Below are 42,308 nucleotides of genomic sequence, written 5' to 3'. Positions count from 1 at the left end.
AGAGGAATTGCCACAAGATACGATAAGCTAAAACGTAACTATCAAAGCGCTGTTGCTTTAGCTTGTATATTTATATGGTTGCCTCTTTAGCTCAATTTATCGGCTGTAAATGTCAACACACCCTAGTTTAAAACGACCATATTTAAAGCAGTTTTTTGTGCTGTTGTCCTCTATAGATATAAAAATTCAAAGCTAATTATGGAGTCTTTATATGTCAATCGAGGCTAATCACTCAAAGCCTTTTACACCAAAACCATTTTTTTTGTACAATAGCGCCAGATTCAATTGAGTTATTCGTATGAGTACGCAAAACCCTCCCAAGAAAAAGGCTTTAGTCAATTTGCCTTTTCCGATTAAAAAAGCTGAAGATAATGCTTCGGATGAAATCTTTGAAGATATGCGTCCAAAACCGCAGCGTTATGCTGACCGTACTTGGATGCCACCACGCGGTACACGTCGTTCGATGGGTAAGCGTTAAAAGATTTAAATAAAAAAGCCATGGTAAAAACCATGGCTTTTTTATTGCAAATTATTGATGTTAAGTGCGTATTTCAGACTGAATTCTACGGTCTTTATTGAGATAATACTTTTTCTTCTGACGATACATGTCAAGATCAGCACGTTTAAGCATATCTTCCATTCGCTCATTCAAAGTATTGGTGGCAGAACCAATTGATATACTCATCGGTTGATTAGAATAAAATTGGTTATCGACCAATAACAACTCATTCAAACTTTGTAAGCAGTTTTGCAGCGCTGCATCATCTGCACCGGGTAATAGAATGACAAATTCATCACCGCCAATGCGTGAAGCAGAATAGGGCGTATGCTGAATAAGTTGGTTTAAAATGTTGCCCAGACGTCTGAGGATACTGTCACCAGCATCGTGTCCAATACTGTCATTGAGTTCTTTTAGTCCATTTAAATCAATAAAAATACAAGAAACAGGACGTAATTGATTGCGTTCGAGACGATTGAGTTCTGCGATATAAAATGAACGGTTATAGAGCTTGGTCAGAACGTCATGCTTACCTAAATATTCAAGATAATTTTCAGCCTTTTTACGTGCGGTAATATCAGTCAGCGCAACCTGGACAGTGCTCCAGTCATCGAGATAATCGGGAAATACGGTAAATTGCAATAAGACATGGCGAATACTGCCATCAAGTGCATAATTTACGGCTTCACGTTGATGATGTAGATTGCCATTCCAAAGTTCAATCAACTGTTCTTTAAAGGTTTGCAGCATTTCTTTGGTAAAAACTTTATGTACATTTTTGAGCAATATTTCTTTGTTCGGAGCGCCAAATAAATCAAGCGTGGCTTGATTGACGTCAACGATCAGTATTTCTTTAATGCACTCTTGTACAAAATCGGGATGAACATCCAAAAAAGTGACAAAGTCTTCAATTTCTAAAGCGCGTAGCTGATCTAATTTTATTTTAATCCGGCTGAAATCTTCTACCCAAAGTGAGGTTGGCGAATAATGGAAACGCGCTTCTGCCAAATGACGACTTTGTTCATGTAAACGACAAGCTTCGGTATAAGATGTGATATCTTCAGTTGTAATTAAGACTGCTGATAAATCCTGCTCATGATTTGGTAGGACGATGCCTTTGAGTTGAATGTCTAAACGTTGCCCACTGAGTGTATAGTTTACGGCAGAATGGGAAAAATGTGTTTCCCCATTCCATAATGCAACCAATTCTCTAATATGTGTTTGACACATCTCCGCCTGAAAAACGAGATCAAGGTTTTGACATAAATGTTCAATATTACGCGCTTGATACAGTTCTAACGTTTTTGTGTTGACCTGTAAGATTTTTATTTTTCTTGCACATTGCAGAATACGTGATTCATCTTGTTGAAGAAAAGTGGCGAGATCCTGCACACCTTGCTGACGCCAGAGATCAAATTGTTTTTTGACTTCACTGTAATCTTCAAGCCACATTGCAATGGGGGATAGCTCAAAAAAGGAGAATCTAGCATGTCTATTTTATGTGCTCGTCATTCTTTATGATAATGTCAGCAAGTAGTATAAGACGAAAAAAATGATATTAAAATAATGTGATATGTAAAATAAGTTTTATTTTTAATGTGACTTAAGTCGCTAAAAACCATTAATCAACTGTAGAAAAAAAGCCAATATAGACATTGGCTTTTTGGGTGTTTCAAATGTGGTGAAAAGAGCCTTTAGCGGCTGGCTTTACGGGCTTTATTTTCAGGCTTTGGTGCAGCGATTTCACGTTCAGCTTTCCAAACATCAATGAAATCTTTTTCATTAATATTGTACAGTTCAAGTAGGGCTAAAATGACGCCGCCAAACATCATTGGGCCTTCTGAGTTGCTTTGAAACTCAAATATTTTCCCATTCAGGGCATGCAAAATATCTTCAATTTCAAAAATACGGTCACGACCATTGCTATCTGTCGGGTACATTTGGGTATTCAGCACAATTTTCGCAAGACTTTTTTCATTATCTGTTAAGGCCAGAACATCAACCAATTCATCTGCCGAAGGTGCAAAAATTACCGAGTCTTGAAAAATTGTATGTAGAAGTTTCGAAGTAAGTTTAGGTAAAGCTTTTTCAACGAAAGGACGGAATGAAATTGGAAAAATAACATTTCTGGAAATCCCCTTAAACATGGGAGCAATTTCTTCAACTTTATAGCCAGCGACACCACAGCCAATCGAAGTAATGAAATATTTGGTCTTCGGATGATTCTTGGTATAGATTTTAAAATCATCAACATAATGTTGAATCTGAGACAATGGCATTTGTTGTAAATGCTCATTCATTGTTGGAATAGCAAAACTTTGACCAGCCCATCCACGACCAATACCATTCATTGCACCAAAATGCTCTAGGGCAGTACGCGCTGCACCGCCAGTATGTTGACCTGCCATATTGCTGCCAAAAACAAAAATGGTATCTTCAGCTAAGTTTTTAACAATACTTTCGTCATGATATTGATAAGTCATAAAGTTTGATCTGTGGCGTCCTTTTGTTCATGTTGCAGGTGAAATTTAGCTAGGTCAAGTATCAATCTGGGTTAAATGAACGCTTTACCTATGAGTTTTTTAGCCTAAAGAGTTTCTTTGAAAAAAAATGGCTCAATCAGGTGATTTATAATTTTGAAGTTGACGAAAAAATCTAGAAACTCATACTAAATAAAGATTACTTCTGTCTGTAAGAGACTTTGGCTTTTTACATAAATTTAGCGTTGTTTTGTGCAACTTTGCCCTCATAATAAAGCCCTATAAAAACTGTTGAAGAAGAAGAGTGTGATGCAGGAACAGCCTTTTGAACTGGTAACACAATATCAGCCCGCAGGTGATCAACCTCAAGCGATTGAGAAATTGGTTAAGGGGATTGAGAAAGGAATGCATGACCAGTTGCTCTTAGGGGTAACAGGTTCGGGTAAAACCTATACCATGGCAAATGTGATCGCTCGCACGCAACGTCCAACAATTATTATGGCGCATAACAAAACTTTGGCTGCGCAGCTTTATGGCGAGTTTAAAGCCTTCTTTCCGCATAATGCCGTGGAATACTTCGTCAGTTATTATGACTATTATCAACCCGAAGCCTATGTTCCATCTTCAGATACTTTTATTGAAAAAGATTCATCGATTAATGATCATATCGACCAAATGCGTCTTTCAGCAACACGGGCATTATTAGAGCGACGTGATGCAATTATCGTAGCGTCAGTTTCAGCTATTTATGGTCTGGGTGATCCCAATGCTTATATGAGTATGCTTCTGCATATCGTGGAAGGAGACCGTATTAGCCGTGATGATATCATCCGTCGTTTGGTGGAAATGCAATACACCCGAAATGAACTCGAATTTTTACGGGGCACATACCGTATTCGTGGTGAAATTATTGATATTTTTCCTGCTGAATCTGATCAAAATGCCATTCGAATAGAGTTATTTGATGATGAAGTTGATTCAGTTCGATGGTTTGATCCATTGACAGGCAGAATGGTGCGTAAAGTGCCACGGATTACGATTTACCCAAAAAGCCATTATGTAACACCTAAAGATAATTTACAGCGTGCAATTGGAACGATTCGTGAAGAACTCGCAGAACGACTAGGATTCTTTCGTGCAAATGATAAATTACTCGAAGCACAGCGTATCGAACAACGTACACGTTATGATTTAGAGATGATGCAGCAGCTTGGCTATACCAATGGTATTGAAAACTATTCACGCCACTTGTCTGGCCGTCCTTCTGGTGAAGCACCTCCGACTTTGTTTGATTATGTACCTGATGATGCTTTATTAATCATTGATGAATCGCACGTTACCGTTCCGCAAATTGGGGCTATGTATAAAGGTGACCGTTCACGTAAAGAAAATTTGGTCAATTACGGTTTTCGTTTACCAAGTGCGCTTGATAACCGCCCAATGAAATTTGAAGAATGGGAGCAGATTATTCCTTCGACGATTTATGTCAGTGCAACGCCTGCACATTACGAAATGGAAAAGTCTGAACAAGTCGTTGAGCAAGTGGTTCGACCCACAGGTTTGGTTGATCCTGAAATTGAAATTCGTCCAGTGTTAACGCAAGTTGATGATGTATTGTCAGAAATTAATAATCGTAAAAACTTAAATGAGCGTGTATTGGTTACGACATTAACCAAACGTATGGCAGAAGATTTAACTTCATATTTGAAAGAATATGGCATTAAAGTCGCTTATTTACATTCAGATATTGACACTGTTGAGCGCACTAAAATTATCCATGAATTGCGTTCGGGTGTATACGATGCAATTGTTGGGATTAACTTACTGCGCGAAGGCTTAGATATGCCAGAAGTGTCTCTAGTCGCCATTTTAGATGCAGACAAAGAAGGCTTCTTGCGTTCTGAGCGTTCTTTGATTCAAACCATTGGTCGTGCAGCGCGTAACTTAAACGGTAAAGCGATTTTATATGCAGATCGTATGACCGACTCCATGCAAAAAGCCATTGATGAAACGGATCGTCGTCGTAATTTACAAATTGCATTTAACCTTGAACATGGCATTACGCCACGCAGTGCAGTGCGTCAAAACGTCAATGATATTGATACAGGTGAAGTGCTGACAGATGATGAAATCGATGCAAAAATTTCAGATCAGGCCAAGGCATTAACTGCAGATGAACGTCATTTGATGTCTGATCCAAAACTTTTAGCAAAACATATGAACAAGCTGGAAAAAGAAATGCTGAAAGCATCGAAAGATTTGCAGTTTGAACAAGCTGCTCGATTACGTGATGAAATCTTGCGTTTAAAAGCACAGATGATTTCATAATTTTGTTAGACAAGATGCGGCATATTGTTTGAATTACATACATAATTCAGACAAGAAAATGATTTTTAGAGCAATTTTTTCCGCTAGAGTAAAAACACGAGAGAGAGAATTACTTAATTTTCATCGAATGTTTTGCATCGAAATGAGGCATAAAATGACAACAACGAATCTTCCGAAAGCTGGTTTTAAGCTCGCAAAAATTGCACTTGGTGCAGCAGTGTTAATTGGTTTGGGTGCAGCCACAATGGCCTATGCACAGACGAAACCTTTACAGACTGTGGAAAAAGTCGAGCTCGATCGTTATTTAGGTATGTGGTATGAAGTTGCTCGTAAGCCTTTAGTCTTTCAAAAAAGCTGTGCTCGTGATGTTACCGCGGTCTATACCTTAAATGAAAACGGCAATATTAATGTCAATAATCGCTGTGTATCGAAAGATGGCACCAAGAAACAATCAATAGGCGAGGCATTTGTACAAAATGCACCGTTTAACTCAAAATTAAAAGTCAGTTTCTTACCTGAAGCGATTCGTTGGTTGCCTGTGGGGCGTGGTGATTATTGGGTGCTCAAAGCCGATGAAGACTATCAAACAGTCTTGGTGGGTGAACCCCGTCGTAAATATATGTGGGTGCTATCTCGTTCGGCTCATCCAGATCAGGAAGTGATTCAGGAATATCTAAATTATGCTCAATCTGTCGGTTATGACTTATCAGATATTATTCATACCAAGCAAACAGTAAAACCATAAAACCTAAATATTTGAACAAATGCTAAAAAACCATGCCTGTGCATGGTTTTTTATTTGCTAGAATGTCTCTGCGAAAAGCTTGATTGATCAAGCAAAATATCAAATTTATGGTGTATTTTGGACTGGAGTGGAAGATGTATAAAGGCGTTGCATTGTCTGTATTGGCATCGGTCACTTTTGGTATTTTGTATTTCTTTACCATCTTTTTAAAACCTCTAGATAGCGAGCAAACATTTGCATGGCGCATGTTAGCGACCTTGCCATTTTTAACCTTATTTATGTGGTGGATGAAAGACTTAAACAAAGTCAGTGAAATATTTTGGCGAGTGGTTAAGCAGCCGATCTTTCTGATTTGGTTAATTGTCAGTTCATTTTTATGTACTACACAGCTTTGGTTGTTTTTGTGGGGGCCGATTAATGGCCGTGGACTAGAAGTTTCTTTGGGATATTTTTTACTTCCTTTAGTCATGGTTCTGGTCGGATGTGTGCTGTATAAAGAAAAACTTTCTAAATGGCAGATGGCTGCCGTGGCACTGGCAATTTTAGGTGTAGGTCATGAAATTTGGCGTATTGGCAGTATCGCGTGGGAAACTGTTTATGTCGCTGTGGCTTATCCGATTTATTTCTTTTTACGTCGTACCTTTAAAACTGATCATTTGGGTGGTTTTTGGTGGGATCTTTGCTTAATTCTGCCTGTAGCCTTTTATTTAGGATTTATTCATAGCGATAGTTTAGTGCTGATGTCGTTATTTCCTCATCTGATTTTGGCGGTTTTGGGACTTGGTTTTCTGAGTGCGCTTGGCTTAGGTAGCTATATGGTGGCGAGTCGTTATCTGCCATTTGTGATATTTGGTTTGTTGAGTTATTTAGAACCTGTGTTGTTAGCCTTTGCATCGATCGCATTGGGAGAGCGAGTAGAAGCCGAAGAATGGCTGACCTATATTCCAATTTGGGGTGCAGTGTTGTTATTGGTGATAGAAGGCATCTTGCATCTGTTTAAACAAAAGCAAAATGAACGTGCGCTAGCTAAAAATGTAAAAGCGTTAAATGATCGAATCGATTCTTAGACTGAAAATATTGGTACGATAAATTGATCAGTTCACAATTAACACTTGCTGTTTTTTAAGAAAATCTTAAACTTAGAAAATTAAAACACACCATGATTCAATTCATTGTTTAGGAAGAACAGTATTGAATGATGGTGTACAAAAATATTTATTTTAGATAAAAATAAACTGAAATCGATAAAAGATTGATTAAAGAATCAAGATACAGGATGCAGTCAGTGGTTGTCCCATTTCATCAAAGCGCTAAACTTTTACAGCTAGAGCCTGTGTTGGATCAGCATTGGCGGAGTATTGTATCTGAAGTATGCACTGATCTTGATCAATCCAATTTAGCACAGATACAGCAGGTGTTTTCGCAAAAAGGTATTCGTTGGGAGTCTTCATCACAGTCGTATCAAAGAGATGTACCGATGAATTTGGGCATGCTGATGAAAGTACTAAAATATGATGTCATGCGTGAGCATGCACAGTATTTGGCAACACAGCTCGAAGAACTTCGAATATTGACAATGAGTATTCAAGTTGCGCAAAAATTAGAAGAAAACCTAGCCTATATCAATAAAATAGATGCCGAAGAAGATTTTGAATTACAGTATGAAAAAAATGTATTACATCAGCATTTCATTTTAAATGCCGCACAAATCATTCGTGAAATGGATTTGATTGCGCCGAGTGATGCACGTCAACTCACTGCTCTGCAAGTTAAAATTTTCTTGATCGAAATTTTCTTAAAGTCACATATGTTAGGGCAAGTTTTTGATGCTTCTGTACCAAAATCATCTGAGGTTTGGCAACATCCGATTTTTAAATATTATTTAAAGCGTGAACAAAAAACGCGTTATTTACAAATTGTACAAACATCTGAGTTTATTTATATTTTGTCGCCTGATTTAGATTGGACGACGCAGTATTCAGCAACTCGGTTTTTATCGACAAAACATAATGACGCCCTAGCAGACGACGTTTTTGATGGGTTGGCTTTAGATTTAAATACTGCTTTAGAGAATCAGCAAATAGACGAATTAAAAATTCAAGTCTCTAAGCTGGCATCTATTGCAGGTTTTATACATTTAGATCTGCAAAATTTAATGCAGCAACTACATATACGGGTAGATAAGCATCTACTTTTAATGCTGCATGTAGAGGATGCCACTCAATTAGTGACGGTTTTACCTACTTTTGAGCAGCAGTTCAATACATTGATCTTGAAGCCATTGCATCAGACTGTTCAATATCAACTGAATGAGCAGATACAGCATGATTTTTTATTTTTCCATAGCATGCAAATATCTCAGAAGCTCATCACGAGTCTAAACGTCTTAAGTAGCTGCCCGAAGTTTGAGGCGAGTTTGGAGTTAAAACGACTGCGACTTCAACTACAGGCTTGGCAGGTGCTTTTGTTGAAACGGCGTGCTCAAATTTTTCATGTTCAAAACGAAGATGAGTGGGAATTACATCATCAGCAGTCACAGCAAATTCATACGGCGCTGAAGGCGATCTTGCAGCCGGTCGATGATCAACAGAAGATCTTTGCTACAGACGCAACTGTAGAAAATACGGCTAACCATGGCTCACATGTTGGATTTTCCAAACGCATGACGAAAACAGGGGAGTATGAAAGCCTTGAAGCCGATGCTTTAAAAGCGCAGCAGCAAAAAAAGCGCCAGACTTATATGCAGGTTTTAATGTTGCTGAAGGAACATGCTTCACAGCTCGTCAATCTTGATTTTGAGCCATGTGAAAATGCCTTAAACGTGCGATCTTTTAGTGATCAGAGATATTTTGCGATTAGTGCTGGTGAGAATAGTTTAAATGCACTACCGAAAATATTAGAGCTGAGTGTAAATTTCTTTGATTTTAATCTGGAAAAGTTTGCTGATAATCTGAAAAATTAACTGAATTTTAAATATAGATCTGACTTTAAATAATTTTAGGCAGTAACATTAGAGGCGTAATTTAATTCAAATAAAAGAACGATACGCTGTAATGTCATCCGCAATTGTCTGAGACAGGGTTACTTCTAATAAAAAATGTTTTTGCGATACTTTGAATAAATTGACGGTAGTGAACGAGTTTTGCGGTGAGGAGCATTGCTCCGCAAGATGGTTTCCTTATGAAGCACGCTTCTCATTTTGCCAAATGAGAAACAACGTTTCGTAAGAGTACCTCCGACTGAAGGCTAAACCCTTTATTCAAACTTTAGATGTAAGATTCCGTCGAATAGTCTTAAAAATCATCTAAAAATGTGAAATTATTATTACGAGCTTAACATCAGTAAAAATACTATAAATTGAGCAAAATAAAAAACACCACAATTTGAACAATATAAATATTCGTTTATCTTTGAGCTAAATATGCAGAGATCTGGTTGATAAAACTACATTTGAAATTTTGTGACAAAAATCTGCGAAAAAGCCGGTTTTTCAACTTTCGGCTATAAAATCATAATACTAATCATGATTATTTTGAAAATTGATAGTGAATATATAACAAAATAACCTTGTCGAAATCTGCTTTTAGATTCATTAATTTTCAGTTTTCCATTACAATTGTGGGGTTTTGAAATTTATGCTTAGATTTACAATTAATTAGAGGACGTATCTGTGAGCAAAGACACTATCGTTGCCCTACATGCAGAGCACCAAGGTCGCTGGAAAAACCGTGAAGAAATCGCGGAACGTATGATTGCCCTAGTGGGTCAGTTATATCGTGAAAAAAACATCGTAGCTACAGTATACGGTCGTTCTTTAATTAACCGTTCGGTTATCCAAATTCTTAAAGCGCATCGTCGTACTCGCGTACTTGACGTTGAACTTTCAGTTGTGAACACTTTCCCAATTCTTGAAGCTTTAGCGAAAATCGAAAACATCGGTACTGCTGAAATTGATCTTGGCAAACTTGCTGTTGAGTTCAAAGAAAAAGGCGGTGATGTTGAAGCATTCGTTGCTGACGCTGTTAAATCACTTGAAGGCAATGCAACTAACGTTGAAAACCGTGATGTTGTACTTTACGGTTTCGGTCGTATTGGTCGTATCCTTGCACGTTTGATGATCAGCCAATCTGGTTTAGGCCGTGGTCTTAACCTTAAAGCAATCGTTGTTCGTAAATCATCTGACGGTGACTTAGAAAAACGTGCGTCTTTGTTACGTCGTGACTCTATTCATGGTCCATTCGCAGGTACGATTTCTGTTGATGAAGAAAACGAAGCAATCATTGCTAACGGTAACTTCATCAAAGTGATCTATGCGTCTAACCCATCTGAAGTTGATTACACTGCTTACGGTATTAACAATGCACTTGTAATCGATAACACAGGTAAATGGCGTGATTCTGAAGGTCTTGCACAGCACCTTAAATGCGCTGGCGCTGCACGTGTAATTCTAACTGCACCTGGTAAAGGTGACATGAAGAACGTTGTATACGGTGTGAACCAAGCTGACATCCTTGATGAAGATACAATCATCTCTGCTGCAAGCTGTACAACAAACGCGATCACACCAACACTTAAAGTGTTAAACGACAAGTACACAGTGATCAATGGTCACGTTGAAACAGTTCACTCGTTCACAAACGACCAAAACTTAATCGACAACTACCATAAAGCTGACCGTCGTGGTCGTGCTGCTACTTTAAACATGGTAATCACTGAAACAGGTGCTGCTAAAGCTGTTGCTAAAGCACTTCCTACTCTTCAAGGTAAATTGACTGGTAACTCAGTACGTGTACCTACTCCAAACGTATCTCTTGCAATTTTGAACCTTACTTTAGGTCAAGATGTTGACCGTGAAGAAGTGAATGAATATATTCGCCAAATTTCAATCAACTCTAACCTTCAAGGTCAAATCGGTTATACAAACTCAACTGAAGTTGTATCGTCTGACTTTATCGGTTCACGTACCGCAGGTGTATTTGATGCTCAAGCGACAATCACTTCTGGTAACCGTTTAACTGCTTATGTTTGGTACGATAACGAAGTAGGTTATAGCTGCCAAGTATTGCGTATTGCGGAACAAATGGGTGGCGTAAGCTATCCAAAAATTCCTGCTGAAACGAATGCATAATTTGTGAAAGCTAAAAAAGAGCCTCATTTGAGGCTCTTTTTTTATCTAAAGAGTATGGGTTAAAAACTTAAGGCATAGATGACGAATGGATTGATCATAAGCATCAAAAGTTCTTGTTTTTTCTGCCACTGTTAGATGAGTGTGAGTCGTTTATAATGAAAAGCTGACTAAAATGTTCAAGTTTTAAGTTAATGAAATTATTAAAGAATTAAATACAAAAAAATTGCAAACTGGTTTGTATAATGTGTTCAAAATGAGACTGTAAAAAATAAAAAGCAAAAGGAATTTAGTTTGCAAGCAAAGCACATGCTCAGTGGATTGGCATTTATTGTGTTTGCTGCGCTTTGTGGTGTACTTATCGCCATTTGGGTGTTTAAGCACTTTAATATTTATATCCCGCTAGAAAATCAGAACGTCAATATTGACCTGCAAGAGCCGTTACAAGCCGAAGTCAAAATTCATGATGCCTTAGATGTGGACGTGACAGGGCGGGTGAATGCTGAAATTCCGATACATGAAAATTTAAATATTCCCTTAACTCAAACGCTGACGCCACGGGTGTATTTTGATAATCAAGTCCCAATCAAGACCACGATTCCAGTACGTGAAACTTTGAAAGTGAATCAAAATCTTCCTGTGAATACCAAAGTAAAAGTTAAAGTCATGGGGCAAGATGTGACTTTACCACTCAAAGGTGATATCCCAATTCAATTGGATATTCCAGTGAATATGAATGTGCCTTTGGAACAAAAAGTACATTTAAAATTTGATGCGCCAGTCAAAACCGTACTGAAAGAAAACCTACATATTCCACTGAATGCAAATTTAAAAACCAACATTCCTATTGAAGGTAATTTGAATGTTCCAATTAAAACGGCATTGAAAGCGACAGTGGACGTACAAAATACGTTGCCCGTTCAAATTAAAAAGGGTGAATTGGTGATTCCACTAAAAACAATGCGACTCAATAGAGAGCATGCCAAAACTGAAGCGAAAGCTCAGGCGTAAGCCATGTGGATATTTCAATCGGCGAAGCGTATCATTTTGAGTTTTATCGCAGTTGCATTGTTGGTTGCGGTACTATTTTGGTTGTATTTAAATATTTATGCGTCGATGCAAGTACGTGCAAAAAATGCTGATATTCAATTGTCGCATTCACTACCCACCAAAATTTCAGTAGGCAATTATTTGCAAACGCAGTCTATCGGGACGTTGGATACGCAGATTGCTTTAGATCGGAAGCTGCAACTACCATTAAAGGGAAAATATCTGGCAGATTTGCAGTTTAGTGTAGAGGTTCCGATCTCAGTGGATATTGATTATTCCACCAATATTCAAATTAACCAGACGATGCCGCTTGAGGCGACCACGGATTTGGTGATTAAAAATAAACTCGTGCCGAAATTTCCTTTAAAAATGGACATTCCTGTCAAGTTAGATGTGCCTTTTCATTTGAAAAGAACCTATAACATTCCTATTCGAATTAATTTTAATGGCCCTGTGTATTTTGAGTTTAATGAAAAAGTTGATTTACATGTGGTACATCAGTTTGCACCACAACTAAAACTCAATGACCCGATGACCATGCGAAAAATCGCAACCTTTAATGCCACGATGTATAACGCAGAGCGTAATACCAAGGCAAATTTAGATATGAACATGGATTTACCGATAAAAAATGTACATCCCTAAGTGAAATTCAAATCAAAAAGCCCGAATCAATTCGGGCTTTTTTGATGGTTCGATCTTATTTTAAAGCAGCTTCAACAGCACTGCCTAGAGAAGTGGTTGAGTGACCGAGCAACTGTTCCAAGTCCTTACGATCACTTTGCATTGCACCGTCAATGCTATTGATATCAGCATCGACGATTACATCTACAAGACCAGCGGGTAAGCCCGCTTGTAATAGGCCTTGCGTGTAGTCTTCTGCTGTTAGATTTTGATAGTGAACATTTTGACCTGAAACTTGCTGTAGGGTTTCAGCAAGCTGTGCCAATGTGAAACTGTCTGAGCTTGCAAGTTCATAGGTTTTATTCTCATGACCAGAGCTTGTAAGTACTTTTGCAGCTGCTTCGGCATAGTCAGCACGGGTCGCTGCATTAATTTTTCCATCCTTTGCTGCACCAAATAAGGTACCTGTTTCAACCACATGCCCAGCAGCAGCAAGATAGTTTTCGACATACCAGTTATTTCGTAAGAAGGTATAGGTTAAACCACTAGCTTGAATCAGACTTTCTGTTTCACGATGCTCTTGAGATAAACCCAATGGTGACGTATCTGCACGTAACAGGCTGGTATAAGCAAGATATGGAACTTTCGCTTCTACTGCAGCATCAATTACGGCTTTGTGTTGTGGAGTACGCCGACCAATTTCATTGGCAGAAATGAGTAATAATTTATCGACACCTTGTAGTGCAGGAACCAATGTATCTGGTTGATCATAGTCAAAATGACGAAGTTCGATGCCTTGAGCTTGTAGAGATGCTGCTTTTTCTGGTGAGCGAACTAAAGCGATGATGTTTTCGGCCGCGGTTTCTTTCAATAAGAATTGAAGGACCAATTGGCCTAGTTGACCTGTTGCACCTGTAATTGCGATTTTCATATTTAAACCCTCTGATTGTTGAATAAATGATCTTGAGGGTTGAATCTTAATCTGTTAACTTACTAAATGTAAGTACGTACTAAAAAGTAAGTTAGTGACTTTGAGGAAAGATTTAATGAACACATACGCTACAAGTAAATTATTAGGTCAAGTTTTATCCACGGACTGTCCATCTCGAGAAATATTGGAACATCTCACCAATAAATGGTCAGTATTAGTTTTACGTTGTTTGACTGAAGGGGTACACCGTTTTAGTGAACTTAAGCAGCGTATCGAAGGGGTAAGCGAAAAGATGCTGGCTCAAACGCTGAAAATGCTCGAGCAAGATGGTTTTATCTTGCGGACAGTCTATCCAGTCGTGCCACCCAAAGTGGAATATCAACTGACATTAATGGGCTCACAGGCTGCAGAAAAGTTAATGCATCTGATTGGTTGGGTTGAACGAACCTTGCCTGAAATTATTGAAGCCAAGGAAAATGCACGTAAATAGCTTTCAGAAATGGGGAGTGAAATTCGTTTGCCATTTATCAAAGGTATTTTGATGGTGCGCTAAAGATTTTCGAGCGAGGTGCGGATTTTCCTAAAAATTTGCATCAGCACCAAGATGAATGAAATTTATAGTATTGCTGAATAATATTGTTCGAGAAATTCTTTAAAATATGGCAGAATAAGCGGTTTTAAAGTTTTTAGAGGATTGGCAAACATGCGCTTTGTTGATGAAGCAGTCATTACCGTAGAGGCTGGCGACGGTGGCAATGGCGTAGCCAGTTTTCGCCGTGAAAAATTCGTACCATTTGGTGGTCCAGATGGTGGTGATGGTGGTCGTGGCGGTAACGTATACGTTCAAGCCGACAACGACACAAGTACCCTAGTAGATTATCGTTATACACGTAAATTCCGTGCAGAACGTGCTAAAAATGGTCGTGGAGCGAACTGCTCAGGCCGTGGCGGTGAAGATACCGTATTGCTCGTTCCAGTGGGCACAACAATTGTAGATACAGAATCTGGCGATATCATCGGCGACTTAGTGGCTGACGGTCAGCGTGTGTTAGTGGCAGCAGGTGGTGAAGGTGGTTTGGGTAATACTCACTTCAAATCTTCAACCAACCGTTCTCCACGTAAATGTACACACGGCTCAAAAGGCGAATATCGTGAAATTCGTCTTGAATTAAAAGTACTCGCAGACGTTGGTTTGTTGGGTATGCCAAATGCGGGTAAATCAACCTTTATCCGTGCAGTTTCAGCAGCAAAACCAAAAGTTGCAGATTATCCATTTACCACTATGGTGCCAAACCTAGGTGTGGTTGATGCCGATAGTCACCGCTCATTTGTAATGGCGGATATTCCGGGTCTAATCGAAGGTGCTGCAGAAGGTGCAGGTCTAGGTATTCGATTCCTGAAACACTTGGCACGTACACGTATTTTATTACACATCGTAGATGTTCAACCGATTGATGGTTCTGACCCTGCGTACAATGCAAAAGCAATTTTGGAAGAGTTGAAAAAATTCTCCCCAACGCTTTCAAAATTACCTGTTGTATTGGTACTCAATAAAGTAGACCAATTGGCGGCTGAAACGCGTGATGAATGGTGTGATCACATTCTCGAAGAGTTGCAGTGGAAAGGCCCTGTATTCAAAACTTCAGGTTTAACGTTTGAAGGTACTAAAGACGTTGTGTACTACCTGATGGATCAAATTGAAGAACAGCGCGAACGCGAAACTGAAGATCCTGAATATGCAGCAGAAGTTAAAGCGTTCCGTGATCAGCTTGAAGCTGAAACACGTGAGCAAACGCTTGCTGCGAAAGAAGCATATCGTGAAATGCGTCGTCAACAACGTCTGGCAGGTCAAGGTGAAGACTTTGATGATGAATTTGAAGACGGTGATGATGAGGCAGAATCGTACTACGTACGTTAATTGCTGAATAAGTGTCAAAGCAAACAAGTCTGAGGACAAGATGATAGAAGTGGTAGATGGGCAACGTCAGCTCAAGGGTTGTAAACGTATCGTTGTTAAAATCGGATCATCACTACTCACAGCAAACGGAAAAGGGTTAGATCTGGATGCAATCTCGCATTGGGCGGGACAAATTGCAGAACTACACAATGCAGGACACGAGATCATTCTTGTGTCTTCCGGTGCTGTGGCTGAAGGTATGGTTCGAATGAATCTGGACAGCCGACCCACAGATCTACCCAGTCTTCAGGCTTGCGCAGCCATTGGACAAATGGGTTTAATACATACTTGGTCAAGCGTTTTAGAACAACGTTCTATTCGTACAGCTCAAGTTTTATTAACCCATGACGATTTGGCTGACCGTCGTCGTTATTTAAACTCTTGTGATGCCTTGCAGCATTTGATTGATTGGCGTGTGATTCCTGTGATCAATGAAAATGACACAGTGTCGACTGACGAAATCCGCTTTGGCGATAACGATACTTTGGCTGCGATGGTGGCTGGACAGGTTCATGCAGACCTTTTGGTGATTCTAACTGACCAAGAAGGCATGTTTGACTCAGACCCTCGTTCCAATCCAGATGCAAAACTGTTCCATACAGTACGTGCAATGGATGAATCATTATTCGATATGGCTGGTGGCGGCGGTAAATTCGGTCGTGGTGGTATGTTGACCAAAGTTCGTGCGGCACGTTTGGCAGCCAAGTCCGGTTGTCCAACAGTCATTGCGAGCGGTGATAGCGACAATGTACTTTCACGTGTGATGGCCGGTGAATTACTCGGTACCTTATTCATTACGGATAATGACCGTGTCACAGCCCATCAACAATGGTTAGCTGCACATTTACAAACAGCTGGTCGTTTAGTGATTGATGATGGTGCAGTCAAAGCCATTCGTGATAATCACCGCAGTTTATTACCTGTAGGCGTGAAAGCGGTTGAAGGGCATTTTGAACGTGGTGATGTGGTGGAATGCGTCGATACACAAGGTCATCGTGTTGCCGTCGGTCGTGTAAACTTCAGTTCACGCTCGGCAGAAATCGTTAAAGGTTTGGCCTCAGATAAAGTTCATCAAGTTTTAGGGGAAGCCCGATCACTTGAAATGATCCATCGCAATCATATGTCGATTTACTAAATTGAAAGATCAAAATCCTGCTTCCGAGCGGGATTTTTTATGGCATGCCATTTGAATATAACGATAAAAATAGTAATAAGACGAGAAGAATATGAGCGAAATTTAATATTTAAACCTTCAAGATCTAAAAGATGAGCAGGCTCAACTGTGTGAATTATTGGCCCAATGTGTGCAAGATGGTGCATCACTGGGTTTTTTAGCTAAAGAATCTAAGTCGCACTATGATGAATATTGGTCTGCTGTGGCAAAGAATATTCAAAAGCATAAAACCTTTTTGTGGGTGGCGCTGCAAAGCGGTGAAGTTGTGGGCACAGTACAATTGGTTCGTGCCACCAAAGCCAATGCACTGCATCGTGCTGAGATTGAAAAACTTATGGTGCATCCAAAGGCACGTCAAAAAGGCATTGCTCATCAACTATTCACACTTGCAGAAGATCAAGCAAAACATTTGAACTTGAAATTACTTGTACTTGATACGCGTACAGGCGATGTCTCTGAAAAGCTATATGAAAAATTTAACTTTATAAAAGCTGGGATCATTCCGCAATTTGCATTGAGCCATACAGGTACAATAGATTCAACGACATTATTTTATAAATTATTAGTTTAAGTTGAAACGGATGGATATTTTAGACCAAAACTCCTGTACAGATGCAGGAGTTTTTCATTAAAGGTTCTTTTGATTAACTCGTTTAGAGAGTTCTTCCGCACTTTCAACTCGTTCAGAATAGCGATCTGTGAGGTAGGCAGATTGACCACGTGTGAGTAGGGTAAATTTATATAATTCCTCCATCACATCGACAATGCGAGTGTAATAGGAGGAAGGTTTCATGCGATCATTTTCATCAAACTCTAAAAATGCTTTTGCAACGGAAGATTGATTTGGAATCGTGATCATCCGCATCCAACGCCCAAGGATGCGCATTTGGTTAACCGCATTAAAAGATTGCGAACCACCACTGACTTGCATTAACGCCAGCGTTTTACCTTGAGTAGCACGAATGGCACCTGACGCTAAAGGAATCCAATCAATTTGTGCTTTCAATATAGAGCTCATCGCACCATGTCGTTCTGGCGAACACCAAACCATGCCTTCTGACCATGTAAGCAATTCATGTAATTCCTGAACTTTGGGATGTGAAGTTTCAGCATCTTCAGGCAGTGGAAGACCTTTAGGATGAAAAATTTTGACTTCTGCACCAAAATGTTCAAGGATACGACCCGCCTCCAATACCGTTAGGCGGCTAAATGAGCGTTCACGGTTAGAGCCATATAGCAGCAGAATGCGTGGCGGATGTTCAAGTGCTTTAGCTTGAACTTGCTCAAAACGCGGTGTTTCAAGTAAATCTAGTTGAATATTGGGGAGCTTCATTTTAGTTCTCTTTATACCATTTGCGTTTTAACCAGAGCGATACACTAACTAATGCAATTAGCACAGGGACTTCAACCAATGGGCCAATAATCGTGGTAAATGCAATCGGAGATGCAATGCCAAAGGTGGCGATGGCAACAGCGAGGGCAAGTTCAAAATTATTACCTGCTGCGGTAAAGGATATCGCAGTGGTTTTGGCGTAGTTATTGCCCATCCATTTGCTCATCAAAAAGCTAATGAAAAACATCACCACAAAGTAGATTGTGAGGGGAATGGCAATACGCAGTACATCCATCGGAAGGCTCACGACATCTGCACCTTTGAGGCTAAACATCACCACAATGGTAAAGAGTAATGCGATTAAACTGATGGGGCTGATTTTGGGTATAAATTGATTTTTATACCAATCCAGACCTTTTTGTTTTACCAATATGGCACGCGTCAGGAAACCGAGCAGGAAGGGAATACCTAGATACACCAATACTGCATGTGTGATGGTCCAAAAGCTGACTTGGATTACTTGTGCTTCGATACCAAAATATGGCGGTAAAAAACTCAAAAAGAACCATGCGTAGGTACTAAAAAATGCAATTTGGAAAATACTGTTAAATGCCACTAAAGCCGCAACGTATTGGTTATCCCCACAAGCGAGATCATTCCAAACCAGAACCATAGCAATACAACGTGCTAAACCAATCAGAATCAAACCGGTCATGTATTCAGGATAATGTTGTAAAAACACGATAGCCAAAATAAACATCAGGCAAGGTGCGATTAACCAATTTTGAAGCAGTGATAGGTATAGGGTGCGTTTGTCTTTAAACACTTCAGGCAGCGCTTTGTAATCCACTTTCGCCAAAGGTGGATACATCATCAGGATTATACCAATGGCAATCGCAATATTGACATCACCGATATTGAGTTGATTTAAAGCTCTTGAAGCACTAGGAACATACACGCCAATCGCAATGCCTAGCCCCATTGCAATAAAAATCCATAGCGTTAAATTGCGGTCTAGAAATGACAGTTTTGCAGCAGCCATTATTGGATCTCTGAAATTTTTTGGATTTCTAGGTTGAGCTCTTCACGACTTAATTGCGTAAAATCGAGTGCAAATAAAGCATCTAAACGGCGGTTAATATGCGCCACGGTATCAAGAAAAGCTGCAAGTTTGATGTCATCTGCAAGCTCTAAATGGGAAGGATCTTCTAAGCCCCAGTGGGCTTTGATGGCAGAACCTAAGTAAATTGGGCAAGCTTCTTGAGCGGCAGAACCACAGACGGTAATTACCACATCGGGTTGGTATTGTTCACATGCTGCGATGGATTTACTCGACAAACCCTCAGTCGGTAGATTAATGTTTTGTAGGGTTTTCAAGGTAAACGGGTGGACTTGTCCTGAAGGTTTACTTCCTGCGCTATAGGCACGGAAACCTTCAGGGGCACGCTGGTTAAAAAGTACTTCGGATAAAATGCTGCGGCAGCTATTGCCAGTACATAGAAATAAAAAATTCATAGCGTTTCACACAATGTTGTCGTGTTTTTTGGGGAATTTAAATCTAGGTCTTTAAATCGTTCTTGGTGACGCATGACATCGAGTATTTGTGTGCACCAAGTAGGCAGTGCAGGGTGAATGGAGTAATAGACCCATTGACCTTTACGTTGATCACTCAGCACACCTGATGAACGCAGTAATGCCAAATGACGCGAAATTTTAGGTTGGCTTAATTCAAGGGACTCAGTGAGTTCGCAGACGCAGAGTTCACCTTTACATGCCAACAGCATGATGATGTTCAGACGAGTCTCATCTGCAAGTAATTTGAAAAATTCAGTCTGTTCCATGTTTATCTGTATATATGGATTTGCATATATCTTTACATATGAATATATGGATGTCCATATGTGTTGTTCAATAAAAATCCCACACTTGGTGGGATTTTTATATTTAGATCAGTTTAAAAGTCGAATGAAGTTTGTAAAAAGAAAGTACGTGGCTGACCAATATATTTACCACCTGTTGCATCTGATGAACGGGTGAAATACTGTTTGGTTTAAATAAAGATTAGATGGAATTTATAGTCAAAAAAACCGCGCTAAAGCACGGTTTCTTGAAATATACTTAATTATTTAAACTGGATGGTACCGTTGGCATTTACCGTGATTTTAGATTCGCCACCTGCCATTTCTTGCTCAGGAATAGCATCAGCTGCCGCAGCTTTCATCATCGCCATACGCGGAACTGGCTGACCACCATAATTGCTGGTATTTAAATTAATATTAACCAAGTTGTAGCCTGATTTATTCCATGCCTGAGCGAGCGCTTGGGCACGTTGTTGAAAGTTTTTGGATACTTCAACCATCAGTTCATTTTCAACTTTTTTACGCTGTGCATCTGACACACTAAAGCTGATGGACTGAGTTTGGAAATTTTGTTGTAACTCGCTTACCAACTGGCTAGCTGCTTTAAAATTTGTACTTTCTAAACGCACTTCGGCACGACCACGCCATTCTTTCAATTTACGACTGTCATTGTCATAAATCGGGTAGGTGCTTTGAGATCCCGTTTCGATTTTTACCGCAGGGTATTTACGGGCTGTGTTCACCGCTTGGGTCATCAATTGGTTGATTTGGGTAGCAAGTTCAGCCGGTTGTTTATTTGATTTTTCAATATATAAAACGGCATACATTTGGTCGTTCGACACTTGGCGAGTAGCATCCGCCTGAATGTTCACGATGTTGTAATTGAGTGGGTCGGCTGCTTGAGTTGCTGCTGCCAAACCTAGACCGGATGCTAATAAAACAGTAGATAAGATAATTTTACGCATTGTTATGACCTATTCTTCTTTCAGAATGACTAATTTAGCTTATGCTCTTATCTTAAAAGGGGATTGTGATGGATTAAAGGAAAATCTGTGGTGGGATTGTAAATCTTTCAAGAAAAATAAATGCAGTGCTTGATGAATATTGCTTCAAATAATCAATACTTAATTGCGTAAATGTTTGAAGATTACAATAATCATTCATAAATTGTAAAAAAGCATAAAATAAAAAGGTTTTCTTTGTTTTGTCACACTGTAAGATGATAATTCAGGTTATCCATGGCATAGATCTGTTTTTTCTCTCAATTATCTTTTTATTTGATCATAAAAGTGATTTATTTTATTGAAAAAGTCTGTATCATCCGCCGTCTAGTTAGCCATTACACAAAGAGCTCTTAAAACTAACTAGAAACTCATAAAGCACCGAGTCAAAGGACCGCAAGTCACCCGACTTATTTCTTTCAACCCATATCAGAGATGGTAATTCGATATGAGCGTTTCTTCTGTAAACCCTGCCACTAATTCTACTAACGAATACTATTTGACTCGCCAAAGCCAGATGGAATCCAATGTTCGTAGCTATCCGCGTAAACTTCCACTTGCGATAGCAAAAGCTTTAGGTTGTTGGGTTACCGATGTTGAAGGTACAGAGTACCTCGATTGTTTAGCTGGGGCAGGAACATTGGCATTAGGCCATAATCATCCTGCGGTAATTCAAAGTATCCAAGATACACTTGCAAGTGGCCTCCCATTGCATACTTTGGATTTAACAACGCCTTTAAAAGATGCTTTTACTGAAGCACTACTTGAGCAATTACCTGGTGGTAAAGAAGAGTATTGTCTACAGTTCTGTGGCCCGTCTGGTGCAGATGGTACAGAAGCAGCAATTAAATTAGCAAAAACTTACACTGGTCGTAGTTCAGTAATCAGCTTCTCAGGTGGTTACCATGGTATGACTCACGGTTCTTTAGCAATGACAGGTAACTTGTCTGCTAAAAATGCTGTGAACGGCTTAATGCCGGGTGTTCAATTTATGCCGTATCCGCATGAATACCGTTGCCCATTAGGCATTGGTGGTGAAGCGGGTGTAGACGCATTAACGTATTATTTCGAAAACTTCATTGAAGACGTAGAAAGCGGTGTAACAAAACCTGCAGCTGTAATCTTGGAAGCAATCCAAGGTGAAGGCGGTGTGGTGACTGCACCTGTAAAATGGTTAAAGAAAATCCGAGAAGTGACTGAAAAGCACAACATCGTGTTGATTCTTGATGAAGTACAAGCGGGCTTTGCACGTTCAGGTAAAATGTTTGCCTTTGAACATGCAGGTATTGAGCCAGACGTCGTTGTAATGTCTAAAGCAGTTGGTGGTAGCTTACCACTTGCAGTATTGGGTATTAAACGTAAGTTTGACGCATGGCAACCAGCGGGTCACACGGGTACATTCCGTGGTAACCAACTTGCTATGGGTACTGGTCTTGCAACAATAAAAACCATCAAAGAGCAAAATCTTGCGCAAAACGCACAAGAACGTGGTGATTTCTTACAAGCTGAATTGAAAAAATTAGCTGTAGAATTCCCATGTATCGGTAATGTACGTGGTCGTGGCTTGATGATTGGTGTTGAAATTGTTGATGAGCGTCAAAAAGCAGATCACATGGGTTCTTTACCAGGTGATTCTCAATTGGCAGCAGCAATTCAAGCAGCATGTTTCAACAACAAATTGTTGTTAGAAAAAGGTGGTCGTAACGGTACAGTCATTCGTTTACTTTGCCCATTGATCATCAATCAAGCTGAATGTATTGAGGTGATCGTTCGCTTCAAGAAAGCACTTGCTGAAGCACTTGTTGCAACTCGAGGCGCGTAATAATGGTTGATTTTGCAGAACATCGTAAAGCGTTATTCTGCAATGATGCACAATCCATTGCTGACTACCAGTCAGCAATGGGCGAAGCGGTAAAAGCCGTTTCTGCATGGTTGCAAAATGACAAAATGTACACCGGCGGTAGTATTAAAGAGCTTCGTAGTGCAATTGCATTCAATCCTTCTAAAGAAGGTATGGGTGTACAAAAATCACTAGACCGTATGGTTGAGCTGTTCTTAAACAAAAGTTTAAAGGTGCATCATCCTCATTCACTCGCGCATTTACACTGTCCAACAATGGTCACTAGCCAAATTGCGGAAGTGTTAATTAACGCGACAAACCAATCTATGGACTCATGGGATCAAAGCCCTGCAGGTTCATTGATGGAAGTTCAGTTAATTGACTGGCTTCGCCAAAAAGTTGGCTATGGTGCAGGTCAAGCAGGTGTATTCACCTCTGGCGGTACGCAGTCTAACTTAATGGGTGTTTTGCTTGCACGTGATGCATGTATTGCTAAAAACTGGAAAGACGAAAACGGTAACCCGTGGTCTGTTCAGCGTGATGGCGTACCTGCGGAAGCAATGCGTAATGTCAAAGTGATCTGTTCTGAAAATGCACACTTCTCTGTGCAAAAGAACATGGCCATGATGGGTATGGGTTTCCAATCTGTTGTCACTGTTCCTGTGGATGCGAATGCACGCATGGACATGGACGCACTTGAGAAAACCATGGCTCACCTTCAAGCGGAAGGTAAAATCGTAGCATGTGTAGTTGCAACTGCGGGTACAACTGATGCAGGCGCAATTGACCCATTGAAAGAAATTCGTGAAATCACCAACAAATATGGCGCGTGGATGCATATCGACGCAGCATGGGGCGGTGCACTGATTCTTTCAAATGACTATCGTTCAATGTTAGACGGTATTGAACTGTCTGACTCGGTAACGCTTGATTTCCATAAGCATTACTTCCAAACGATTTCATGTGGTGCGTTCTTGCTGAAAGATGAAGCGAACTATCGTTTCATGCATTATGAAGCTGAGTACTTAAACTCTGCTTATGATGAAGAGCATGGGGTTCCTAACTTGGTGTCTAAGTCACTACAAACAACTCGCCGTTTTGACGCGTTGAAATTGTGGATGACGGTTGAAGCGCTAGGTGAAGAGCTTTACGGTTCGATGATCGACCACGGTGTAGGTCTAACACGTGATGTTGCAGATTATATCAATGCAACTGATGGTCTAGAAATGCTGGTTGATCCTCAATTTGCATCCGTATTGTTCCGTGTGATCCCTGAAGGTTACCCAGTTGAATTGTTAGATACATTGAACCAAAACGTAGCAGACGAATTGTTTGCACGTGGTGAAGCGAATATTGGTGTAACTAAAGTAGGTCAGGTTCAATCTTTGAAAATGACGACTTTAAGCCCAGTAGCGACTTTAGACAACGTGAAGAATTTGCTTGCTCTGGTGCTTGCAGAAGCGGATCGTATCAAAGGCCCAATCGCTGACGGTACATATACACCTGCAATTGACTAATTGTCATTTTGTAGTTGTAGAAGAAGGGGCTCATTTGAGCTCCTTTTTTTTAAATGAAAAGGTGCTTAATTTATTACATCACCACAATTTTTCATTGAGTGATGATAGTTTACTGCGTAGGCAGATTGTTACTTTGAGGGATCAAAGTATCTAAAATCCTTCTCAGGGAAAAGTTACATCCATGTGACCATTACCTTATAGTGACATCCATGTGACCATTACCTTATAGTGACATCCCTGTCGCCAGTCGCGATATTCATTGATGTTTATCATTTGATGAATAAGATACCACAATATTTATAACCAATATAAGGCTTGTAAAGGAGTTTCCCTCTCCTTGTAGGAGAGGGTTAGGGTGAGGTGAATGCAATACGATATTAATGTTATGCCGCAAATAATGGACTAAAACCTTTTTTACGCAATAATTTGCGGTACATGCTGGAACTGCGGTCCGCTGGAAAATGCGCTTCGATGCTTAAATCTAAGGGTAAATATTCAGGCTTTTGCGATTCAGATACAAGGCGGTCTTCCTCAAATATTTTCAGGTTAAAGTCATAAGCATCTTCTACAGGCAGGTCTTTGTCATAATTACGGCAGATAGGCGCAAATAGACGGGTAGAACGAGCAGTCATCGGTGAAGCCGCATTCATAATCACTTGCTTGCTGTTATTTGGAAAATGAATGGTCAGCGTTGCGGTAAACGGCAGATGAATTTCGAAATGGCGCAGCCATTGAAAGCCGTCTTGTCCGCGCTGTTCTAAACCAATCGGGTAGCGCCCAACACTGCTCCAATAGTCTGCATTAAATCCTGTTTCAGTCTCAATGGTTTTGTAGTCTGGGACTTCTACATTTTCAGGGTCGCCAAACGTATCTGGATGTACCCAAGCAAAATGCGCGACATCAATAAAGCCTTCGAGTTGTCGACCTGCAAAACATTGAAAATCGACCGTTGGGCACACCAATTGCTGAAACTCGGCTTCATCCCAATTCGGCATGACAGGAATATTCGGCGCAGTATCTTTAGCGGCAGTGAGTGAGCACCAAATCAGTCCATAGCGTTCGACTGCGGCATAAGTTCGTAAGTTAAAGCGCGGGGAGATCTTGTGCTCAGGATGTGCAGGGATGCGGTTGCAATGACCGTGTTCACCAAAACGTAAACCGTGATAGCGGCAGACCACCCCTTGACCGTCATTTTTGCCTAAACTCAGCGGAACGCCGCGGTGCGGGCAGGCATCTTTGGCGACAATGAGCTGACCGTTCATTTTATAAATGACCAAAGGCATGTCCAATAGCATCGTGCCATAAGGCTGTTCTGTAATGTTTCGTGCAAGCGCGATTGGATACCAATATTCAGCGAGCAAATGCCAGTCATGTTCATCAAAAGTCATGTGTACTGGCAAATCAGGATTAAAGGTCGCAATGGTTTTGCTATTCATTTTACTGTCATCAGGCTGTCTTTTTTCGAATATAGGTCAAGCCTGTGTTTAGATAAATTTCAATTATTGGAATGCTGCGGCACAAAAAATCGAACATGCGCATGTGCGCAGAGCAGTAACAGCGGTGAAATTGAAAAAATAAATGAAGACAAAATATGACATGGACATGAATTCTTACGAATATCAAAGCAGAAATAAAAAAGGCCAATATTTTGATAAATTTTATTACATATTGAAAAATAAAGAATTATATTTAAATCAAAGCGCAATTATCAATTATCATAAAAGCGTCATAAAGATGTAACTTAACTGTCATACTCTAAAATCAAAATGCAGATATCGAAAAAGTACAAGACTTTATAAAAAAAAGTGGCGTACTCCAATAAATGCATCAATTAAGAGAGATGAGAATGCGCTTAAATCATATCGCACTTGCTATGGTACTCACTACTGGGGCAACAGTCGCTACAACTGCAAATGCAGCTCGTGACACGATCCAAATTGCTGGTTCTTCAACTGTACTGCCTTACGCAAGTATTGTTGCAGAAGAGTTTGGTAATACATTCCCACAATTTAAAGCACCTGTTGTAGGTTCTGGTGGTACTTCTGGTGGTTTGAAACAATTCTGTAATGGCGTTGGTGATAACACTATCGATATTGCTAATGCATCTCGTAAAATTAAAGACACTGAGCTTGCTGCTTGTAAAAAAGCAGGTGTAAACCAAGTTCTTGAGATTAAAGTAGGTTATGACGGTATCGTGTTTGCATCAAACGCTAAAAAAGCCGCATTCAAACTTCGCCCACAGCACGTATTTGCTGCACTTGCTGCTGAATTACCTTCAAAAGGTAAATTGGTTCCAAACCCATACACACGTTGGAATCAAATCGACCCAACTTTACCAAACGAAGCAATCACTTTAGTTATTCCTGCATCAAATCACGGTACTCGTGAAGTATTCCAAGAGAAAATGGTAGATGCTGGCTGTGAAACTTACCAAGCATTTGCGAAGCTAGATAAAGATGCAAAGAAAAAGGCATGTTCTACATTCCGTAAAGATGGCCGTGTAATTGAAATTGCTGGTGACTATACAGAGACATTGGCACGCTTAAAAACTTCACCTAACGCTGTAGGTGTATTCGGTTTAGGTTTCTATGATCAAAACCGTGACAAATTACGTGTAGCGACAGTAAACAATGTTGCGCCATCTGAGAAAACAATTCTGAATGGTTCTTACCCTGTATCACGTCCATTGTTCTTCTACGTGAAAGGTGAGCATCTTAAATCAATCAAAGGCTTGAAAGAATTTACAGAATTCTTTGTAAGCAAAAAAGTATCTGGTAAAGGTTCTAAGCTTGAAAAAGCAGGCTTAATTTCAATGTCTGACAAAGAGCGCGCTGCAGTTCTTGCAAACTTTAAAGCTGGTAAAGCAGTTAAATAATTGGATTGAAACAGCCAATGGCAGGATTGACCTGCCATTGGCTTTTTGCAAAGAAACAGTTTTTTCAAGAAGGGCTTTTGAAAAAACAGTGGAGATTACATGAATCTGCTACTTATTGGTGTGTTGCTCGCAATTATTGCAATCGCTTATCAAGTTGGACTGACCAAAAGTCGCAAACTTGCAGGTAAAGGCAATAACTCAGCAATGTTGCATTCACGACCGGGCTATTATGGTGTTTTGGTCGCTTTATGGTGTGGGATTCCCGCTTTTTTAATCTTGATTGTTTGGAACTTGGTTGAACCGAGTGTTTTTCAACATGTTATTTTAAATAATGTCCCTGAAAATATTCGTTTAAGTTTAGATCCTGCAAGCACGAGCGTAATGGTTGACCGCGTTCAAGCGATTGCTTCTGGTTTTGGGGTGAGTGATACGCCAGCTGCATATGAACTTGCAGCAGCAGAACAATTAAAGAAAATTGAAAACATTGGCTCATATGCAAAATTGGCCATTGTGATTTGTGCGGGATTGATTGGTTTAGTCATGGCTAAACGCCGCATCGCAGAAAAATATCGTGCACGTAACCAAGTCGAAAAAGTCATTAATATCGCATTGGCACTGTGTTCGGGTGTCGCAATCCTGACAACAGTTGGCATTGTGATGTCGATGTTCAGTGAAGCCATGCGTTTCTTTAGTTTTGTCAGTCCACTAGATTTCTTCTTAGGCACTGAATGGAACCCCGGTTTTAGTACATCAGGGAATGCTGAAGGTAGTTATGGTTTGCTGCCACTCCTTTGGGGCACACTCATGGTTAGTGGTATTGCGCTATTGGTTGCTGTTCCTGTTGGTTTGATGATTGCCATTTACTTAGCTGAATATGCAAAGCCAAGTTTCCGTGCTTGGGCAAAACCGGCCATTGAAGTTCTCGCAGGTATTCCAACGATTGTTTATGGTGTATTTGCCTTAATGATTATTGGACCCTTTGCAAAACAACTTGGCGCATATATCGGACTCGATATTAATGCAACCAGTGCTTTAACAGCAGGCTTTGTGATGGGGATTATGATTATCCCATTTGTTTCATCATTATCTGATGACATCATTACCCAAGTCCCTCGCGCGCTTCGTGACGGTTCACTCGGTTTGGGTGCTACAAAATCAGAAACCATTCGCCAAGTAGTGATTCCAGCTGCATTGCCGGGCATCATCGGTGCATTCTTATTGGCAGCATCTCGTGCAATTGGTGAAACCATGATTGTGGTGCTTGCAGCAGGGAACAGTCCTTTACTGCATATCAACCCACTCGAAGCGGTGTCTACCGTCACTATTACCATCGTAAACCAATTAACAGGTGATACAGACTTTGCGAGTCCTCAAGCATTAGTTGCTTTTGCACTCGGTTTAACACTGTTTGTGATTACCTTAGGGCTGAATATTGTTGCACTGTACATTGTGCGTAAATACCGTGAGCAATACGAATGAGTACTACGAATACATCAAACATGGATCAAAAATTTGATTCACATGCAGCCGCTGAGCTTCGTGAAAAACGTAAGAAAATCATTGAAAACTCATTGGCGAAAAGACACCGTAAAGAAAATACCTTCCGTGTCTTGGGCTTTAGTGCAGTAGTGACTGGCTTATTGTTCGTCGTGCTATTGTTTGGTAGTATTTTAGCCAAAGGTTTACCTGCATTTTGGCAAAGCTCAATGACGGTACCTGTGTTTTTTGATCCAAACATTGTCAAAGTTGGTGCGAAACCGGTTCAAAAAGAAGGTGAATCACCTGCACAGTTCCAAGAGCGTTACATTGCTTGGCAAACTGAAATGGGCATGGTGGATTGGGATGCGCTCATCGTAAATGGCATCATAGCAAAAGATCCAGCGATTGCCTCACAACGTGATGATCTCAACAGTTTATATACAAGTTCAGAAGCTTATCGCTTACGTGACATGGTAATGGCAGATCCGTCATTGATTGGTCAAAAACAAGATTTTAAAATCCTTGCAGATGCTAATGTCGATGTCTGGTTGGCTGGTAATATTGACCGCAGCTTGCCTGATGAACAGCAACAATTGAGCCCAGAAGTACGCCAACTTGCAGATAAACTTAAAGCTGATGGTGTTATTACTAACTCATTTAATACTGAAATATTTAAGAATCCAGACTCTCGTAGCTCACCTGCAACTTCAGGTTTAGCAGGCGCATTTATGGGGTCGTTATTTATGATGCTGATCGTGATCATTATTTCGATTCCAATTGGTGTAGCATCCGCAATTTACTTAGAAGAATTTGCACCTAAAAACTGGATTACCGATGTTGTCGAAGTCAACATTAACAACTTAGCAGCGGTTCCTTCGATTGTCTTTGGTTTGCTTGGTGCAGCGATCTTTATTGGTTGGATGCATATGCCGCTTTCGGCTCCTGTGGTTGGTGGTTTAGTCTTAAGTTTGATGACTTTGCCAACGGTCATTATTACCACACGTGCTTCACTAAAAGCTGTTCCTCCATCGATCCGTCAAGCCGCTTTAGGTTTGGGTGCATCACGTTTACAAACTGTATTTCACCACGTCTTGCCACTGGCATTACCAGGTATCTTAACCGGTGCCATTATTGGTGTTGCGCAAGCCCTAGGAGAAACTGCTCCATTATTATTGATTGGTATGAGTGCCTTTGTGGCAAGTGTACCAGCCACTCCTTTAGATCAATCCACTGCATTACCTGTACAAATTTTCCTTTGGCAAGGTAATGAGCTACGTAACTTCTTTGAAGGACGTACCGCAGCAGCAATCATTGTACTTCTTGCTCTCATGATCGGCTTAAACAGTTTAGCCATCTGGTTACGTAAGAAATTTGAAGTACGCTGGTAATTGAGGGCATTATATGAATAGCGTCATTACAACTGAAAAGAATTCCTTATATCAGGATAAGTCCGTGAATCCAGAACAAACACAATTTACCTCTGCTCAGGGCAGCCAAAAACAAACCAATACTGCGTTTGTGTCACAATTCGATACGCAATCTAGCGCGAAAAAAGATGCGAAATCGAGCAATGTGAAAATCAGTACCAATGATGTGCATGTGTACTATGGTGAATCTGAAGCGATCAAAGGCATAGATCTGAACATTTATGAAAATGAAGTGATTGCCTTTATTGGTCCGTCTGGTTGTGGTAAGTCAACTTTCCTACGTACGCTCAACCGTATGAATGACACGATTGATTCTTGTCGTGTGACAGGGCAAGTGCTTATGGATAATCAAGATATCTATGATCCAAATCTCGATGTGGTGTTACTGCGTGCCCAAGTGGGTATGGTTTTCCAAAAGCCGAACCCATTCCCAAAGTCTATTTTTGACAATGTCGCTTATGGTCCAAAATTGCATGGTTTGGCACGTGACAAATACGACATGGAAGAAATTGTTGAAAATAGTCTGCGTAAAGCAGGCCTTTGGGATGAAGTGAAAGACCGTTTGAACCAACCGGGTACAGGACTTTCAGGTGGTCAGCAGCAACGTCTATGTATTGCGCGAACCATTGCTGTCAGTCCTGAAGTGATTTTAATGGATGAACCTTGTTCAGCACTCGATCCAATTGCAACAGCAAAAGTAGAAGAGCTCATCACTGAACTTTCAGCGCAATATACCATTGCGATTGTGACACACTCGATGCAACAAGCAGCGCGTGTTTCTGACCGTACCGCATATTTCCATTTGGGTGATTTAATTGAAGTGAATTCCACTGAAAAAGTCTTTACCCAACCGGATCATCAGCTTACAGAAGCCTATATTACCGGTCGTTTTGGTTAATCTAGACTGTTTGAAAATAGAGCCGAAAGGCTCTTTTTTTATGAAGTCAATAATTAGGTAGAAAAGGATTGATAGAAATAAAAAGCTCAATTTGACTCAATGAGAATTATTTTCAAAAAATAGATTGAATTTTTGTGATGTAACCCACATGTTATACAACATAAATATGAATTAAATGAGTTTCAATTTTATGCTATTTCATAATCCCAAGTTGCCTGCGGAAATTCGTGTAAGCCACTTAAATGCACGTATCAATGAACAACGAAAAAAAATTGCGCAAACGACTGCATCTAAACTTGAGCTGCTGCAACTAAGCCAACAATTATCAAAAGAAGCGCGCGCACGTAAAAAGAATAACCAAAAAATTTATGTAATCGATTTTAATGGTGATACCGCTGCATCTGCGGTAACGAGTCTACGTGAAGAAATTACCCTGATCTTAGCGACAGCAAAAGCAGGACGTGACCGCGTGGTTTTACGTTTAGAAAGTCCAGGCGGGATGGTGCATGGCTATGGTCTGGCCGCTGCACAATTGGTACGTTTACGTGATGCTGGATTTAACTTAACCATTTGCGTGGATAAAGTTGCTGCAAGCGGTGGCTATATGATGGCCTGCATTGCAAATGAGATCGTTTCAGCACCATTTGCCGTGGTGGGTTCGATTGGTGTGGTTGCACAAGTGCCGAACTTTAACCGTTTATTGAAAGAAAAACATATCGATTTTGAACTGTATACCGCGGGTCAGTTCAAACGTACCGTAACTATGTTTGGTGAAAATACTGCTGAAGGTAAAGCCAAATTTGAAGAAGAGTTACAGCAAACCCATAACTTGTTTAAACACTTTGTTGAAAAATACCGTCCTCAGCTCAATGTCGATAAAGTTGCCACAGGTGAGCATTGGTATGGTCAAGATGCAATGGATCTCAATTTGGTCGATAAACTCCAAACGTCAGATGAATATCTATTAAGTCTTATGCCACAACATGATGTATATATGATTGAAACCCGCAAAAAACCAACACTGGGTGAGAAGTTAGGCTTACAAGCAGCACAAATGGCGGATTCATTGGTTCCTGCTGTCATGTCAAAAGTGATGGAATCATTGAGCAAAGCTAATGCAAATATCGTTCAATTAAAAGATCTAAAATTTTAAAATCTTTATGCTTATAAAGTATTTAAAGCTCACTTCGGTGAGCTTTTTTTATGGAAAAATAAACGAATGTGTTAGATTGCTTTATAAATGAAATATTGACCGAAATCATGTCTAATTTTTTGATTATTCTAGGCTTAATTCTATTTTTCTTTTGTTTTTTTGGGTTTATTGCAACTTTAGTGGTGTACTTGCCAAAAGCTGAAAAAGAAGGGGAAAAATGGGCAGTCTTGCCATTTGTGGTGATGGGCTTAATGTTAGTGTTTGGAGGGATGTCTTATCATTTTGGCATGTCGATGAAAAAAGAAAAGCCAATGGTACTTTCAAAAGCATGTGCTGTAGTGGTGGGCTATAAGCATTATGAAAACTGTAGTGGTCGAGCTCAGACGCGTTGCAATCCTTATGAAAAAATTTTATTAAAATTTGAAGGTTCAGCCTATACCCGTGATATGCGCTTTGATGCATATTTAGCACGTAAAAGTGCGAATGAAAAAGTCTGTTTTCGCTTTTATGACCGCTTTCAATATTCACATTTAAAGAGTTCAAATATTGTTGAGTGGCTTGCGCCTTAACATATCATCTCGGGGCATTATGTTTAGCTTTATGGTTTTGATAGGTTTACTGAGTTTAGTGATCGTCCCATTTTTGACGATCATTTTTATCGTGCCCAAGTTAAAGGATAAAAATCATCGGGATACTTTTCCATTTTATGCTTTGCTTCCGGGCTGTTTAATTTTAGCTTTGGCTGCGTATTTAAAAGAAGAAAAAGTGATTTTACCGTCACAAACATGCGGTGTTGTACAGTTCTATAAGACCTATTCAATTAAGCATGATCATTTTGAGCGGATTACGATTTTATTTGATGGCCGAAAATATAATCGGCACCTGCGATTTGATGACACTATTCTTCGTAAAAATAAAGGTGAATATGTCTGTTTTGAATACTTAGATAAGTTTGAACACCCCGATTTAGCTGAATCTAAAATATTAAAATGGGTTGATCGCTAGTTCGGTTTATCGCAGGGGGTTGAGGAAATTGAACACATGATGGTATTGCTGTTTATTTTAGGTGGTGTCATTTGCCTAATGGTTTGGCCTTGGATTTATCTGCTGCATTTTCACAGTACGCAAACATCTGTGCTGAAACAGTATGCTGCGCTGTTTGGCCCAGCAGCAACACTGTTGGCAGGCTATATTTATTGTTCATCACTACAGGTAGATGTTCGCTCTGAAGCCTGCGGCACTGTTGTGAGTTATCAGCGTTATATGAGTAGCGGAAATATAAATAAAAGACAGCCTTTTGAGCGGGTTGAAATTTTAGTGAATCATACAAAATATACACGGCATTTTCGTATAGATGATGATCTACAAAAAATGCCAGCGGGAGCAAAAGCGTGCTTTCAGTATTATGACCGAAAATTGAATCCGCAAATGTCAGATTCAATCTTAATTCAATGGACTGCTTAAATATTTAACTGATGTTACGCAGTAACACCAGAAGTGCAATTTGATTCAAATAAAACAACGATACGCGGTAACGTCATCCGCAAGTGTTTGAGACAGGGCTGCTTCTAATCAAAAATGGGGTATTTGCATTATGAGGTTGAATAATTAAATTAATCAATCTCATATTCTTCTTCAAACAATTCAACCAAGGTTGGAATGTGTGCTCCATATTCTGTTTTCATTTTTTTATATTTGGTTGAAAAACTAAAGTTCAAATCTTTACTTGATACAGTAGTAACAGGACTATTGGGTGTAACAATTGATGGTTTGGTTGAAGTTGCTTTGGTTGAAATACTTGTCACTGATCTTGCAATTTTATTGTATAACATCCTTGCTCGAATCACTTCAAATGAATAACCTCGCCCAAGTCTGTTTGCAACTTTGGTCAATCCATTATGTCCCTCAGTATAAGCATTGGTAATACTGAACGGTGCATCCCAATAAGCAAAAATGTCATCATAATTATTGGATACGGTTTTTACTAAATCATTAAATTGAGGGAGATCGTTCGGAATGTTGTCAGCCCAATTTTTAAATGCTGCTTCTGCTTTTTCTTTGGTTTTACAATCATAAATCTTGTAGAAGTCTTCTTTAATATCATAGGCAAGCTTAAGCTTTGGCATGGTTTTCTCCATGTCCTCAAGCATCTCAAGTTCCTGATCATTCAAGCTATCAGGTCTTTTTAAGGTTAACCAACGTAAATTCTTTTTAGCATTTAGCCGTGCAACTTTAGTGAATTGACTTTGCATGTTCTTGCGTTCTTTTTCCATTAATTCACTTGCGATGCGAACCACATGAAACTTATCAATGACCAAAGTTGCATTGGGTAAATAATCTCTAAATGAACGCTTGTAAGGTCGCCACATATCAGTACAAACCCATTCCACCTTATCTGCATCAGGCAGCTTCTCAAAATATGGAATGAGCAATTCTTGTCTGCGATTAGGCAGCATGTCATACAAGCTCTTCATACCTAGATTAGTGATCACACAACGGTATTCCCCCCCTAATTTAAGTTCATCTATCCCCATGATGGTCGGTGTTTCAAAATTGACCGTATTTTCTAGTTCAGTAATATAATCAGAAGTAATATTTTTGATGGTATTAATTGCTAAGCCAGTTTCTTCTGATAAATGCGTAAATGTGCTATTTAAACAGCGTTTTTTAATCGCATCAATTAATCGACTGGTTGCCCGTCTTTTATCATCCAAGAACGTAAATTCAGGCATAAACATGCTTTTGCACTCTGCACAGCGATAACGAGTGCGAGTCACCTCTAGACTCACAGGTTGCATTTGCATGGGTGTATCAGCAAAGTGATTGACTCGTTTGCCATGTTTATAAACCTTTGCACCGCAATTGTGACAGTGCTTCACTACAGCATCGTCAGATGGTTCTATTGAAATAATAATAGAACCATCTTCATGTCGAATATCTGTGGGTGTAGCACCATCCAATTGCAGTATGTTTAGCATGATTATCCCTTCATTTTTTCAACATCAAGCGTTGTACCATCTTTAAGCATCTTATAGAGTGCTAAAAGGATATTTTGCATCGCTTGGCTATCGGTCTTAAGTGCATGGGCTGATAACTGCTGATGTGAAGCCATTGCTTGAATAATGGCATTGGTTAAGGCAGTCGGCAGGTTGCCTTGTAAAGCAACTTCTTTGGGATTGTTTTCAACTTGAGCCATTACCACTTCATTTTCACGTAAAATTGCAGCGAGGTGATTGATAAAAACAGCTTGCTCATAACGAGTTGAAATATCACCAAAGGCGGCACTGATACGATCAATAACTTCTTGCAGGTAGAATAAAGCCGTTGGTGTAGGGTCGGTTGAACCTGAGCCTGTAATTGGAACAACAGGAACAGTTGAAATTTCACCTTCTGCGTCCCCCTCAGTTTCGCCATCTTTTTTCTTAAAGATGCCATAGCCTGTAAGCACAAGACCTGAAATATCCACTTCTTTAGCTGCAATACCATTTAAGCGTTTGCCCACCAACTTACTGAATGCTGCAAAGTTCTCCAATTCAGGGTCAGCAAAGTCAATAATCTGTGCAATGTAGCTATAAATTCTGCCGAACTTGAGCAAGTCATTTTTAAAGTTCAGGAGTTTTTTAAGCTCCACATCTAAAATTTTACGCTCTAACTCTGCTTGGCTTTGACCACTTGCATTACCATCCTTTCTTGCCTTTTGATGCAACTCTTCTTGCGCATCAATCGCTTCTTTAAGGTTTTTTAACTTAGAGTTAAACAAGCGTGTTGGCTTATCAGTCGCTTGGTATAACGCTTTGTGCTGATTATGATCATGAGCATCTTTCGTTAAATCCCGAATGGTCTTAAACTTCGCCTTTTTAAAGGCTTCGAGATCGTCTTCATCATATAACTCTAACTCATCCAAGGTATCTTTGATGGTATAAACTACGTTAGGGTCTTGAATGTTATACATCTCAGCACCGCTATCGTATTGTTTAAAGCAAGTGCGAATCCACTCAGGGTCATTTACGAAGTCAATGATAAAGGTTTGATCTTTACCTGTCGTAGTACGGTTAAGTCGAGATAAGGTTTGCACCACTTCAACAGGGTTGGCGATTTTCTTATCCAAGTACATCGCACACAGTTTTGGTTGGTCAAAGCCTGTTTGGAATTTGTTTGCGACCACCATTAAACGGTATTCAGGACGATCAAAGCTATCTCTTAAATCAGCACACGGATTATCTTCATTTAGCGATTTTTCACTAAACTCAATATCATCACTGAAATTGAAAATGTCATGAGCATCGGTATCATCATCATGCTTTACAGCACTACCTTTAATCGTGCCTGAGAATGCCACTAAAACACGATATTGGCTGTATTCAGGGTTCTCATTAATATATTTCTCTAGAGCAAGTTTGTAACGAATAGCAGCAGGTCGTGAACTTGTCACAATCATTGCTTTGGCTTGGCTATTTAGTAGGTGTGCAACATTGTGGTGAAAATGCTGAACAATGAATTGCACTTTTTGAGTGACGTTAGTTGCATGTAGTGCCATCCAACGTGCTAATGCTCTACGAGCACCTTTTCCTTCCACACGTTGTTCACTATCAACCGCATCACCACCTAGCTTAAAGGCAGTCTTGTACGGCACATAACCTTTAAGCACATCAAGGATAAAGCCCTCTTCAATGGCTTGACGCATCGTATATAAATGGAATGGCAATGGTAGATTATCATCTGTTGCAGGTTTGCCATCTTTGGTGCGACCAAACAGCATGTAAGTTGAATGCTTAGGCGTTGCAGTGAAAGCGAAATGGCTAATATTTTTGATATTACCTCTTGCCTTTTGTACTTGCGCCAGTAACTCTTCAACTGACAACTTCTCCAAGTCGGCACTTGATTTTAAGGCAAGCGTGGCCTGTAGCTTGGATGCTGTAGAGCCTGTTTGTGAGGTATGCGCTTCATCAACAATGATGGCATATCTACGGTCACTCAGACTGTTCTCTGTGAGTATTGCTTCCATAACATGAGGAAAAGTTTGAATGGTCACAACAATGATAGGTGTACCTGAGATCAGCGCATTTTCAAGCTGCTTACTCTTCGTTCCACCACCATTTTCTTTATTCTCACGATTAATGGTCGCAATCAAACCTTTTTGATGGTCGATCTGCTTAATTGCTTCTTGAAGCTGATCATCCAGTACGGTTCTGTCTGTCACCACAATCACAGAGTTGAAGTAGGCAGTACCATCATCTTGTCTTAGACGGATTAAGCCGTGACTTGTCCAAGCAATCGTTGAAGTTTTGCCTGAACCTGCACTATGTTCACATAGATAATTAAGTCCAACGCCATTTGTTTTAGCGTCATTAAGCATCTTCAACACAGCATCAAACTGATGATAACGAGGGAAGATTAGACGTTCTTGAACGGTGTACTTACCTGTAAGATCGGCTTTCTTTTTCTTTTCGATATAGACGAAATCATGGAAAATTTTAAGCCAATTGTCAGGTTGGCAAATGTAATCCCAAAAATAGGCGACAGGATATTCACCATCTTCACCTACAGGTGGATTACCTGCGTGACCATCATTCCCTTTGTTAAATGGCAAGAAGAAGGTGTTATCGCCATCTAAACAGGTGGTCATATAGATTTCTGAGTCAGATAAAGCAAAGTGAACAATAGCACCTCGCTTGCTCATCAGAAGCGGTTCTTTACGCTTGGTCTTCGGGTCAATCGGTTTGCGGTCTTGTCTGTACTGATCTTTAGCAGCATCAATAGATTGATTAAAATCAGTTTTGATTTCCACAGTTGCCATTGGCAAGCCATTGATGAAAAAGACCAAATCAATACGGAAATCACGGGTAGGATTGTATTTAAGCTGAGGGACGACACGTAGGCGATTGGCTTTATAGTTCTTAATGGTCGTTTCATTACGCTTGTCTTCGGGTGCTGTTTCAGTCAGGTGAATAATACCGCCTGTACCTGCCCCCACAAGTTTAAAACCCTTACGGAATACACTGATGTTATCAGTACGCTCAATTTCAGCGACTAAACGACTAACAATGGTCTTTTCTGTATTTTCACCATTGTTATTAAACAGATTGTCCCATTTTTCAGGCTGTGTATCTTTAATCCAACCGATTAAATCTTCGGTATAAAGTGCCGTGTCAGTATTGTAGTTTTTGCTTTCACCAACAAGCCAACCCTGTGCCTTGAGTTTAGACACAATATATTCTTCTAAGTGCGACTCGTAGTGTGCTTTGTCTGAAAGTAGCATGTTCATCTTTATTCTCACATATTCGGTTGATCTATGGTGTGTAAAATCCCTCTACACACCATCAATTTTTCACTTCCTGAACTACTTTCAGGCTAGGCAACTAAATCACGTACATCAATTTTCCCTGTAACAGCATGGGAAATGATTGATGTACGGTGGTTTTTTAGTTTTTCAATAAGCTCTCTTTGTTTGGCAATTAATGTGTCAATTTTTGATGATTTTTCTTCTATATGTCTAACAATATCCATTTGCTCCTTTTTTAATGGTAAAGGAATTGAAAATGTCAACATATCTACGATACTTAAGCTTGCTTGATTTGCTGTGCCATGAGCGTATAAATCTAAATAACTTCTATACCCATTTGATAGTAATACATAATATAGAAATTTCTGTTCAATCTTATTGCTTTTAGATCGGAAAATTACTGTATTTTGATTTAGCAAACAGCCCTGTAAATCTTGGGGTAACATCCCAATTTGCCCAACAGCACTATTAACTACATCAGGGGTACTACCAACTGTGCTAATAATTATGTCGTTAGAATATAACTGATACTTTTGGTAATCATCAAAGTGATTTTCATCTATAAAAGTGCTTGGTTTTAAAATAGTCCCATTCTTAATATCTGATGCTTTTGTTATACCAACACCATCTTCTTTAAAAATATGGCTTGAAAATGCAAATCCTTTTTGTGTATATACCAAATATTTTATAGGTGTTAGCTTCCAAGGTTCAGGCACTTCCCCCAACCATTCACTACCACTATCTTTCATCGGTGCATTTGGGTCTAAGCCTTTCGTTACCGCATGAGAAATGACAGATTTTCGATGTTCTTCTAACTTCTCGATTAACTTTTCTTGCTTGGCAATTAAGTTGTCGATACGGGAAGTTTCGGAGTCGAGGAATGAAACGATTTGGGTTTGTTCACAAGCACTAGGAATTGCTACATCACACACAGCCATATCCTTAAATGTGAGTGTTTGACGTATCCCCGCACCCAAGGTTTTCATTTTCCTAATATCAAATATATAAAGCAGATACTCTAAATATCTTTTATTAAAAGTATTGTTTTTTAACTTTAGAACGAAATAACCTGAACTAACAACTACATCTATTTTAGATAAAGCTGTTCGCAGACTTTTTAAGTCATAATTTAGATTTAACGGGTTTACTAAAAACTCACCCTGTAATACCTCTTGATAATTTTCTTTCAATTCATCTGTTAAGTTTGCTTTATCTTTTTTATAAACAACCGAACCAAAGCTAATAGCCCCAAATGGAAGGTTCATGTTTTTTGTGTGTTGTTTCTCTTGAAATATATACTTAAATTTAGAGCCAACCCAATGTTCAGGAACTTCACCCAACCATTCCACACCACTATCTTTGTAACTTGGGTACTGTTTAAAATCCATGATTACACCTCACCCAAATCTTGATCATCAACAATGCGTAAAGCTGTATGTTTAGCACCTAAATAAGTGCCTTCATCAATCTCAAGCTCCAACCAAGTGTCACAATGTTCACATTGAAATGGGGCAGTATCTTCATAATCCTCAAGCACAATATGCTCTTCGCAATTAGGACAAATCATCATTAAATCTCCCCCAATAACTGAGCAACTTCTGCTGAAAGCTCTTTAATTTCAGCCAGTGTTTCATTTGGATGGCGAGGTTGTTCAAACTTATAGAAATAACGGTTAAAGTTAATTTCGTATCCAACCAAACCAATTTGACCGTCTTGAGCATCTACCACTTTTTCATCAATAACTGCATCAGGGGCATGTGGTAATACTTCTTTCGCCATGTATTCATGAATATCTTGATTCAATGGAATACTTTCAGAATCATTCAATTCTGCATCAAATAAAACTTCACCGTTCAGCGAAACAATCTCAGCATCAGGATTTTTTTCACCAAAAATCATAAGCAGAGATTGATTGAATGCCTTACTTACTTTTTTGACAGGCAGCTTTTTAAGAAATTCTGATTGAAACCATGAGAACGGTTTAACTTCACTTGCCAAGCTTTCAATAAATTTCAATACTTCGCTTTGTTCAATAGCACTAAGTTTATTAAATTCCTTAGTATCTTGAAGCAAGCGTTGCTTGTCCTCACTAAAATGAAAGTCCATGCGTAGAGGACGTTGCACCTGAACTTGGCGATAACCAAATTCGGTGTAATCAAAGATTTTACTGATTTCACTTTCTTCAAAGTCAGCATAAATACGGGTGATTTCTGCAATAGAGTTTTCATCAAGGTAAGTACGTTTGTTACCTTCATTTTTACGCATTGAAGAGCCTAAACCTGACGCATCAATAAGCTGAACTTTACCTTGACGGTGAGCGGGTTTACGGTTTGAAATCAACCAAATATAAGTTGTGATGCCAGTACGGAAGAAAATTTCTGTAGGTAAAGCAACAATCGCTTCAATTAAATCATTCTCAAGCAACCAACGTCTGATATTCGACTCGCCTGAGTTTGCCTTACCGTTAAACAAAGGCGAACCTGAAAGCACAATTGCACCACGGCCACCGCCATTCTCAGGGGTTTCTAATTTTGCCACCAAGTTCTGCAAGAATAGCATTGAACCATCACTACTCTTTGGAACACCTGCACCAAAACGCCCTGCAAAACCTAATTTCTGTTCTGCTTTTACAGCAGCAGAATCCTTATCCCATTTCATGCCGTAAGGAGGGTTAGCACATTGGTAATGGAAGCGTTTACCTTCAAATTGATCATTACTTAATGTACTGCCAAGTTTGATATTTGCTGATAAGTCACGGCTTGGGTCTGTTTCCAAACGCTTTAATAGCATGTTACCTAAAGCAACAGCATGTGTTTCAGGTTGAATTTCTTGACCATGTGGCACTAAGACGGGAGCTACTTTATAGCGGTCTTTATAAGTTTCCACATGATTCATCATATCACTTAGGAAACCCCCTGTGCCGCAGGTCATATCATACAAACTTCTGACAAGCCCAAGATTTTGTTCAAATAATTCATTGTCAGGGTGTAGTAATAAGGTGGTCGCCAAATGCACAACATCATGTGGTGTCATGAAGTCTTCCGACCCTGTACCCACCTCTGCACCAAACTTGGCAATGAGATGTTCATAGACATTACTCATGGTGCGGGCAGGCACTACATTGGGATGTAGGTCGATGTCAGCAAAGTTTTTTGAGATCAAAAGCAAAAGGTTTGCATCATCTAGTTCAGCAATAATTTGAGCAAACTTAAAGCCTTCAAAAATTTTACGGACGTTTTCTGAGAATTTTGAAATATAGTCTTCAAGGTTAGCTTTTGTTTTGTTGCCACCAAGAGTTGAAAGACTGTAATTTGAAGTATTATAAAAAGGGCGTTGGCTTGCATTTTTTAGAATGGCATCAAGTGCTAGGTCTTGATCTTTGAATTGCTCATAAGTGGCAAGAACTTTTGCCTTATTTTCTTCTAACACGCACTCTAAACATCTAAGGATGGTGAAAGGTAAGATGATTCTACCGAATTGAGTGTGTGTAAAGTCACCACGCAAATCATCGGCGTTTTTCCAAATAAAGTTTGCGAGTACGGTGTCATTGTTATTTGGGGTGATAACCATTTGTAATTTTCCAACCTTATAATGCATCATGAAAATAGATCTCTTGCGAAAGTCATTATTGAAAATTTATCCGGTTTACCAGTGCAGCGATTAAGTTAATGCGTAAACCGAATCTTTTCCGTCTATTTCGATAGCGTTCACTTAATATTCTAAATGTCTT

36 protein-coding genes and 3 pseudogenes are annotated in these 42,308 nt (G+C 39.7%); 23 read left to right on the top strand and 16 right to left on the bottom strand.

Annotated elements, in window-relative coordinates:
• Both FTU38_RS12990 and FTU38_RS12985 read left to right on the top strand, forming a co-directional pair.
• Positions 1-90, top strand: a pseudogene (locus FTU38_RS12990) (IS5/IS1182 family transposase); the annotation flags it as partial.
• A 208-nt stretch (positions 91-298) separates the two neighbouring features.
• The gene (locus tag FTU38_RS12985; RefSeq protein WP_078190224.1) at positions 299-478 is read left to right on the top strand and encodes a hypothetical protein; all 180 of its coding nucleotides are present in this window, start codon (positions 299-301) and stop codon (positions 476-478) included.
• Between the two features lie 60 nt (positions 479-538).
• Here the strand turns inward: FTU38_RS12985 and FTU38_RS12980 are convergent, their stop codons facing one another.
• Together FTU38_RS12980 and FTU38_RS12975 are read right to left on the bottom strand one after the other, a co-directional pair.
• Positions 539-1,951, bottom strand: a complete 1,413-nt coding sequence (locus tag FTU38_RS12980; RefSeq protein WP_180004932.1) for a sensor domain-containing diguanylate cyclase — start codon at positions 1,949-1,951, stop codon at positions 539-541.
• A gap of 242 nt (positions 1,952-2,193) precedes the next feature.
• Positions 2,194-2,982: a hypothetical protein gene (locus FTU38_RS12975; RefSeq protein WP_180004931.1), complete on the bottom strand. Its 789-nt coding sequence runs from the start codon at positions 2,980-2,982 to the stop codon at positions 2,194-2,196.
• A gap of 303 nt (positions 2,983-3,285) precedes the next feature.
• On the opposite strand from FTU38_RS12975, the gene uvrB reads away from it, so the two are divergent.
• The 7 genes from uvrB to FTU38_RS12940 all read left to right on the top strand — a co-directional run bounded on the left by uvrB (position 3,286) and on the right by FTU38_RS12940 (position 12,872).
• A complete protein-coding gene (gene uvrB, locus FTU38_RS12970) occupies positions 3,286-5,307 on the top strand; it encodes an excinuclease ABC subunit UvrB (protein ID WP_180111421.1) in 2,022 nt (673 codons plus the stop codon).
• A 154-nt stretch (positions 5,308-5,461) separates the two neighbouring features.
• Positions 5,462-6,052, top strand: coding sequence for a lipocalin family protein (locus FTU38_RS12965; RefSeq protein ID WP_180026333.1), 591 nt, complete (start codon positions 5,462-5,464; stop codon positions 6,050-6,052).
• A gap of 134 nt (positions 6,053-6,186) precedes the next feature.
• Positions 6,187-7,119 (top strand): EamA family transporter RarD, encoded by a 933-nt coding sequence (gene rarD, locus FTU38_RS12960; protein WP_180111419.1) that lies wholly within the window; start codon positions 6,187-6,189, stop codon positions 7,117-7,119.
• Positions 7,120-7,328: 209 nt separating this feature from the next.
• Positions 7,329-9,014, top strand: a complete 1,686-nt coding sequence (locus FTU38_RS12955; protein WP_180111417.1) for a hypothetical protein — start codon at positions 7,329-7,331, stop codon at positions 9,012-9,014.
• Positions 9,015-9,722: 708 nt separating this feature from the next.
• Positions 9,723-11,180, top strand: coding sequence for a glyceraldehyde-3-phosphate dehydrogenase (locus FTU38_RS12950; RefSeq protein ID WP_180111415.1), 1,458 nt, complete (start codon positions 9,723-9,725; stop codon positions 11,178-11,180).
• Between the two features lie 306 nt (positions 11,181-11,486).
• A complete protein-coding gene (locus FTU38_RS12945) occupies positions 11,487-12,188 on the top strand; it encodes an MFS transporter (protein WP_218953940.1) in 702 nt (233 codons plus the stop codon).
• A 3-nt stretch (positions 12,189-12,191) separates the two neighbouring features.
• Complete coding sequence (locus FTU38_RS12940; protein WP_078190209.1) at positions 12,192-12,872, top strand: hypothetical protein; 681 nt, start codon at positions 12,192-12,194, stop codon at positions 12,870-12,872.
• Between the two features lie 55 nt (positions 12,873-12,927).
• On the opposite strand, the gene FTU38_RS12935 is transcribed toward FTU38_RS12940, so the two are convergent.
• The gene (locus FTU38_RS12935; RefSeq protein ID WP_180111413.1) at positions 12,928-13,782 is read right to left on the bottom strand and encodes an SDR family oxidoreductase; all 855 of its coding nucleotides are present in this window, start codon (positions 13,780-13,782) and stop codon (positions 12,928-12,930) included.
• 115 nt (positions 13,783-13,897) lie between these two features.
• On the opposite strand from FTU38_RS12935, the gene FTU38_RS12930 reads away from it, so the two are divergent.
• From FTU38_RS12930 to FTU38_RS12915, 4 genes are all read left to right on the top strand, one after another.
• Positions 13,898-14,272 (top strand): helix-turn-helix domain-containing protein, encoded by a 375-nt coding sequence (locus FTU38_RS12930; protein WP_078191873.1) that lies wholly within the window; start codon positions 13,898-13,900, stop codon positions 14,270-14,272.
• Positions 14,273-14,485: 213 nt separating this feature from the next.
• Positions 14,486-15,700, top strand: coding sequence for an Obg family GTPase CgtA (cgtA, locus tag FTU38_RS12925; protein ID WP_078190204.1), 1,215 nt, complete (start codon positions 14,486-14,488; stop codon positions 15,698-15,700).
• Positions 15,701-15,740: 40 nt separating this feature from the next.
• Entirely contained in the window at positions 15,741-16,874 is a 1,134-nt protein-coding gene (proB, locus tag FTU38_RS12920; protein WP_180004924.1) for a glutamate 5-kinase, read from the top strand.
• A 157-nt stretch (positions 16,875-17,031) separates the two neighbouring features.
• Positions 17,032-17,484: a GNAT family N-acetyltransferase gene (locus FTU38_RS12915; protein ID WP_180111411.1), complete on the top strand. Its 453-nt coding sequence runs from the start codon at positions 17,032-17,034 to the stop codon at positions 17,482-17,484.
• A gap of 57 nt (positions 17,485-17,541) precedes the next feature.
• Here the strand turns inward: FTU38_RS12915 and arsH are convergent, their stop codons facing one another.
• From arsH to FTU38_RS12890, 6 genes and pseudogenes are all read right to left on the bottom strand, one after another.
• On the bottom strand, positions 17,542-18,246 hold the full coding sequence (gene arsH, locus FTU38_RS12910) for an arsenical resistance protein ArsH (RefSeq protein WP_168379190.1): 705 nt from the start codon (positions 18,244-18,246) through the stop codon (positions 17,542-17,544).
• Position 18,247: 1 nt separating this feature from the next.
• Complete coding sequence (arsB, locus tag FTU38_RS12905; protein ID WP_180004922.1) at positions 18,248-19,288, bottom strand: ACR3 family arsenite efflux transporter; 1,041 nt, start codon at positions 19,286-19,288, stop codon at positions 18,248-18,250.
• Positions 19,288-19,761 carry an arsenate reductase ArsC gene (locus FTU38_RS12900; protein WP_180004921.1) on the bottom strand — a complete coding sequence of 158 codons (474 nt, stop codon included), beginning with the start codon at positions 19,759-19,761 and terminating at the stop codon, positions 19,288-19,290. The genes arsB and FTU38_RS12900 overlap by 1 nt, the downstream gene beginning before the upstream one ends.
• Positions 19,758-20,087 carry a metalloregulator ArsR/SmtB family transcription factor gene (locus FTU38_RS12895; protein ID WP_168379193.1) on the bottom strand — a complete coding sequence of 110 codons (330 nt, stop codon included), beginning with the start codon at positions 20,085-20,087 and terminating at the stop codon, positions 19,758-19,760. Before FTU38_RS12895 ends, FTU38_RS12900 begins: the two co-directional genes overlap by 4 nt.
• Before the next feature lie 113 nt (positions 20,088-20,200).
• Positions 20,201-20,293 (bottom strand): annotated as a pseudogene (locus tag FTU38_RS17045) (hypothetical protein); the annotation flags it as partial.
• A 75-nt stretch (positions 20,294-20,368) separates the two neighbouring features.
• A complete protein-coding gene (locus tag FTU38_RS12890) occupies positions 20,369-21,070 on the bottom strand; it encodes an SIMPL domain-containing protein (protein WP_180004920.1) in 702 nt (233 codons plus the stop codon).
• Positions 21,071-21,554: 484 nt separating this feature from the next.
• On the opposite strand from FTU38_RS12890, the gene FTU38_RS12885 reads away from it, so the two are divergent.
• Positions 21,555-22,928, top strand: a complete 1,374-nt coding sequence (locus tag FTU38_RS12885) for a diaminobutyrate--2-oxoglutarate transaminase (RefSeq protein WP_180004919.1) — start codon at positions 21,555-21,557, stop codon at positions 22,926-22,928.
• Positions 22,929-22,930: 2 nt separating this feature from the next.
• Positions 22,931-24,463, top strand: a complete 1,533-nt coding sequence (locus tag FTU38_RS12880; protein ID WP_180004918.1) for an aspartate aminotransferase family protein — start codon at positions 22,931-22,933, stop codon at positions 24,461-24,463.
• A 383-nt stretch (positions 24,464-24,846) separates the two neighbouring features.
• On the opposite strand, the gene FTU38_RS12875 is transcribed toward FTU38_RS12880, so the two are convergent.
• A complete protein-coding gene (locus FTU38_RS12875) occupies positions 24,847-25,899 on the bottom strand; it encodes a Rieske 2Fe-2S domain-containing protein (RefSeq protein ID WP_180111410.1) in 1,053 nt (350 codons plus the stop codon).
• A 410-nt stretch (positions 25,900-26,309) separates the two neighbouring features.
• On the opposite strand from FTU38_RS12875, the gene FTU38_RS12870 reads away from it, so the two are divergent.
• From FTU38_RS12870 to FTU38_RS12835, 8 genes are all read left to right on the top strand, one after another.
• Positions 26,310-27,338: a substrate-binding domain-containing protein gene (locus tag FTU38_RS12870; RefSeq protein ID WP_180076938.1), complete on the top strand. Its 1,029-nt coding sequence runs from the start codon at positions 26,310-26,312 to the stop codon at positions 27,336-27,338.
• A 99-nt stretch (positions 27,339-27,437) separates the two neighbouring features.
• A complete protein-coding gene (pstC, locus tag FTU38_RS12865; protein WP_180111409.1) occupies positions 27,438-28,817 on the top strand; it encodes a phosphate ABC transporter permease subunit PstC in 1,380 nt (459 codons plus the stop codon).
• Positions 28,814-30,205, top strand: a complete 1,392-nt coding sequence (pstA, locus tag FTU38_RS12860) for a phosphate ABC transporter permease PstA (protein WP_180111408.1) — start codon at positions 28,814-28,816, stop codon at positions 30,203-30,205. Before pstC ends, pstA begins: the two co-directional genes overlap by 4 nt.
• 13 nt (positions 30,206-30,218) lie before the next feature.
• A complete protein-coding gene (gene pstB / locus FTU38_RS12855) occupies positions 30,219-31,142 on the top strand; it encodes a phosphate ABC transporter ATP-binding protein PstB (RefSeq protein WP_218948527.1) in 924 nt (307 codons plus the stop codon).
• Between the two features lie 190 nt (positions 31,143-31,332).
• A complete protein-coding gene (sohB, locus tag FTU38_RS12850) occupies positions 31,333-32,295 on the top strand; it encodes a protease SohB (RefSeq protein WP_180004915.1) in 963 nt (320 codons plus the stop codon).
• Between the two features lie 107 nt (positions 32,296-32,402).
• The gene (locus FTU38_RS12845) at positions 32,403-32,864 is read left to right on the top strand and encodes a hypothetical protein (protein ID WP_180004914.1); all 462 of its coding nucleotides are present in this window, start codon (positions 32,403-32,405) and stop codon (positions 32,862-32,864) included.
• 31 nt (positions 32,865-32,895) lie between these two features.
• The gene (locus FTU38_RS12840; protein WP_257225720.1) at positions 32,896-33,300 is read left to right on the top strand and encodes a hypothetical protein; all 405 of its coding nucleotides are present in this window, start codon (positions 32,896-32,898) and stop codon (positions 33,298-33,300) included.
• Positions 33,301-33,336: 36 nt separating this feature from the next.
• A complete protein-coding gene (locus FTU38_RS12835; RefSeq protein WP_180004912.1) occupies positions 33,337-33,759 on the top strand; it encodes a hypothetical protein in 423 nt (140 codons plus the stop codon).
• A gap of 149 nt (positions 33,760-33,908) precedes the next feature.
• Here FTU38_RS12835 and FTU38_RS12830 read toward each other — a convergent pair whose 3' ends face one another.
• The 6 genes and pseudogenes from FTU38_RS12830 to FTU38_RS12805 form a co-directional block, all read right to left on the bottom strand.
• The gene (locus FTU38_RS12830) at positions 33,909-35,273 is read right to left on the bottom strand and encodes an ISL3 family transposase (protein WP_180111406.1); all 1,365 of its coding nucleotides are present in this window, start codon (positions 35,271-35,273) and stop codon (positions 33,909-33,911) included.
• Positions 35,274-35,275: 2 nt separating this feature from the next.
• Complete coding sequence (locus FTU38_RS12825) at positions 35,276-38,560, bottom strand: type I restriction endonuclease subunit R (RefSeq protein ID WP_180111405.1); 3,285 nt, start codon at positions 38,558-38,560, stop codon at positions 35,276-35,278.
• Between the two features lie 86 nt (positions 38,561-38,646).
• Entirely contained in the window at positions 38,647-39,966 is a 1,320-nt protein-coding gene (locus tag FTU38_RS12820) for a restriction endonuclease subunit S (protein ID WP_180111404.1), read from the bottom strand.
• A 2-nt stretch (positions 39,967-39,968) separates the two neighbouring features.
• Complete coding sequence (locus FTU38_RS12815; RefSeq protein ID WP_038405887.1) at positions 39,969-40,148, bottom strand: hypothetical protein; 180 nt, start codon at positions 40,146-40,148, stop codon at positions 39,969-39,971.
• A complete protein-coding gene (locus tag FTU38_RS12810) occupies positions 40,148-42,148 on the bottom strand; it encodes a class I SAM-dependent DNA methyltransferase (protein ID WP_180111423.1) in 2,001 nt (666 codons plus the stop codon). Before FTU38_RS12810 ends, FTU38_RS12815 begins: the two co-directional genes overlap by 1 nt.
• A 55-nt stretch (positions 42,149-42,203) precedes the next feature.
• Positions 42,204-42,308, bottom strand: a pseudogene (locus FTU38_RS12805) (IS5/IS1182 family transposase); the annotation flags it as partial.

The organism is Acinetobacter sp. YH12098 (genome assembly GCF_013419235.1).
GTDB lineage: Bacteria > Pseudomonadota > Gammaproteobacteria > Pseudomonadales > Moraxellaceae > Acinetobacter > Acinetobacter amyesii.
The sequence above is the reverse complement of the archived record's forward strand: the minus strand, read 5'-3'. Positions and strand labels throughout refer to the sequence as shown.

Bases quoted from the DNA above. Each gene is read 5' to 3' on its own strand.
- FTU38_RS12975 (WP_180004931.1), bottom strand. From the start codon at position 2,982: ATGACTTATCAATATCATGACGAAAGTATTGTTAAAAACTTAGCTGAA.
- FTU38_RS12880 (WP_180004918.1), top strand. From the start codon at position 22,931: ATGGTTGATTTTGCAGAACATCGTAAAGCGTTATTCTGCAATGATGCA.
- FTU38_RS12815 (WP_038405887.1), bottom strand. From the start codon at position 40,148: ATGATGATTTGTCCTAATTGCGAAGAGCATATTGTGCTTGAGGATTAT.
- FTU38_RS12835 (WP_180004912.1), top strand. From the start codon at position 33,337: ATGATGGTATTGCTGTTTATTTTAGGTGGTGTCATTTGCCTAATGGTT.
- FTU38_RS12875 (WP_180111410.1), bottom strand. From the start codon at position 25,899: ATGAATAGCAAAACCATTGCGACCTTTAATCCTGATTTGCCAGTACAC.
- FTU38_RS12965 (WP_180026333.1), top strand. From the start codon at position 5,462: ATGACAACAACGAATCTTCCGAAAGCTGGTTTTAAGCTCGCAAAAATT.
- arsB (WP_180004922.1), bottom strand. From the start codon at position 19,288: ATGGCTGCTGCAAAACTGTCATTTCTAGACCGCAATTTAACGCTATGG.
- rarD (WP_180111419.1), top strand. From the start codon at position 6,187: ATGTATAAAGGCGTTGCATTGTCTGTATTGGCATCGGTCACTTTTGGT.
- FTU38_RS12820 (WP_180111404.1), bottom strand. From the start codon at position 39,966: ATGGATTTTAAACAGTACCCAAGTTACAAAGATAGTGGTGTGGAATGG.
- FTU38_RS12900 (WP_180004921.1), bottom strand. From the start codon at position 19,761: ATGAATTTTTTATTTCTATGTACTGGCAATAGCTGCCGCAGCATTTTA.
- FTU38_RS12955 (WP_180111417.1), top strand. From the start codon at position 7,329: ATGCAGTCAGTGGTTGTCCCATTTCATCAAAGCGCTAAACTTTTACAG.
- FTU38_RS12885 (WP_180004919.1), top strand. From the start codon at position 21,555: ATGAGCGTTTCTTCTGTAAACCCTGCCACTAATTCTACTAACGAATAC.
- FTU38_RS12845 (WP_180004914.1), top strand. From the start codon at position 32,403: ATGTCTAATTTTTTGATTATTCTAGGCTTAATTCTATTTTTCTTTTGT.
- FTU38_RS12810 (WP_180111423.1), bottom strand. From the start codon at position 42,148: ATGGTTATCACCCCAAATAACAATGACACCGTACTCGCAAACTTTATT.
- pstB (WP_218948527.1), top strand. From the start codon at position 30,219: ATGAATAGCGTCATTACAACTGAAAAGAATTCCTTATATCAGGATAAG.
- pstA (WP_180111408.1), top strand. From the start codon at position 28,814: ATGAGTACTACGAATACATCAAACATGGATCAAAAATTTGATTCACAT.
- FTU38_RS12890 (WP_180004920.1), bottom strand. From the start codon at position 21,070: ATGCGTAAAATTATCTTATCTACTGTTTTATTAGCATCCGGTCTAGGT.
- FTU38_RS12840 (WP_257225720.1), top strand. From the start codon at position 32,896: ATGGTTTTGATAGGTTTACTGAGTTTAGTGATCGTCCCATTTTTGACG.
- pstC (WP_180111409.1), top strand. From the start codon at position 27,438: ATGAATCTGCTACTTATTGGTGTGTTGCTCGCAATTATTGCAATCGCT.
- FTU38_RS12870 (WP_180076938.1), top strand. From the start codon at position 26,310: ATGCGCTTAAATCATATCGCACTTGCTATGGTACTCACTACTGGGGCA.
- FTU38_RS12940 (WP_078190209.1), top strand. From the start codon at position 12,192: ATGTGGATATTTCAATCGGCGAAGCGTATCATTTTGAGTTTTATCGCA.
- FTU38_RS12830 (WP_180111406.1), bottom strand. From the start codon at position 35,273: ATGCTAAACATACTGCAATTGGATGGTGCTACACCCACAGATATTCGA.
- FTU38_RS12945 (WP_218953940.1), top strand. From the start codon at position 11,487: ATGCTCAGTGGATTGGCATTTATTGTGTTTGCTGCGCTTTGTGGTGTA.
- cgtA (WP_078190204.1), top strand. From the start codon at position 14,486: ATGCGCTTTGTTGATGAAGCAGTCATTACCGTAGAGGCTGGCGACGGT.
- proB (WP_180004924.1), top strand. From the start codon at position 15,741: ATGATAGAAGTGGTAGATGGGCAACGTCAGCTCAAGGGTTGTAAACGT.
- arsH (WP_168379190.1), bottom strand. From the start codon at position 18,246: ATGAAGCTCCCCAATATTCAACTAGATTTACTTGAAACACCGCGTTTT.
- FTU38_RS12930 (WP_078191873.1), top strand. From the start codon at position 13,898: ATGAACACATACGCTACAAGTAAATTATTAGGTCAAGTTTTATCCACG.
- FTU38_RS12980 (WP_180004932.1), bottom strand. From the start codon at position 1,951: ATGTGGCTTGAAGATTACAGTGAAGTCAAAAAACAATTTGATCTCTGG.
- FTU38_RS12825 (WP_180111405.1), bottom strand. From the start codon at position 38,560: ATGAACATGCTACTTTCAGACAAAGCACACTACGAGTCGCACTTAGAA.
- sohB (WP_180004915.1), top strand. From the start codon at position 31,333: ATGCTATTTCATAATCCCAAGTTGCCTGCGGAAATTCGTGTAAGCCAC.
- FTU38_RS12935 (WP_180111413.1), bottom strand. From the start codon at position 13,782: ATGAAAATCGCAATTACAGGTGCAACAGGTCAACTAGGCCAATTGGTC.
- FTU38_RS12895 (WP_168379193.1), bottom strand. From the start codon at position 20,087: ATGGAACAGACTGAATTTTTCAAATTACTTGCAGATGAGACTCGTCTG.
- FTU38_RS12985 (WP_078190224.1), top strand. From the start codon at position 299: ATGAGTACGCAAAACCCTCCCAAGAAAAAGGCTTTAGTCAATTTGCCT.